Annotated in this window: 58 protein-coding genes, 3 tRNA genes and 3 pseudogenes (2 of these 64 cut by a window edge); 37 read left to right on the forward strand and 27 right to left on the reverse strand. The window is 39.3% G+C overall.

The genetic code is table 11. The features are described 5' to 3' along the window. Both NMG86_RS09935 and NMG86_RS09940 read right to left on the reverse strand, forming a co-directional pair. Positions 1 to 1,784, reverse strand: partial view of a tetratricopeptide repeat protein gene (locus NMG86_RS09935; protein ID WP_158442148.1) — the start only. It extends 3,349 nt beyond the left edge of the window; 1,784 of the gene's 5,133 nt are visible here — the first part of the coding sequence; the start codon lies at positions 1,782 to 1,784; its stop codon lies off the left edge, out of view. 81 nt (positions 1,785 to 1,865) lie between these two features. Further along, positions 1,866 to 3,065 (reverse strand): calcium-binding protein, encoded by a 1,200-nt coding sequence (locus NMG86_RS09940; protein WP_052338686.1) that lies wholly within the window; start codon positions 3,063 to 3,065, stop codon positions 1,866 to 1,868. 236 nt (positions 3,066 to 3,301) lie between these two features. Between NMG86_RS09940 and NMG86_RS09945 the strand changes: the two are divergent. The 3 genes and pseudogenes from NMG86_RS09945 to NMG86_RS09955 form a co-directional block, all read left to right on the forward strand. After that, positions 3,302 to 3,442: pseudogene (locus NMG86_RS09945) on the forward strand (IS701-like element ISPlag1 family transposase); the annotation flags it as partial. Between the two features lie 29 nt (positions 3,443 to 3,471). Next, the gene (locus NMG86_RS09950; RefSeq protein ID WP_233428018.1) at positions 3,472 to 3,789 is read left to right on the forward strand and encodes an ISAzo13-like element transposase-related protein; all 318 of its coding nucleotides are present in this window, start codon (positions 3,472 to 3,474) and stop codon (positions 3,787 to 3,789) included. A gap of 22 nt (positions 3,790 to 3,811) precedes the next feature. Continuing rightward, a pseudogene (locus tag NMG86_RS09955) lies at positions 3,812 to 4,012 on the forward strand (IS701-like element ISPlag1 family transposase); the annotation flags it as partial. A 186-nt stretch (positions 4,013 to 4,198) separates the two neighbouring features. On the opposite strand, the gene NMG86_RS09960 reads toward NMG86_RS09955, so the two are convergent. Then, positions 4,199 to 5,401, reverse strand: a complete 1,203-nt coding sequence (locus tag NMG86_RS09960) for an argininosuccinate synthase (RefSeq protein ID WP_026797557.1) — start codon at positions 5,399 to 5,401, stop codon at positions 4,199 to 4,201. Between the two features lie 175 nt (positions 5,402 to 5,576). On the opposite strand from NMG86_RS09960, the gene NMG86_RS09965 reads away from it, so the two are divergent. Continuing rightward, the gene (locus NMG86_RS09965) at positions 5,577 to 6,497 is read left to right on the forward strand and encodes a glycosyltransferase family 2 protein (RefSeq protein WP_026797558.1); all 921 of its coding nucleotides are present in this window, start codon (positions 5,577 to 5,579) and stop codon (positions 6,495 to 6,497) included. An 84-nt stretch (positions 6,498 to 6,581) separates the two neighbouring features. On the opposite strand, the gene NMG86_RS09970 is transcribed toward NMG86_RS09965, so the two are convergent. The 4 genes from NMG86_RS09970 to NMG86_RS09985 form a co-directional block, all read right to left on the reverse strand. After that, entirely contained in the window at positions 6,582 to 6,998 is a 417-nt protein-coding gene (locus NMG86_RS09970; protein WP_026797559.1) for a hypothetical protein, read from the reverse strand. A gap of 251 nt (positions 6,999 to 7,249) precedes the next feature. Then, on the reverse strand, positions 7,250 to 7,504 hold the full coding sequence (locus NMG86_RS09975; RefSeq protein WP_026797560.1) for a hypothetical protein: 255 nt from the start codon (positions 7,502 to 7,504) through the stop codon (positions 7,250 to 7,252). A 124-nt stretch (positions 7,505 to 7,628) separates the two neighbouring features. Next, positions 7,629 to 8,351 (reverse strand): response regulator transcription factor, encoded by a 723-nt coding sequence (locus NMG86_RS09980; protein WP_026797561.1) that lies wholly within the window; start codon positions 8,349 to 8,351, stop codon positions 7,629 to 7,631. A gap of 9 nt (positions 8,352 to 8,360) precedes the next feature. Continuing rightward, entirely contained in the window at positions 8,361 to 8,540 is a 180-nt protein-coding gene (locus NMG86_RS09985; RefSeq protein ID WP_026787090.1) for a hypothetical protein, read from the reverse strand. Positions 8,541 to 8,806: 266 nt separating this feature from the next. On the opposite strand from NMG86_RS09985, the gene NMG86_RS09990 reads away from it, so the two are divergent. The 5 genes from NMG86_RS09990 to NMG86_RS10010 all read left to right on the forward strand — a co-directional run bounded on the left by NMG86_RS09990 (position 8,807) and on the right by NMG86_RS10010 (position 13,251). After that, positions 8,807 to 10,087 (forward strand): ABC transporter substrate-binding protein, encoded by a 1,281-nt coding sequence (locus tag NMG86_RS09990; protein ID WP_026787089.1) that lies wholly within the window; start codon positions 8,807 to 8,809, stop codon positions 10,085 to 10,087. Positions 10,088 to 10,099: 12 nt separating this feature from the next. Next, positions 10,100 to 11,008 (forward strand): carbohydrate ABC transporter permease, encoded by a 909-nt coding sequence (locus NMG86_RS09995; RefSeq protein ID WP_026797562.1) that lies wholly within the window; start codon positions 10,100 to 10,102, stop codon positions 11,006 to 11,008. After that, entirely contained in the window at positions 11,009 to 11,872 is an 864-nt protein-coding gene (locus NMG86_RS10000; protein ID WP_026787087.1) for a carbohydrate ABC transporter permease, read from the forward strand. Positions 11,873 to 11,906: 34 nt separating this feature from the next. After that, complete coding sequence (locus tag NMG86_RS10005; RefSeq protein WP_026797563.1) at positions 11,907 to 12,971, forward strand: ABC transporter ATP-binding protein; 1,065 nt, start codon at positions 11,907 to 11,909, stop codon at positions 12,969 to 12,971. A 76-nt stretch (positions 12,972 to 13,047) separates the two neighbouring features. Continuing rightward, on the forward strand, positions 13,048 to 13,251 hold the full coding sequence (locus NMG86_RS10010) for a DUF751 family protein (protein ID WP_026787086.1): 204 nt from the start codon (positions 13,048 to 13,050) through the stop codon (positions 13,249 to 13,251). Positions 13,252 to 13,315: 64 nt separating this feature from the next. On the opposite strand, the gene NMG86_RS10015 is transcribed toward NMG86_RS10010, so the two are convergent. Beyond that, on the reverse strand, positions 13,316 to 13,870 hold the full coding sequence (locus NMG86_RS10015; RefSeq protein WP_026797564.1) for a peroxiredoxin: 555 nt from the start codon (positions 13,868 to 13,870) through the stop codon (positions 13,316 to 13,318). 189 nt (positions 13,871 to 14,059) lie between these two features. Between NMG86_RS10015 and NMG86_RS10020 the strand changes: the two genes are divergently transcribed. Then, a complete protein-coding gene (locus NMG86_RS10020) occupies positions 14,060 to 15,403 on the forward strand; it encodes a peptidylprolyl isomerase (protein WP_026797565.1) in 1,344 nt (447 codons plus the stop codon). A gap of 578 nt (positions 15,404 to 15,981) precedes the next feature. Here the strand turns inward: NMG86_RS10020 and NMG86_RS10025 are convergent. The 5 genes from NMG86_RS10025 to NMG86_RS10045 all read right to left on the reverse strand — a co-directional run bounded on the left by NMG86_RS10025 (position 15,982) and on the right by NMG86_RS10045 (position 19,617). Beyond that, complete coding sequence (locus tag NMG86_RS10025) at positions 15,982 to 16,188, reverse strand: hypothetical protein (protein WP_026787083.1); 207 nt, start codon at positions 16,186 to 16,188, stop codon at positions 15,982 to 15,984. A 78-nt stretch (positions 16,189 to 16,266) separates the two neighbouring features. Beyond that, positions 16,267 to 17,622: a DUF3370 domain-containing protein gene (locus NMG86_RS10030; protein ID WP_026797566.1), complete on the reverse strand. Its 1,356-nt coding sequence runs from the start codon at positions 17,620 to 17,622 to the stop codon at positions 16,267 to 16,269. Positions 17,623 to 17,761: 139 nt separating this feature from the next. Continuing rightward, positions 17,762 to 17,833 (reverse strand) — tRNA-Asn (locus tag NMG86_RS10035). A gap of 125 nt (positions 17,834 to 17,958) precedes the next feature. Next, positions 17,959 to 18,504, reverse strand: a complete 546-nt coding sequence (locus NMG86_RS10040) for an NYN domain-containing protein (RefSeq protein WP_026787081.1) — start codon at positions 18,502 to 18,504, stop codon at positions 17,959 to 17,961. 213 nt (positions 18,505 to 18,717) lie between these two features. Next, positions 18,718 to 19,617: a 2OG-Fe(II) oxygenase gene (locus NMG86_RS10045; RefSeq protein ID WP_026787080.1), complete on the reverse strand. Its 900-nt coding sequence runs from the start codon at positions 19,615 to 19,617 to the stop codon at positions 18,718 to 18,720. A gap of 237 nt (positions 19,618 to 19,854) precedes the next feature. Between NMG86_RS10045 and NMG86_RS10050 the strand changes: the two genes are divergently transcribed. Continuing rightward, the gene (locus NMG86_RS10050; protein WP_043938728.1) at positions 19,855 to 22,260 is read left to right on the forward strand and encodes a dynamin family protein; all 2,406 of its coding nucleotides are present in this window, start codon (positions 19,855 to 19,857) and stop codon (positions 22,258 to 22,260) included. A 280-nt stretch (positions 22,261 to 22,540) separates the two neighbouring features. Here the strand turns inward: NMG86_RS10050 and mnmG are convergent, their stop codons facing one another. Beyond that, complete coding sequence (gene mnmG / locus NMG86_RS10055; protein WP_026797568.1) at positions 22,541 to 24,457, reverse strand: tRNA uridine-5-carboxymethylaminomethyl(34) synthesis enzyme MnmG; 1,917 nt, start codon at positions 24,455 to 24,457, stop codon at positions 22,541 to 22,543. 77 nt (positions 24,458 to 24,534) lie between these two features. Here mnmG and NMG86_RS10060 point away from each other — a divergent pair, with 77 nt between their 5' ends. After that, on the forward strand, positions 24,535 to 25,764 hold the full coding sequence (locus NMG86_RS10060) for a GTPase (RefSeq protein WP_026797569.1): 1,230 nt from the start codon (positions 24,535 to 24,537) through the stop codon (positions 25,762 to 25,764). A gap of 3 nt (positions 25,765 to 25,767) precedes the next feature. Here NMG86_RS10060 and NMG86_RS10065 read toward each other — a convergent pair whose 3' ends face one another. Then, positions 25,768 to 26,643 (reverse strand): DNA-methyltransferase, encoded by an 876-nt coding sequence (locus NMG86_RS10065; RefSeq protein ID WP_043938726.1) that lies wholly within the window; start codon positions 26,641 to 26,643, stop codon positions 25,768 to 25,770. 124 nt (positions 26,644 to 26,767) lie between these two features. Here NMG86_RS10065 and NMG86_RS10070 point away from each other — a divergent pair, with 124 nt between their 5' ends. From NMG86_RS10070 to NMG86_RS10100, 7 genes are all read left to right on the forward strand, one after another. Continuing rightward, entirely contained in the window at positions 26,768 to 26,908 is a 141-nt protein-coding gene (locus NMG86_RS10070) for a hypothetical protein (RefSeq protein WP_337587930.1), read from the forward strand. 32 nt (positions 26,909 to 26,940) lie between these two features. Next, entirely contained in the window at positions 26,941 to 27,369 is a 429-nt protein-coding gene (locus NMG86_RS10075; RefSeq protein WP_026797570.1) for a DUF29 domain-containing protein, read from the forward strand. Positions 27,370 to 27,466: 97 nt separating this feature from the next. Then, positions 27,467 to 28,009: a Uma2 family endonuclease gene (locus NMG86_RS10080; RefSeq protein ID WP_026797571.1), complete on the forward strand. Its 543-nt coding sequence runs from the start codon at positions 27,467 to 27,469 to the stop codon at positions 28,007 to 28,009. A 63-nt stretch (positions 28,010 to 28,072) separates the two neighbouring features. Beyond that, entirely contained in the window at positions 28,073 to 28,549 is a 477-nt protein-coding gene (locus tag NMG86_RS10085; RefSeq protein ID WP_026793748.1) for a YbjN domain-containing protein, read from the forward strand. After that, positions 28,518 to 29,309 carry a lipoate--protein ligase family protein gene (locus tag NMG86_RS10090; protein WP_036831085.1) on the forward strand — a complete coding sequence of 264 codons (792 nt, stop codon included), beginning with the start codon at positions 28,518 to 28,520 and terminating at the stop codon, positions 29,307 to 29,309. Before NMG86_RS10085 ends, NMG86_RS10090 begins: the two co-directional genes overlap by 32 nt. A gap of 39 nt (positions 29,310 to 29,348) precedes the next feature. Beyond that, positions 29,349 to 30,551, forward strand: a complete 1,203-nt coding sequence (locus tag NMG86_RS10095) for a 4-hydroxy-3-methylbut-2-enyl diphosphate reductase (RefSeq protein WP_026787071.1) — start codon at positions 29,349 to 29,351, stop codon at positions 30,549 to 30,551. Positions 30,552 to 30,871: 320 nt separating this feature from the next. Beyond that, complete coding sequence (locus tag NMG86_RS10100; RefSeq protein ID WP_026787070.1) at positions 30,872 to 31,486, forward strand: Uma2 family endonuclease; 615 nt, start codon at positions 30,872 to 30,874, stop codon at positions 31,484 to 31,486. Positions 31,487 to 31,585: 99 nt separating this feature from the next. Here the strand turns inward: NMG86_RS10100 and NMG86_RS10105 are convergent, their stop codons facing one another. The 5 genes from NMG86_RS10105 to psbN form a co-directional block, all read right to left on the reverse strand. Continuing rightward, positions 31,586 to 31,810 (reverse strand): DUF4926 domain-containing protein, encoded by a 225-nt coding sequence (locus tag NMG86_RS10105; RefSeq protein WP_026787069.1) that lies wholly within the window; start codon positions 31,808 to 31,810, stop codon positions 31,586 to 31,588. Between the two features lie 21 nt (positions 31,811 to 31,831). Next, a complete protein-coding gene (locus NMG86_RS10110; RefSeq protein ID WP_026793750.1) occupies positions 31,832 to 32,380 on the reverse strand; it encodes a DUF3747 domain-containing protein in 549 nt (182 codons plus the stop codon). Positions 32,381 to 32,430: 50 nt separating this feature from the next. Next, positions 32,431 to 33,342, reverse strand: coding sequence for an MBL fold metallo-hydrolase (locus tag NMG86_RS10115; protein WP_026787067.1), 912 nt, complete (start codon positions 33,340 to 33,342; stop codon positions 32,431 to 32,433). 1 nt (position 33,343) lies between these two features. Then, positions 33,344 to 34,444 (reverse strand): chorismate synthase, encoded by a 1,101-nt coding sequence (aroC, locus tag NMG86_RS10120; protein WP_026787066.1) that lies wholly within the window; start codon positions 34,442 to 34,444, stop codon positions 33,344 to 33,346. A 132-nt stretch (positions 34,445 to 34,576) separates the two neighbouring features. Next, complete coding sequence (psbN, locus tag NMG86_RS10125) at positions 34,577 to 34,708, reverse strand: photosystem II reaction center protein PsbN (protein ID WP_026787065.1); 132 nt, start codon at positions 34,706 to 34,708, stop codon at positions 34,577 to 34,579. A 231-nt stretch (positions 34,709 to 34,939) separates the two neighbouring features. Between psbN and psbH the strand changes: the two genes are divergently transcribed. The 4 genes from psbH (at position 34,940) to NMG86_RS10145 (ending at position 36,543) form a co-directional block, all read left to right on the forward strand. After that, positions 34,940 to 35,143, forward strand: a complete 204-nt coding sequence (gene psbH, locus NMG86_RS10130) for a photosystem II reaction center phosphoprotein PsbH (protein WP_026787064.1) — start codon at positions 34,940 to 34,942, stop codon at positions 35,141 to 35,143. A gap of 182 nt (positions 35,144 to 35,325) precedes the next feature. After that, the gene (locus NMG86_RS10135) at positions 35,326 to 35,586 is read left to right on the forward strand and encodes a TatA/E family twin arginine-targeting protein translocase (protein WP_026787063.1); all 261 of its coding nucleotides are present in this window, start codon (positions 35,326 to 35,328) and stop codon (positions 35,584 to 35,586) included. Positions 35,587 to 35,641: 55 nt separating this feature from the next. Further along, positions 35,642 to 36,280, forward strand: a complete 639-nt coding sequence (gene pth / locus NMG86_RS10140; RefSeq protein ID WP_237747603.1) for an aminoacyl-tRNA hydrolase — start codon at positions 35,642 to 35,644, stop codon at positions 36,278 to 36,280. Continuing rightward, positions 36,277 to 36,543 (forward strand): DUF3146 family protein, encoded by a 267-nt coding sequence (locus NMG86_RS10145; protein ID WP_026787061.1) that lies wholly within the window; start codon positions 36,277 to 36,279, stop codon positions 36,541 to 36,543. Before pth ends, NMG86_RS10145 begins: the two co-directional genes overlap by 4 nt. Before the next feature lie 123 nt (positions 36,544 to 36,666). Here NMG86_RS10145 and NMG86_RS10150 read toward each other — a convergent pair. Further along, positions 36,667 to 36,876 (reverse strand): annotated as a pseudogene (locus NMG86_RS10150) (histidine kinase); the annotation flags it as partial. Between the two features lie 458 nt (positions 36,877 to 37,334). On the opposite strand from NMG86_RS10150, the gene NMG86_RS10155 reads away from it, so the two are divergent. The 6 genes from NMG86_RS10155 to NMG86_RS10180 all read left to right on the forward strand — a co-directional run bounded on the left by NMG86_RS10155 (position 37,335) and on the right by NMG86_RS10180 (position 40,733). After that, a complete protein-coding gene (locus NMG86_RS10155) occupies positions 37,335 to 38,927 on the forward strand; it encodes a glycoside hydrolase family 57 protein (RefSeq protein ID WP_026787059.1) in 1,593 nt (530 codons plus the stop codon). 355 nt (positions 38,928 to 39,282) lie between these two features. Next, complete coding sequence (gene gifA / locus NMG86_RS10160; protein WP_026787058.1) at positions 39,283 to 39,474, forward strand: glutamine synthetase inactivation factor IF7A; 192 nt, start codon at positions 39,283 to 39,285, stop codon at positions 39,472 to 39,474. 92 nt (positions 39,475 to 39,566) lie between these two features. Beyond that, positions 39,567 to 39,755 (forward strand): glutamine synthetase inactivation factor IF7A, encoded by a 189-nt coding sequence (gene gifA, locus NMG86_RS10165; RefSeq protein ID WP_026787057.1) that lies wholly within the window; start codon positions 39,567 to 39,569, stop codon positions 39,753 to 39,755. Positions 39,756 to 39,818: 63 nt separating this feature from the next. Next, positions 39,819 to 40,010, forward strand: coding sequence for a glutamine synthetase inactivation factor IF7A (gifA, locus tag NMG86_RS10170; protein WP_026787056.1), 192 nt, complete (start codon positions 39,819 to 39,821; stop codon positions 40,008 to 40,010). Between the two features lie 211 nt (positions 40,011 to 40,221). After that, on the forward strand, positions 40,222 to 40,509 hold the full coding sequence (locus NMG86_RS10175; protein WP_026787055.1) for a type II toxin-antitoxin system HigB family toxin: 288 nt from the start codon (positions 40,222 to 40,224) through the stop codon (positions 40,507 to 40,509). Positions 40,510 to 40,511: 2 nt separating this feature from the next. Further along, complete coding sequence (locus NMG86_RS10180; RefSeq protein WP_026787054.1) at positions 40,512 to 40,733, forward strand: LolA-like protein; 222 nt, start codon at positions 40,512 to 40,514, stop codon at positions 40,731 to 40,733. Positions 40,734 to 40,957: 224 nt separating this feature from the next. Here NMG86_RS10180 and NMG86_RS10185 read toward each other — a convergent pair whose 3' ends face one another. Both NMG86_RS10185 and NMG86_RS10190 read right to left on the reverse strand, forming a co-directional pair. Then, on the reverse strand, positions 40,958 to 41,365 hold the full coding sequence (locus tag NMG86_RS10185) for a PIN domain-containing protein (protein WP_026787053.1): 408 nt from the start codon (positions 41,363 to 41,365) through the stop codon (positions 40,958 to 40,960). Next, positions 41,352 to 41,594 carry an antitoxin family protein gene (locus NMG86_RS10190; protein WP_026787052.1) on the reverse strand — a complete coding sequence of 81 codons (243 nt, stop codon included), beginning with the start codon at positions 41,592 to 41,594 and terminating at the stop codon, positions 41,352 to 41,354. The genes NMG86_RS10185 and NMG86_RS10190 overlap by 14 nt, the downstream gene beginning before the upstream one ends. Before the next feature lie 210 nt (positions 41,595 to 41,804). On the opposite strand from NMG86_RS10190, the gene NMG86_RS10195 reads away from it, so the two are divergent. Beyond that, on the forward strand, positions 41,805 to 42,074 hold the full coding sequence (locus NMG86_RS10195) for a hypothetical protein (RefSeq protein WP_026787051.1): 270 nt from the start codon (positions 41,805 to 41,807) through the stop codon (positions 42,072 to 42,074). Between the two features lie 5 nt (positions 42,075 to 42,079). Then, positions 42,080 to 42,493, forward strand: a complete 414-nt coding sequence (locus tag NMG86_RS10200) for a type II toxin-antitoxin system VapC family toxin (protein WP_026787050.1) — start codon at positions 42,080 to 42,082, stop codon at positions 42,491 to 42,493. Positions 42,494 to 42,612: 119 nt separating this feature from the next. Here NMG86_RS10200 and NMG86_RS10205 read toward each other — a convergent pair whose 3' ends face one another. After that, entirely contained in the window at positions 42,613 to 43,920 is a 1,308-nt protein-coding gene (locus NMG86_RS10205) for a pre-peptidase C-terminal domain-containing protein (RefSeq protein WP_081694470.1), read from the reverse strand. 290 nt (positions 43,921 to 44,210) lie between these two features. Here NMG86_RS10205 and NMG86_RS10210 point away from each other — a divergent pair, with 290 nt between their 5' ends. Further along, positions 44,211 to 45,590 (forward strand): helix-turn-helix domain-containing protein, encoded by a 1,380-nt coding sequence (locus tag NMG86_RS10210; RefSeq protein ID WP_026797573.1) that lies wholly within the window; start codon positions 44,211 to 44,213, stop codon positions 45,588 to 45,590. Positions 45,591 to 45,611: 21 nt separating this feature from the next. On the opposite strand, the gene NMG86_RS10215 is transcribed toward NMG86_RS10210, so the two are convergent. Further along, positions 45,612 to 47,075 carry a glycoside hydrolase family 13 protein gene (locus NMG86_RS10215; RefSeq protein ID WP_026797574.1) on the reverse strand — a complete coding sequence of 488 codons (1,464 nt, stop codon included), beginning with the start codon at positions 47,073 to 47,075 and terminating at the stop codon, positions 45,612 to 45,614. Positions 47,076 to 47,316: 241 nt separating this feature from the next. Here NMG86_RS10215 and NMG86_RS10220 point away from each other — a divergent pair, with 241 nt between their 5' ends. Then, the gene (locus NMG86_RS10220; RefSeq protein WP_043938722.1) at positions 47,317 to 49,296 is read left to right on the forward strand and encodes a S8 family serine peptidase; all 1,980 of its coding nucleotides are present in this window, start codon (positions 47,317 to 47,319) and stop codon (positions 49,294 to 49,296) included. Positions 49,297 to 49,304: 8 nt separating this feature from the next. Here the strand turns inward: NMG86_RS10220 and NMG86_RS10225 are convergent, their stop codons facing one another. Further along, positions 49,305 to 51,935 carry an NACHT domain-containing protein gene (locus NMG86_RS10225; RefSeq protein WP_081694471.1) on the reverse strand — a complete coding sequence of 877 codons (2,631 nt, stop codon included), beginning with the start codon at positions 51,933 to 51,935 and terminating at the stop codon, positions 49,305 to 49,307. 300 nt (positions 51,936 to 52,235) lie between these two features. On the opposite strand from NMG86_RS10225, the gene NMG86_RS10230 reads away from it, so the two are divergent. From NMG86_RS10230 to NMG86_RS10245, 4 genes are all read left to right on the forward strand, one after another. Then, positions 52,236 to 53,525: a glucose-1-phosphate adenylyltransferase gene (locus NMG86_RS10230; RefSeq protein WP_026797575.1), complete on the forward strand. Its 1,290-nt coding sequence runs from the start codon at positions 52,236 to 52,238 to the stop codon at positions 53,523 to 53,525. Between the two features lie 199 nt (positions 53,526 to 53,724). Next, positions 53,725 to 54,888, forward strand: a complete 1,164-nt coding sequence (locus NMG86_RS10235; RefSeq protein WP_043937103.1) for a hemolysin family protein — start codon at positions 53,725 to 53,727, stop codon at positions 54,886 to 54,888. Between the two features lie 97 nt (positions 54,889 to 54,985). Beyond that, positions 54,986 to 55,067 (forward strand) — tRNA-Tyr (locus NMG86_RS10240). Positions 55,068 to 55,135: 68 nt separating this feature from the next. Next, positions 55,136 to 55,207: transfer RNA gene (locus NMG86_RS10245), tRNA-Thr, on the forward strand. A gap of 79 nt (positions 55,208 to 55,286) precedes the next feature. Here NMG86_RS10245 and argZ read toward each other — a convergent pair. Further along, positions 55,287 to 57,325 carry the 3' portion of a bifunctional arginine dihydrolase/ornithine cyclodeaminase gene (argZ, locus tag NMG86_RS10250; protein WP_026797576.1) on the reverse strand. It continues 79 nt past the right edge of the window, so only the last 2,039 of its 2,118 coding nucleotides appear in the window; its start codon lies off the right edge, out of view; its stop codon occupies positions 55,287 to 55,289.

Genomic DNA, 57,325 nt, shown 5'->3' on the forward strand with positions numbered 1-57,325 from the left:
GATGCTTGGAGATAAGAAACTTGATCGGTTTCTATAATTTTATAGCGAGGAATTCCGATTTTTTCTAAGGTTTCTTGTTGAAAAGGTTGTTGGGTAGAATTAATTAAAAACCAATCTATGGAATCTAAATCAATCCCATTTTCTTGTAATATTTTAATTCTCGGTAAAATATCAACTAGCCAATGAAAATAGACATTTCCCGACAGTCCTGATAAAACAGCAACTCGTCCTTCAATGATTTTTAAGGGGGGAATTTCTGCTAGGGAAAAAATCTGATGTTGACTCCAATCATAATTTTTACAGTTGGGTAACGGTGTGGGATAAAATCGAGATAATTCGGGAATTAATTCCCTGTCTTTATTGAAAATAGCGATCGCATTACACACATTCCACCAACTGGTTTTAGGGGCGACCCAAACCCGTCCTTGAGGAATAATTGTCACAGTAGTTTCGGTTAATTTATCTGGGAAATCATCTAAGGGAAAATACTGTTCTATTCCTAATCCTAAATGCTGGGGTCGAAAGTATTGGCGGAGTTTTTTTAAACAGGGTTGACAATCTAATCCTTGACATTTAGGCTGTGATACATCTGGATTTTGCCAAGAAATTGGAAGTGTCAAATTTTCCCTATCTTTGACTAAAATAAATTTTAATTTACCCTGTTCGACTTGTTGCTGTTTCTCTAAAACTTGACTAACTTTTTGGTAAAAATCAGGATTCTGCGGGTGTTGTCCTAAAGCTTGATGATATTGTAAAGCTGCATCATTAAAACGCCATTGTTTGGCTAAACAATCTCCCCAATGAATATAAGTTTCAGCTAATTTAGGGTCAATATCAACCGCCTGTTGATAATAACGTTCTGCACTTTGATAGTTGCGATATTCAACAAAAGCATTCCCCAAATATAAATAGGTTTGAGCTAAATATTTTTTAACTTGATTAATATCAGGGTTTTGCTGTTGTAATGTCCGCAAAAATTGACCACAAGCCACCGTAGCTTGATCGATAATATCTTCAGTCTTAAACTGTTCTGTCCATGCACAATAGGCGGTGATCCAGGGTTGTTCTAATCCTACAATTTTTTGCAGATAAATAGTAGCTTCGGGATAGTTTTTCTGGGCGAGAAGGGCGATCGCACATTGACTATAAAGTGAAACAGAGTCTGGTTGGATTTTTAAGCCTTGCTGAAAGTATTGTAGGGCGACAGCAAATAAGTTTTGTTGATAAAATACTTGACCTAAATTTTGATAGGCTTTAACTAAATTTGGTTCTAATTTAATTGCTTTTAAATAATGGGCGATCGCCTCATCTAAATTACCATTTTTTAAACAAGCCTGACCTAAGTTATTATAAAGTTCTGCTTGATCTGGATTGAGATTAATCCCCTGTGTAAAAACTTCAATGGCTTGGGAATATTCCCCTATTTCCAACCATAAACATCCTAAATTATTATAAGCGCGAATAAGTTCAGGCGCAAGAATAACTGTTTTTTGATATGTCTTGATAGCTGTTTCAATTAAACCTTGTTTCTGATAAACAACACCCAAATTATAATAGGCTTCGGCATAATTATCGGCTTGTAAAATAGCTTGTTTGTAGCAGCTAACTGCCCCCGATAAGTTCTGTTGTTGTTCAAAAATAATCCCTAAATTATAATAAACTTCCGGCCAGTTAGGACGAATTTTAAGAGCCTGCTGATAAGATAAAATAGCCTGATCAAGTTGTCCTTGATTTTGGTAAAATAAGGCCTTATCAGCTAATTTTCTTGCTTCAGAATCTGACATTTGCATGAAGTTACCAAGACTGTAAAAATCCGAGAAAAGCACATTTATTTTTAGATTTTGAGGGTACTAACTATTCGAGTTCTAAATCAAATCAAAATTATCATTACCTAATGTTAAATTTTTACCCATATCTAACATAGGAGTTGTAATCCCTTGTTTGTCAATATAGTAGAGTAAACCACTTTCTGGGTCGTAGATTAAATTAGCATTCCCCGCATCCGCAGCCTTTCCAGAGAAGTTAGCAATGGTTTGGAATTCTCCGTCGGCTAAAGCGCCTGGTACACCCGGAGCTAATGCTGAGAAATCCGTGGAATTTAGGGCAATTGCATCTTCTGAAACATTAAAATCAGTTAATGTATCTTGGCCTAACTGATCGATAGCTCCTTCGTAAACAAAGGTATCATTTCCCTTACCACCCGTTAGGAGATCATCCCCCGCACCGCCAATCAGGGTATCCTTACCTTGACCACCAAACAGAAGATCATCATCCAGTCCTCCGGTCATGGAGTCGTCCCCTTCTCCAGCAGAAAGAATATCTTTCCCTAGTCCACCGTCAAGAATATCATTGCCTTGATCGCCAAAGAGCAGGTCATCTCCTTCTCCGCCAACCATGGTATCGTCACCACTTCCACCATAAAGGGTATCCTTACCTTTGCCACCAAACAGAAGATCATCATCCAATCCTCCGGTTAGGGAGTCGTCCCCTTCTCCACCATAGAGAGTATCCTTCCCTGGCCCACCGTCAAGAGTATCATTGCCTTGATCACCAAAGAGCAGGTCATCTCCTTCTCCGCCAACAATGGTATCGTCACCACTTCCACCAGAAAGGTTATCATTTCCAGCCCCTCCATCCAGGGCATCCTTTCCTTTGCCGCCAAAGATAATATCGTTACCCTCTTCCCCAAAGATCGTATCATCTCCTTCGTCGCTGGAGATCAGGTCACCGCCTTTTCCACCACTAACTAGGTCATTTCCTTTGCCAGCAGAAATGTTATCGCTCCCCTTACCACCGAGGAGAATGTCATCTCCCTTTAAACCCAGGATGATGTCATTGCCATCACCCCCATCAACAGCATCAGCTTGATTGCCCCCCGTGGCAAAATCATTGGCGGTACTGCCTGCAAATACATTGCCCTGGTTTAGTGAACCGATAATCTCTGACCCCCCATCATCCCTCTGAAACTGGCTGACTGGAGGAGTTTGGTTATCTTGAATTTTTTGGGACAAATCAGCCAAGATTGACTGATTGATGGCTACCACTGGAAATATAAAATTTGACATAAATTTATTTGAGATGCAAAGCCCAATTTTGTAATTATAACCATTTTTTTTTGCTTTGTCTTCAGTAAAAATACTGAATTTTTAAATGATCAAGATTATTAATCTTAAAAAATACCGACAGGACTTACGCAGGCACACTATATATAGTGTGCAGTAAGCCAGCGAACGCTGCCAATTGTTCAAGTATCTGCGCCAGCAATATAAAATTTAGATACAAAAATTATGCTGATTGACAGATACCAAACAATTATACCTTAAATAACTTAGCCAAACACTTAAAAAATGTTAGCCATGATACCATAAATCGTTACTTAACCAAAGAAAATTTCACCTCGGAATCTTTGTGGCAAAATGTCAAAAAAGATATCCAAATCAGTATATTTTTAAACAAGATTTACAAAAGTTAGTGGATGAAATTGGAATTGAGATCAGAATTGCTCATTATCCTCCCTATACATCTAAATATAATCCCATTGAACATCGACTTTTTCCTCATCTAACTCGAGCTTGTCAAGGAGTGATTTTTACCAGTCTCGGTTTGGTCAAAACTCTCATGGAAAAAACTCGCACTAATACAGGGCTATCTGTCGTTGTTAATGTCGTTGATCAAGTCTATCAAACGGGTCGAAAGGTAACTGATAATTTCAAAAAAACTCTAAAAATTATTTTTGATGAACATTTACCCAAATGGAACTATCGAGCCGTACCTCAACTCACTCATTAATCCATTTATTGATTTTTCATTCCTAACTGGGATTGAATCTTGCCAGTGTCGTAAAGCTAGTATTCAAAGAAATCATATTGCTTGTGCCCTTTTAGTTTGGAATCAATTGAAAAGATTAGCTCATCTGACAAAGAAAACAGTCTATCAGTTAAAAGCTGAATCTTTGTCCAGTTATTTAATCAAAGAACTGAATTGTCCTTCGATAAAAATGGAACTTGTTTGATTCTTTTGGGTTTATTTTTAAATAAATAATCAGGACTTTTTAGGGTGATTGCTATTATCATTGGTATGCGATCGCCTACTTTTAGTACGCTATATATAGCGTGCTTGCGTAAGTCCTGACCGAGATTGCTGTGTAGGGGCGAGGTGCGTCTCACCCCTAGGATGAATTTGATTTCTAATCAGATTATTAGTCTCTTATTTTCTCAGACCAAACACGAGTCGGTAAACCCCAGACATAAATGAAACCTTCCGCCGCTTTATGATCAAAAACGTCTTCGGAGCCGTAGGTTGCTAAGTCCAAACTATAGAGGGAATTGGCAGATTTCCGGCCGACAATTGTGGCATTTCCCTTAAATAATTTGACTCGGACAACACCCGAAACCCGTTCCTGAGTTTGTTGAATAAAGGCATCCAAAGCCGCTTTTAACGGACTATACCAGAGGCCATTATAAACCAACTGACTATAGGTTTCTTCAATGCCCCGTTTATAACGAGTCACATCGGCAGTTAAGGTTAAACTTTCTAAATCTCGGTGGGCATGAATTAACACAATCATCGCCGGAGATTCATAAATTTCCCTTGATTTAATCCCGACTAAACGGTTTTCAATCATGTCCAGGCGTCCAACCCCATGATTTCCGGCAATTTCATTTAATTTTCCAATTAATTGAACACCGTCCATTGCCTTACCATTTAAACTCACCGGAACTCCAGTTTCAAAGCCAATTTCAATATATTCAGGTTCGTTAGGAGTCTCAGAAATCGGTTTAGTCATCGCATAGACTTCTTCCAGGGGCTCCGTCCAAGGATCTTCTAAGGGCCCAGCTTCAATCGCAATTCCTAACAAATTTCTATCTAAACTGTAGGGAGAGGATTTTTTCACCGGGGAAGCAATGCCGAATTTTTCCCCGTAGGCAATGGTTTCTTCCCGACTCATGCCCCATTCCCGGGCGGGGGCCAGAATTTTTATTTTCGGGTTGAGCGCACCAATGGAGACGTCAAACCGCACTTGGTCGTTACCTTTTCCGGTACAACCGTGAGCAATAGCATCGGCTCCGTATTTTTCGGCCACTTCCACTAAGGTTTTGGCAATTAACGGACGGGCTAAGGCCGTGGCCAGGGGATAACGGTTTTCGTACAAAGCATTGGCTTGAATGGCCGGAAACGCATAGTCTTTGACAAATCTATCCTGGACATTAATTACCAGGGACTCGACGGCGCCAGAGTCCAAGGCTTTTTGTTGAACAGGCCCTAATTCATCCCCTTGTCCCAAGTCTACGGCCAGGGTAATTACTTCTTTGACGCCAAACTCATTTTTCAAGTAGGGGATACAAACGGAGGTATCCACCCCACCTGAATAAGCAAGCACAACTTTGTCAGCGCGACCCATGATTAATATGTTCTCCTGAAGTAACCAAATGTTACATTATCTCGCCTTTCATGCCCTTTTGATGTCAGGAATTCTATATATTTGGGTTGGGGCCACTTTCAGGGGGAGGGGACTGGATTTTTTTCGGGTAAGTAGTTAATAATAATAGTGATTTAAGTTTCAGGTTAGAAAAACTGTGTTTTTAAGTATTGTCATTCCTACCTATAATCGTTTACCGATTTTACAAAAGTGTTTAAAAGCGTTAGAACAGCAACAATATGATCATACTATTACTAACTATGAGGTAGTTTTAGTTGATGATGGTTCAACGGATGGAACCTTAAATTGGTTAGAGGAAGATAAGTTAGATTTTCCCCATGTTCAGCTATTTTGTCAATCCCATCAAGGGCCTGCTGCGGCCAGAAATTTAGGGATAGAAAAGGCTCTGGGAGAGACTATTATTTTTATTGATAGTGATTTAGTGGTGACAGAAACGTTTTTACAATCCCATACTGATAGTTTAGTTCAGGGATATCAAACTTCAGATCAAGTTTTTACCTATGGTCGGGTAATTAATACTTGTAATTTTCATAATCCAACTTCTGAACCTTATAAAATTACTGATTTTTCGGCGGCTTATTTTGCTACCGGAAATGTAGCGATCGCTCGTCATTGGTTAATAGAAGCGGGATTATTTGATTCTCAATTTCAACAATATGGCTGGGAAGATTTAGAATTAGGAGTTAGGTTAAAAAAATTAGGTTTAAAGTTAATTAAATGCCCCGATGCTGTGGGTTATCATTGGCATCCGGCGTTTGATTTGGAACAATTACCGAAATTAATAGATCGAGAAATTCAACGGGGGAGAATGGGAGTTTTATTTTATCAAAAACATCCCTCTTTTGAAGTTAAAATGATGATTCAAATGACAATATTACATAAAATATTATGGGGTTTATTATCTTTGGGAGGGCGTTTAAATGAACGGACAATGGCAGGGTTTTTACAATATTTAATTAATCAAGGAAAATCACAATTAGCTTTAGAAATTGCTAGAATATTTCTGAATTGGTATAATGTTAAAGCGGTTTATTCGGCTTATAATAAATTAGAATAGCAATACCTATGGTGGATAAATTATTCCAGGGCAAAGCATTTGAGTTGCTCAATATATTGAGGATGTTATTATGGGGATTTGGTTTTACGATTTCCTTATCTCCTTCTTCCAAGATTCTATTTCATTTTCATATTTTTTATATACTTCATTGAAACGATCAATGTCATTTAACCAAGATTTAGTATCTGGACTTATCCAATCAATTATATTAATAATTCTTGTATGTTTTGTTTGTAAATCTTCTTTCAAAATTTTGTTATGGTGAAATACTCGGTTACGCAATCTTCGTATTTCCTCTAAATAATCTGAAAATAATGCTTTTCCTTTTGAATTATATCGATCTGTTCTCTTTGAGTGTTCAAATATTTTAGGATTAAGATTAAATATATTCCTATACTTGCGTTCGTGCAATAAAGCCACCCAAAAACCAAGTGATAAATCTGAGATAATTTTATTTCTATCTTCATACTTAAATTTAATATTTACTGGTTGTCCATTCAAATTGACATTGCTTTAAGTGTCGTGCTACTATTGTGATGTAGATTCCAGAACACCCTCTGGCTTTCTTTCAAAGAAAGTTAATGACTCTGGGATATTGGATTGATTTTTTTAGACCTAACTAGCCTAGCTAGTAAAAGTCCATTTTAAAACGACAACAGGGGTGTGGCATTATCGCACCCCTGTTGTCTTTGGTAGTGTACCTCAGAACAGAGTTTTAATTTTAATAAAAATAAATCAAACTTTAATAACGCTTATAAACTTGATTGTGAATCTGGAGCAATTTCTAACCCGGGTATTTGTCGAATTTGTTGATGTTCTGTAATTAAATCCGATAGGGAATCAATATTAACTCCAATTCTACGACAAGCGGTTTGCAGTGCATCCATAAATTTGTCTACATCATCCCCATAACCCGATAGTTTAGCCGCATTTTCAACGCCTTGTTTAGCATTAGCTTTCGCACAATCAATTAATTCTAGGTCTGTCAGAGGTTTTGATTTACTCATTATGATAAAATTATCAACACAGTTAATCTATTTTACCTTAAATACCTCAATTTTAATTAAAAATATAGCAATAGGCAATAGGCAATAGGCAATAGGCAATAAAGTCTTTCTTCCCCATTACCCATTACCCATTACCTCCCATAACAGCATCTTCAAATTTATATCCCACCCCGGTCACAGTTTTAATAAAAGTGGGATGGGAGGGGTCAGGTTCAATTTTTTTCCGCAGTCTAGCGACGTGGGTATCCACAACCCTTTCATCACCAAAAAAGTCATCTCCCCAAAGTTTATCAATGAGTTGGGTACGACTCCAAACCCGACCCGGATAACTCAGAAAAGTTGATAATAAATTAAATTCTAAAGTAGTTAAATCCAGGGTTTCTGTGTTCCCTGACTCTAATTGATAGCTGGCAATTCTTTGGTCTAAATCGACTAAAAAATGCGGGGTTTGATAGACTTGATTCGGTTGACTTCCTTGGCGCAAACTCCGTCTTAATAATGCTCTAACTCTAGCAACTAATTCTCTAGGACTAAAGGGTTTAACAAAATAATCATCCGCGCCAGTAGATAAACCAATAATCCGATCTAGTTCTTCACCTTTTGCGGTTAACATTAAAATATAAGGGTCTTTTTGCCCGGGTTTTTGACGAATTCTAGCACAGACTTCTAACCCATCTAACCCCGGAATCATTAAATCTAAAATAATTAAATCCGGTTGTAATTCTTGAAATTTTTGTAAAGCGGCTAAACCATTATTAGAAATTTGGCAAGAAAATCCTTCCGCTTCTAAGGTATGCTGAATTAAACGGGCAATTTCTGGTTCATCCTCAACAATTAAAATATCCATAAATTAAAATTAAATGCCAATTTGTTCAGGACATTCCAGATGCAAATTGCGATCGCTAAAGGGTGCATCCACGAAATCACAATGATGGGAGTGATCGCTATTCGGATAACGATCAGCCTGAAAAAAGTGACAGGTGACACACATTTTTGAGATCGGAATTTGACCAGCCTCTTGCAACTTCAGAATCATTTTAATCAATCCCCGCAAGAAAACCGTCTGCTCAAGTTCAGAGAATTATATCAGAAAGCAATAAAAAACAATACCGCCCTCCATTACCATTAAAGGGCAAGGCTTTAAACCCAAAATCCCTGGTAAATCCCAGATTAGTTAAGACTCCTAATCAATATCTCCTTCCTCCAAGCCCTGTCAATCCCTGCTAGAATAAGGAGTCTAAGGACAAAATTATGTTGTTAGGACAATGAAAAGATAAAAATCCATAATTTTGAGGTTTAAAAATGATTTTTGTTAAATTTAAAATCCCATTATTTTATAAATTTATTTTAACTTCATTGATAGGAGTTATCATCAGTATATTAATGATTAAACCTGCTTTCACACAACAACCTGTTACCCTTAAAGTTTTAGTTCAAGCATTAGAATCAACCCAATGGCAACCGATTATTAATAGTTTCCATCAAACCCATCCAAAAATTCGTTTAGAAGTGGTTAAAGCCCCGAATAATAGTAATCTGGTTGAAGATTTATATACCTCTGCCTATTTACTCGGAGATTCTCCCTATGATTTAGTCTATATGGATGTGGTTTGGGTACAAAAATTTGCCGCAGCAGGATGGTTAGAAGATTTAACCAAAAAAGTTGATCCTCAGAAATTAACTGATTATATTCAGGGCGATGTTCAAGGAGGAAAATATCAAAATAAATTGTATAGGATGCCCTTTAGAACAGATGTTGGAATGTTATATTATCGAACGGATTTATTAGAAAAAGCCGGATTAAAACCCCCTAAAACCTTTCAAGATTTACTCACCACTTCCCAAACCCTTCAAGACCAAAATTTAGCTCAATGGGGTTATGTTTGGCAAGGGAAACAATATGAAGGATTAGCCGCCATGTTCACTGAAATTTTACAGGGATATGGGGGATTTTGGGTGAATCCTGAAACCCAAGCCATCGGATTAGATGCACCTGAAAGTATAGAAGCAGTTAAATTTTTACGACAAACGATTAAACAAGGTATTTCTCCCCCGGGAGTCACCACCTATGCAGAAGAAGAAACTCGCCGATTATTTGAAAGTGGAAATACGGTTTTTTTAAGAAATTGGCCCTACGTTTATGCCTTAGCTTCTAACTCTCCTATTGCGGGAAAATATGGGATTCAACCTATGGTTCATTTACCCGGAAAACAAAGCGGTGCTTGTTTAGGAGGGTGGGGATTTGGGATTTCTAAAAGTTCTAAACATCAACGGGAAGCATGGCAAGTGATTCAATATTTTAATCAACCGGATATTCAACGACAATATTTTTTAGAAACGGGCTATGTTCCCTCTCGAAAATCCCTATTTACCGATGATACTTTAGTCGCCAAATATAACTATTTACCCGCCCTCTTACAAGGGGCTGAAAATGCCGTTTTACGTCCTCCCATCCCCCAATATGCCCAAGTCTCCGATATTCTCCAACGCTATTTGAGTGCGGCATTAACCGGGAGTAAAACCCCGGAAGCAGCCATGAAAGCGGCGGCCGGGGAAACTCGAACTTTATTAAACATTAATTAGTGAATTTTGAGCATGAATACTAACTCTTTAGAAAAACAAGAAAAACGAACCGGATGGCTGTTAATTTCACCCGCTTTGTTCATCATTGCCTTAGTGTTTATTTACCCAATTTTAAGGGCTTTTTCATTAAGTGTATTCACCCAAAATTTAGGAACTCAATTACAACCAATTTTTTCAGGATTGAATAATTATCAACGCATCTTAGCAGATGGTCGATTTTGGCAAACCTTATGGAATACAACGGTTTTTACCAGTATTTCTATTATCTTAGAATTAATCTTGGGTTTATTCATTGCTTTAATTCTGAATCAAAGTTTTAAAGGTCGAGGTTTTGTCAGAACCACAGCTTTAATTCCTTGGGCCTTACCTACGGCGGTCATGGGGTTAGCTTGGGCTTGGATTTTTAATGACCAATATGGTGTGGTGAATGATATTTTACAGCGTCTTAATATTATTAATAGTCCTATGACTTGGTTAGGAGAACCCAGTCGAGCCATGTTTGCTTTGATTATTGCCGATGTTTGGAAAACTACCCCTTTTATTGCTATTATTTTACTAGCCGGACTGCAATCTGTTTCCCAGGATTTGTATGAAGCCCATGCTATGGATGGGGCAAACTCAATTCAAAGTTTTTATCAAATCACAATTCCTTTAATTACCCCTCAAATTATTATTGCCTTATTGTTTAGATTCGCTCAAGCCTTTGGGATTTTTGATTTAGTTCAAGTCATGACTGGAGGGGGGCCAGCAGGGGCAACGGAAACCGTTTCTGTTTATATTTATGCCACCATTAGAAGGTATCTGGATTTTGGTTATGGGGCGGCTTTAGTGGTCGTCACCTTTTTATTATTAATTGTTGCGGTTTGTATTGCGGCTTTTTTCTTATCAAAACTGCGTGTTAATATGATTGGAGATCAATAAATGGCAAATTTTAATCCCTCAAATTCCGTTAGTTTTATCCCTCGAAAAAAGATTTTACTCACCCTGGGAATAATCTCCACAGTTTTATTTTGTTTGGCTCCAGTTTTCTGGCAATTACTCACTTCTTTTAAAACTAATGCTGCGATTTCAACGGTTCCTAATATTTATTTTCCCAGTTTAGAACAACTGACTTTTCAACATTATCTCAGCTTGGGAAGTCAATTTCTGAGATATATTTTCAATAGTGCTTTTGTCTCTATCATTTCAACTTTATTATGCTTAACCCTTGGCGCTCCGGCTGCCTATGCCCTGACTCGATTAAAGCTACCTGGAGAAAATTTAATTTTGGTACTGATTTTAATTATAACATTATTTCCCTATATTTTGTTATTTATGGGGTTATTAGAATTAGTTAAATTTTTTCAGATTGGAAATAATTATTTAGCATTAATTATCCCCTATACAGCAATTAATTTACCCTTAACCATTTTAATTTTAAGAACTTTTTTCCAACAATTGCCTAAAGATTTAGAAGATTCTGCCAAAATTGACGGCTACAATACCCTATCTATGCTATTAAATATTGTTTTACCCTTAACCCTTCCTGCCTTAGTCACCACGGGTATATTAACCTTTATTTTCGCCTGGAATGAATTTATTTTTGCCCTAACCTTTATTACCCGAGAAGATTTATATACCATTCCCGTGGCCGTCGCTCAACTGGGGGGTGCTTCTTTATTAGAAATTCCCTATGGGCCAATGGCGGCTGCAACTTTAGCCGGAACTTTTCCTTTAATCATTTTAGTCTTGATTTTTCAACGGCGAATTGTTCAAGGCATTACCGCAGGAGCCGTCAAAGGTTAACAATAATTTTAACAATTAATGGAGATAATGAATCATGGCAAAACTCGAAATTATCAATTTAAAAAAGCAATTTTCTTCCCAAGTCATTCCAGTAAAAGATATTACCCTAGAGGTCAATGATGGGGAATTTCTCACCCTATTAGGCCCTTCGGGTTGTGGAAAATCAACCTTATTAAGAATGATTGCAGGACTCGACCAACCCACCGAGGGAAAAGTTATTTTAGGCCATCGAGATGTGACCACCCTTCCCCCCGGTCAACGGAATATTGCCATGGTCTTTCAAAGTTATGCCCTGTACCCCCATTTAACGGTTTTTGATAATATTTCAACGGCTTTAAAATTAAGAAAAATTCCTATTTCTGAGATTGAAACCCGGGTTAATGATGTCGCTCATCGCTTAGATATTCAACATTTATTACTCAGAAAACCTGCTCAACTGTCCGGGGGGCAACGTCAACGGGTTGCTTTAGGACGAGCTTTAGTCAGAAATCCCGAAGTTTTTTTATTAGATGAACCCTTAAGTAATTTAGATGCTCTATTACGAGAACAGGTAAGAGCCGATTTAAAACAGTTATTTAATTCTCAACAAAAACCTGTTGTTTATGTTACCCATGACCAAACCGAAGCCCTAACTTTATCGAGTAAAATTGCTGTACTTCATCAAGGTTATTTACAACAATTAGCATCTCCTTCAGAGATTTATAATGCTCCGGCTAATCAATTTGTTGCGGGTTTTGTGGGAAGTCCTCAGATGAATTTAATTCGCTTAAATTGTCGCGAAAATTATGGGATTTTAGGAGAATTTCAAATTCCCTTACCTGAGTTGAAAACCCAACCTTCTCAAATTATCTTAGGAATTCGCCCCGAAGATATTTATTTAGAAAATCGGGAAGATTCTGTGAATTTAGAAGGTAAAATTTTTTTAGTGGAAGATTTAGGAAAAGAAAAACTGTTGAATGTGAGAATCACCCAATCCCATGAAACAATCCGTTTTTTGGTTCCCGCACAGCAAACTTGGGACGGTGAAACTATCAAGTTGAGTTTATCGCCCCAACGGATACACTGGTTTGACTCGGAATCGGGCGATCGCTTATCCTAAAATTATCTTAAAAAATAATCCCGAAATCTGTTAAAATTATAAAACCTTTAATCTGAAATTAATCCCAACCACGACAATGCAAGAATTTTTTCAAAACGTTTCTCGTTATCCCCGTTATTTTATTACCTTTACTTTAGGAATTTTCTTTTTCCTATTTGAACGTCTCAAACCCCTCTTAAATCGTCCGGTAACAGCAACTGCATTAATAATTTTATTATTAAGTGTTTTTGCATTTACCTTTTTTACCTTAAAGGCAATGTTAGGATTAAACCCGGTTTAAAGAAAAGTAATTTTAAAAAAAGGGATGGTGATTTCAACCTTCCCTTTTTGGCTGTGAATTTAAACTAACTGGTTTTGGTTTGTTGCAATTCATCCAAACGTGCTAACACTTCCTGACTATGAATAGCAGGATTAACCCCTAAAAATATTTCCCTTAAAATTCCATCAGGATCAATAATAAAAGTATGACGCATTGATATAAAATTAATCCATGAGCCATAGGATTTACTTACTTTTCCGTCAACATCAGCCAGTAAGGGAAATTTTAAACCTTCTGAATCACAAAACTCAGCATGGGATTGAATATCATCGGCACTAATCCCTAAAATTTTAGTATTTTTAGCTAAATATTTTGGTAAATCCTGTTGAAAACGACGAGCTTCTAAAGTACATCCAGAAGTAAAATCTTTAGGATAAAAATAGAGAATAACCCATTGTCCTTGATAATCGGATAAAGAAATTTTTCCCTCTCCACTATTAGTTGGTAAGGTGAAATTAGGGGCGGGTTGATTCAATGGTGGCAATTTTCCCCCTAACGCCCAAGCGGGCGCAGTGAGTTTGAAGCTAAACACAGCTAAACCCAGAGATAAGAGGAAACTTAGAAAGAAACGACGGGACATGATTATGAAGGATAATTACAACTTTTGATCCAGTTTACCCAATCTTAGGAATAACAGGAACTTAAATTTGAGGTTGGGTGTCCTAATATTGGCAATATCTGATTCTAATTGCAATCTTTATTGTAAAATATAAAGAGCAAATTAGGTTAATTATACCTAATTTCATACAATCTAACCCACTATTTTATTATGGCTGATCTACCCAACTTAACCAGTGCTGCTACCGTGATTATGGTAGTTGAAGGACTACCAATTACGATTCAAGTTGATGGTGCAAATGCTCCGATAACGGCTGGAAATTTCGTTGATTTAGTTGAACGAAATGTTTATGATAACACCCTATTTCATCGCGTTGTTATTGACCCCACGCCCTTTGTTGCTCAGGGTGGCGACCCCCAAAGTAAAGATCCTAATGTGGCTGCAAATTTGTTAGGAAGTGGAGGTTTTATTGACCCTGCTACGGGTAAAGTTAGAAATATTCCCTTAGAAATTAAACCCAAAGGTGCTACAGAACCTATCTATAGCAAAACCTTTAAAGAAGCAGGAATTACCGTTCCTCCGGTGTTAAGTAATGTCGTCGGTTCCATTGCCATGGCGCGGTCTTCGGGAACCGATACGGCTTCATCCCAATTCTATTTTAATTTAGCAGATAATTCCACAAACTTAGACGGAAATTATGCGGTTTTTGGCACAGTAACTCAAGGCTTTGATGTCGTCAATCAAATTCGAGTAGGTAATCAAATTTGGGATGCAGCCGTTGTCGATGGAATTATTCCCAGTCGGGTTTCTGGAATTATTTCAGATGCGAATATCTTGAATGGATTTATTAATACCATAAATCGTGCTAGTTTGCCTTTAAGTTATGCCTATCCTCGTAATTTAGATGCAGATAATGTCATAACCATGACTCCTGATATTACCCTAAATAATCATCGGGGACTATTAGCTGGAGGCGGTAATGATTTGGTTACTGGTTCGACAGGAAATGATGTAATTAATGGAAATGCTGGCAATGATTCTCTGGATGGAAATGATGGCAATGATTATATTTTTGGAGGAAAAGATAATGATATTATTACAGGGGGACAAGGCAATGATATTTTAAATGGAAATCGAGGGAGTGATACCATTTTTGGAGGTGCTGGTTCAGACTTTATTCGCGGTGGACAAGGTAATGATAGTTTAAATGGCAATAATGGTAATGATTTCCTAATCGGAGATTTAGGAACAGATACTTTAACCGGAGGAGGAGGGACTGATATTTTCATGTTGCGAGGGGATGAAGCCGCCACGGTTTCTGATATCAATTTAGCCGATATTATTACGGATTTCAAGGTTTCAGAAGGCGATAAAATTCATATCCTTGATACAATTCCTCAGGCTAATTTAAGTTTTACCTCCTCTGGGAATGACACCGTAATTAAGATTACAAATTCAGGAATTTTAGGAATTGTTAAAAACGTCCAACCTAGTGTTGTCCAAACAGCCACGGTCATCACATCACCCACGGATTTAGCCTTAACCATTGGTTAATTTTTTTTGAATGTTGTTGCGCTTTAGCGCTCTTAATAGAGGTGCTAAAGCACAACAACGAAATTTTTATAGAATGTTGTTGTGCTTTAGCGCTCTTAATAGAGGTGCTAAAGCACAACAACGAAATTTTTTTTGAATGTTGTTGCGCTTTAGCGCTCTTAATAGAGGTGCTAAAGCACAACAACGAAATTTTTTTTGAATGTTGTTGCGCTTTAGCGCTCTTAATAGAGGTGCTAAAGCACAACAACGAAATTTTTTTTGAATGTTGTTGCGCTTTAGCGCTCTTAATAGAGGTGCTAAAGCACAACAACGAAATTTTTTTTGAATGTTGTTGCGCTTTAGCGCTCTTAATAGAGGTGCTAAAGCACAACAACGAAATTTTTTATAGAATGTTGTTGCGCTTTAGCGCTCTTAATAGTGGTGCTAAAGCACAACAACGAAATTTTTATAGAATGTTGTTGCGCTTTAGCGCTCTTAATAGTGGTGCTAAAGCACAACAACGAAATTTTTATAGAATGTTGTTGCGCTTTAGCGCTCTTAATAGTGGTGCTAAAGCACAACAACGAAATTATAACCCCCTAATTATCCGATTCTGTTTGATCAAAACTAGGAGTTAATGGTCGGTTTTGACTATCTCCAAATCCCGAAGCATTTCCTATCGCAATAATGAATAAAAATAATGCAACGATTAACCATCCTAATGTCCCCCAATCAGGAGGTTTTGGGGGCGGTGGCGGGGGTTTATCCAGAGGCGGTTTAGGTTTTGGTGCATCGCTTTGAGACATAAAATCAACCTACAAAATTAGTGTTTATAAATTCTTTGTGTCTTTGTGTCTTTGTAGTTAAACAAAGACTAAAATATATTATTTTAACGGTAATGTTTTCACCGTCAAAACTTGAGGAGGAGAAGCATCAGGAGGATAGAGAAAATCAACTTTAACGGATCGAGTTTCTTGAGGTTTCAATATTAATTGTACTAATGATTCCCCCTGTTGACCGCGTTTTTGAACTAAATGAATATAGCGAATTTGGGATTTTCCCTGATCATCTCCAAAACTCAATCTAACAGTTCCTCGGAAGAAAACTTGAGGGGCTGGAGGGTCAAAAAACCTTAACCCAGGTTGGGATAATTTTTCTTCTTTTATGGGGGTTTGTATGGTTAAAATAACTTTTTGGGGTTGACTTGTGGGATTATAAAGTGGTAAAATTAGGTTATATTCTATCCCATAATTTCCATGGGCTTGATAGGCGGTATCGGGATATCTAACCACTAAAGGAGCACTTTGAATTTGATTAGTTCCTAACTGTCCTCTGGGTAAACTGGAAATAGGATAGGAAAAGGTTTCTCCAGATTTGGGAATAGTTAAACTAGAACTATTTGGATCAACAATATTAGCATTCCAACGGGAACCCAATGCCACTCCAGCCACCCGTCCATAGATAATTTGTTCAGAATTAGTATTAGGAGGTGTGGGGGTACGATCTCTAGGTGTAACTAACATTCCTTGCTGTAATAATTGTTCCCATTCTGTTAAAGTAGGCGCGATTTCTATTCTATTTGGTTGTAGTGTTGCATATTTAGCTAAACTAGCAATATAAACCGCGCCATCACTCTCTAAACGCATTAAAGTAGACCGACCATTTAAAGGAGGTTCTAAATTTTTAACCGGAATTGGAGCATTTAATAAAAGACGACTACTTTGGGGGGGAATAATAATTTTTTTAACAAATTCAGGCTGTCTTTTTCCCCGTAAAATATCATTCATCACCCGACTTCCTGGCCCAGCAAAAATATTACCTGCGGAATTATCTAAAACCGCATCAAGGGGAATAAAAGGCGCATCGGGTTGACTTAAATAACTGGCTGCTTCTAAAATATTAATAGTAACGGGTTTGATCCCAGGATTATAAGCTAATATTCCTAAATAAAGGGTTCTTAAATCATTTTCTTGGGGAGGTTTAGCAATATGGTGGGCAAAAATATCAAATTTGCCTTGAAAGGGAAAATTTAAGTGGGCTTCTGGCTGTTTTTTATTGGTTTTTGGAAAAGTAGAAAGTAAAATTCCTTCGTTTAAAATCAGTTCAGGACTGTTACTATTAAATACCGGAATTTTATCTAATTGTCCGGGTAGGGGTCGCACCTGCTGCGGTTGCAAAATTTCATTCACCGGAGGGGCGGCTTGGGCCAATAAGGTTAAACTCAGAAATAAGGGTAAGATCATCCTTGATATCAGATGTAATGGTTTTGAGCATATACAAAACAATATCCTACCTTTCTCAATAGAAATGTAGGATACTGGCTTAAAATTTCAGATTAGGTTAAAATCTAACCTGAGATTCAAAGAATATTTTGTTAAACTCCTCGGGTGGGATTCGAACCTACGACCAATCGGTTAACAGCCGATCGCTCTACCACTGAGCTACCGAGGAACGTTGTGTCTCTCTTTTAGCCACAGTTACTAATAGTAGCGCCTGATCCTAATTTTTTGCAAGCTTTTTTGAAAAAAATTTTTTTGACTTTGGTTGCAAAAGCTGAAACCCTCTTGATACCGTGATTATAACCCCATCCTCATGCGAGCCAGACGGTTTTGAGCTTCTGCGTCTAGGGAATTAGCCAAGAAACGACTCGAAGATGGCTTCCGTGGTTGATGACGACGCTGACGACGCTGGGTAGTGGCTTCCACCGCTTCTGCTAACTGTTCGGCGGACATCCACTCAGCACCATAGCCCGTCACGGTTAACCGTTGAGCGCGGTCTGAAGTCGCCACAATTAACCGACGTCGGGACAACCTCAGTTGGCGGCCTAAAGAAGCACAGAGTTTTTCAATATAAGTATCTGCGGTTTGCCCAAAACCGGTATAATGAATCGACACATTGCGAGTAATAGTTTCGCTGACACCGGGGGTATTTTGATAGTGAGCATCAAAAACCAGTCGAGCGTCGAGTCCCTCAAAGGCGCTATAGTCCACTAAGGTTTCAATCAAATGTCTCCGCGCCGTTTCCATATCATCAACATCGCGTTTCTGTCGCAATAGGGGCCATATTCCAATTATGTTATAGCCGTCTACAAATAAGACAGCTTTGGTGAGGGAGCTACTCATGGTTAAATTTTAAATAAACTTGCATGGACTCGACGATAAATAAAAAATCGTCGAGAGTCCATTTTTTCCCCATATTATCACATAATTTTGACACTCTCAGGTCTGAAGACACTCTGAGTGTCGAAGTTGTTATGTCTACGTCATTTCGGGCAATATTTAAAAAAGCCTGACACCGATGGGGGGGGTTTGGGGGCCTATTTCCTACGATAGCTTTTATTTTCTTACCCAACCATTCACCGTAAATCGACTATCTTTGAACTGTTTAGAAGGACAATTAACGGGCAGAACTTCGTGCATTAAACCACTATAGAAAAAGACAATTCGATTATTCAGAGGTTCAATAGCTTGAAAATTTTCTAATTTAGAATAAGCATATTGACCTTGCCATTGGGTATCATAAATTAATAATTCTCCTCCAGTAAAAGCCTTGGGTTCCTGATAGAAATAATAAACGTAACTTAACATTCGAGTTTCATCTCTAGCCGAACCATTATCATTATGAGTGCGAAAATAATGACCATGATTATGGGCAGTCAGTTGGGCATCAATATGGGTAATTGGAAACGGGGGAATATCAAGTTTTTCTAAGGCTTTCCAGAACATCGCTTTAACTCGGTTTATAACCATATCACCAAAATCTGGAGAATAATAGAGAACCAAAGAATCCCGATGTTCAGGATAGTCTGATGTGTTGGTAGCTGGGCCAGTTAATTGGAATTGCTGTTCTTGTTCTAAAGCATAATTCAGAAGATTTTGATGGTCTTCTGGAGATAAAAAATTATCAATTTGCCAATATTTAAGTTTAAAAATTTCCGCTTGAGGTGTCGCCGGAATTACAGGAGTATGAGCTTTAATAAAAATCGGTGGTTCGGTAATTACTCCGACTAGAGAATTACTAGAAAACCAGAGGGCTTGTTGTTGTCCATTCATCGGAATTTGAAACAATTTTGGCGGTTCATCGGAATTTTTTTCGGTGGGATGAACTACCGCATTTAATAAATTTAAGAGTAAGGGAGAATTCGAGGGTAAGGTAATTTGATATTGATAACCCCCCAAAAGGAGTATGGTTACATTAATATCTTGAGGGGTTGATGCTGTTGTTAAACTGTCCATATTTTATAACAGAAAACAAAGAATAATAAGGTTTATTGTTAAAGTGAAGATTTACCAGTATATAAATTAAATCGGCACTTGATTATAGCATACTTTCTTTTATTTACCTAAATTAACTAAAACGGGAACCTGATCAACACGGGAATTGTAAATTAAAGTAAAATTTAATGCCCAAGTTATATTTAATCAGAGATAATCTAAAGTGAGATAATTTTTAGCAAGAGTAAAGTCTTATATATGAACCATCCCCTATCGCCCCAGTGCCAAAACTTACAACATCAGGTTGAAGGTTTGGTCAAACTTCTACATCAAGAACCCACTCTGCGCCAACAGGATATTACTGCTGTTCATGCTTCTTTAAAGAAAGTCATTTCTCCCAAATTTGAAATTGTGTTTGCGGGGGCGTTTAGTGCCGGAAAATCCATGTTAATTAATGCCCTTTTAGAAAGGGAATTATTATATAGTGCCGAGGGACACGCCACCGGAACTGAATGTTATATTGATTATGCTGAACTTGATCAAGAACGGGTAGTTTTAACCTTTTTAAGTGAAGCCGAAATCAGGGAACAAGTCGCTAATTTATGTCAATTATTGGGCTTATCTTCTAACGTTAATATCAATCGAAATGATATGATTGATATATTAGTAGAAGGATGCGAAAGAATTATTCAGCAAGAAGGCGGAGTGAATAAATCTGAACGGGCCAAACAAGCTAAAGCCTTAGATTTATTAATCAAAGGATTTACGGAAAATCGCGATCGCATTCAAACCCTAAATAATGCGACATATTCAATGGAACAGTTTAACTTTTCCAACCTCAAAGAAGCGGCGAGTTATGCCCGTCGAGGGAGTAATAGCGCGGTCTTAAAACGGATTGAATACTATTGCTACCATCCCCTATTAAAAGATGGAAATGTAATTATAGATACCCCTGGAATTGATGCACCCGTGGAGAAAGATGCCCAATTAACCTATAACAAAATTGAACATCCCGATACATCGGCGGTGGTCTGTGTTTTGAAACCAGCATCGGCGGGAGAAATGACCATTGAAGAAACGGAACTCTTAGAAATAATTCGTCAAAATCCGAGTATCCGTGATCGGGTTTTTTATATCTTTAATCGAATTGATGAAACCTGGTATAATGCCCAATTACGTCAACGGTTAGAGAACTTAATTTATTCTGACTTTCAGGATACCACCAGGGTCTATAAAACCAGTGGCTTATTAGGGTTTTATGGTAGTCAAATTAAAGGCACAAGCGGACGTGATCGCTTTGGTTTAGATAGTATTTTCGCCGAAAGTATTAAAGGGTTTGGAGGCGAAGAAGAAACTCCCCAATTTGTCTATGCTTTTAATAACTATTGTGGCAGTTCTCGCAAACTTCCCATCCAGTTTCGAGTCACAATTAATGGTTTTGAATCTCCGAATCAAAACTACACCCGAATTTTAGCCGATTGGGGACAACCCTTAGTTGATCAGTTAATTAAAGATAGCGGAATTGAGGAATTTCGTAACGCCATTACTTACTATTTGAAAGAAGAAAAACGCCCGCAACTGTTTAAAAATCTAGCCGATGATTTAGAAGATATTTGTATTCCCCTACGCAAGTATTATGAATCAATTGAACGGGATTTAGACAGTCAACCCCGTGAAATTGAAGCCATGAAAGCCCAGGAATTACAACTGCTGAATCAACAATTACAAGAAGCGGGACTGGAATTTCGAGATCATATTATGGAGGAAATTAATCAGATTATTACCAATAAATGTGATAGCTTTGAACAGGATTTTAAGCAATTAGAATCTCGGATGGTACGGCGTTTAGATGAATTATTAGATGGTTTTTCTGTAAAAGAAGCCTATAGTCGGGCTACTTTCAATCATCCTCGGAATGCAACTGCACCTTTATTAGCAGTTTTAGTTGAGGCTTTGTATTATTTAGCTAATCAATTAGAGGATATTTTAGTTGAGTCAGTTAAATCTGTGAATGCTGGTTTTTTCCGTCGTTTAGTTGAAAAAGTTCGCAAGACTGAATATTATCGCAAACTCAATCGTTTATTAGGGAATGATGGCGGGTTAGAAAAACGGTTAAAAGAGTTAGAAGCAGAAGTTAATCAAGCGTTAATTGCGATGGCAAAAACTGAATGCGATCGCTATGTCCGAGAAAGTCCTAAATTCTATGATGAAGGCACATTTTCGATTTATCAATTTCGCCAAACTCTATTACAAACCTCATCCAGTTATGACGTGAAAGCAATAGTTGATGCCGAACCCGCTATCCGTCAATTGTTGAAGTTAGATTTTGAACCCAAAGTCTCAAAAACGATTCATCAAACCTTCCGCCAAACTGTTAACCAAACTCTAAAAACCCATTTATTACCGATGACGGATATTCAAGCGGATGAGATTATGCAGCAGTATAGTCAAGCGCGGGTTTATTTGGAAAAAACTTTGGCACAGGAAGCGGAGGAGAAAATTAAAAATAATGCCAAATCTCATTCGGAAGTGAATCAAAAGATTAACGAATACAATCAATTTGTTTCGGAAATTAATAGTTGTTTACAGTCGATGCAACTGTTTGAACACTTATTACCAACTATTGCTAATTCTGGTGTTGTTGATGAGCCTTTTGATTTCTAATTAGACTCATAAACTCTTATAAAAACCCCAGTTTCTTTGAGAATCTGGGGTTTTTCGGTACACCGAATTATAAACGAGCCTGAAACCCAGGCACAGCAAGGAGCCAATGTGACAACCTATTTAAGATTGCTAAGTACCTAAACAAAATTAATTACACATCTTCTACCCTGTTCCCTGTTCCCCGTTCCCCGTTCCCTCCCCCCCTAGCCCCCCGTGCACGGGGGGTTTGGGGGGGCTGTTCCCTCTCTCAACCAGGTAATTTATTTTGTGCAACTACTTATTAGGAATTGAGAGTAACAGTTTGTTGACGATTTCTAACCTCCAAATAAATCAACAACGCATTAATATCCGAAGGATTTACCCCCCCAATTCTCGACGCTTGACCAATGGTTAAAGGTTTAACCTTCATTAACTTTTCTCGCGCTTCCATTGACAAAGTTTCGATTTTGAGATAGTTTAAATCTTCCGATAAGGCTCGATTAGATTGGCGACTAACTTGGTCAATTTGGTTTTGTTGCCGTTGCAGATATCCTGAATATTTAATCTCAATTTCTGCTCCTTCTTTTTCCACTTGATTTAGGTTAGTATTACCTAAATTATATCGTTCTAAATCAACGTAATGCAACCCAGGACGGCGCAATAAATCCGCTAAAGTAATTGACCCTTTAATTTTTTGTTGGGTATCATTAACAATTGCCATTCCCACGGGATCATTTTCCTTAATTCGAGTAGCATATAACCGTTCTTTTTCCCCAATAATATTACCTTGTTTACGTTCAAATAATTCCCAGCGACGATCATCAATTAACCCAATTTCTCGACCTAAAGGCGTTAACCGTTCATCCGCATTATCAGACCGTAATAATAACCGATATTCCGACCGACTTGTTAACACCCGATAGGGTTCTCGCAGGTCTTTTGTACACAAATCATCAATTAATGTTCCGATATAACTTTGTTCACGGGAAAATACAATCATCTCTTGATGTTTAACAAATCGCACCGCATTAATTCCCGCCACTAAACCCTGGGCTGCGGCTTCTTCATAGCCCGTTGTACCATTAATTTGTCCCGCACAAAATAGCCCCTCAATTTTCTTTGTCATCAAGGTAGGATAAGATTGAGTTGCGGGTAAATAATCGTATTCCACCGCATAAGCAGGACGCAACATGGCACATTTTTCTAACCCCGGAAGACTTCTTAACATTTGCAATTGCAAAGTTTCAGGGAAACCCGTAGAAAATCCTTGAATATACAACTCAGGAATATCTCGACCTTCGGGCTCAATAAAAATTTGATGACTTTCCTTATCCGCAAACCGAACAATTTTATCTTCAATACTCGGACAATAACGGGGGCCTTTTGAATCAACCCAACCGCCATAAACCGGAGATAAATGCAAATTTTCCCGAATAATTCGGTGAGTTTCCGCCGTAGTTCGAGTCAAATGACAACACATTTGTTCCCGTTGAATTTGTACTTCCGGGTCGAAACTAAACCAGCGAACTTCTGTATCTCCCGGTTGCGGTTCTAATTTAGAATAATCTACAGAACGTTTATCAACTCGCGCCGGAGTTCCGGTTTTTAATCGTCCGGTTTCAAAGCCTAAACGGTTGAGGGTTTCTGTTAACCCAACGGCGGCAAATTCTCCCGCCCGTCCCGCCGCCATTGATTTATTTCCTACCCAAATTATTCCGCCTAAAAATGTCCCCGTTGTTAATATTACGGCTTGACATTTAAAAGCAACTCCAAAATAAGTTTCAACCCCAATAATTTCTTGATTTTTACCTAAAATTAAATCCGTGACCATCCCTTCTCGGACGGTAAGATTATCCTGATTTTCAATAATATTTTTCATCACGGCGGCATATTCCCGTTTATCTGTTTGGGCGCGTAAAGCCCACACCGCCGGGCCACGAGAAATATTCAGCACCCGTTTTTGTAAATAGGTACGGTCGGCCATTTTGCCAATTTCTCCCCCCAAAGCATCGACTTCATGGACGAGTTGGGACTTGGCAGGGCCTCCAACAGCCGGGTTACAGGGTTGCCAAGCGATTTTATCCAGGTTGAGGGTTAAGAGCAGGGTACGGCTTCCCAAGCGGGCCGCAGCCAGCGCCGCCTCACAGCCCGAATGTCCGGCCCCGACCACAATAATGTCAAATTCATCTAAAAATTCTACTGAGGATGTTAGAGTCATGGGTAAGGTTAAGGTTTTATAGACTTATTTTTTGATTTTAGCGGTTAAAATTAATATCATCTTAAATTGGTTACTGTATGTCTGAAGTTAAAAATCATCCGATTGAGCCCTCGGTTGCCGCACTGAAAAAGTTAGTTTCCTCTATTCCTGATAGGGTTCCTTATAAACAGGAAATTGACAAATATTTAGATGAACTTCTTGATTTGACCCTAGAAATGCGTCCTCCTCGTATCATGGTTGTTGGTCGTTGTAAGTCCGGTAAATCATCTCTAATTAATGCTATTTGTGGAAGTAAAGTAGCTGAGGTAAGTATGATTGAGCCTCAAACTGGACAGGCTCAATGGAAAAAATACTATAATCAGTATGAGGGTCGTGAAATTATTCATATTTTAGACACAAGAGGCTTTCAAGAACAAACAAATCCTCTTGAGAAAGATTCAGCAAAAACTCCACTTAAGAGTATTGTGAATGCTGTGAGTCGATGTTCTCCTGATTTAATTCTCTTTCTTTGTAAAGCCAGTGATGTTAGTTCAGGAGTTGAAGGAGATTTACAAGCTCTTAATGAAGTATATCAAGTAATTTATGAAAAATATTCTCGCAAACTTCCTTTGATTTGTGTATTGACCCATTGTGATCAGTTAGTCTATGGCTCAAGGTGGGAGAAACTGGATAATCAAGCTAAAATTGAACTGACGCGACCCTCCCAGACAGTTCTAAATAATAATCTAGTTAATTCCCAAAAGAGATCTAACTTTATTGATATTAAAAATAATGTTGTTCCTACTGTTACTTATGCGGAGTATTATGAAGGAGAAGGTGCGGAAATAGATCCAGAGTCGGATGGAAGATGGAATATTGAAACCTTAGTTAAAGAGATGCTTAAATATCTTCCCAAAGAAACAAAAGCCTCGATGGAAAGAACATCAAAAATCAAAGACTTTCAACGTAAGGAAGCTATTAGTGTAGTTGATACTTGTTCTGTTTTGTCTGGGGTGATTAGTGCGAATCCGATTCCGGGACTTTCGTTCCCAATTATTGGAGCTATTCAAACAATGATGGTAACGTTTATTGGATACTTAAGTGGACGTGATCTTTCACCAGAAACAGTAGCAGATTTTATTGCAACAGCAGGCGCAGGTTTAGGTGCTAATTGGGGATTAACTACACTGAGTGGAGAAGTTGCTAAACTTATACCTGGCTTTGGTAGTATAATTTCCGTAACAATTAATGCTGTGGCAACTAAGGCGGTAGGAGATCTAGCAATTAAAATTTTTATTGATCAAGAAGTTCCTGAAAAATCAAAGTAGAAATTAATTTACACTATCATTATTTTTATGATAGTGTAGATTTCCTTCGGTTAACCGTTCAATAATCACATCACAATTTTGAATTTCCATTCCGATCCAATAGCGATCTGTAGCTTCACAAACTGCATAGGTTGTTCCACTTCCACCAAAGGGATCAATGATTAAATCTCCGGGTAAACTTGACATTTCAATCACTCGATCTAAAATCTTGGTTGAGAGTTGATTAGTTGTCCGTTTTTTACTTTTAAATTTCCAATGACGGACAGGAGGAATGTCTGTCCAAACATCGGTTAAATTGACTCCTAATGGGTTCATGGCATGACGATGACCCCCATAATCTTTAATTTCACCCCCACAATGACGGCAAGTTTCTATGGGAGTTCTAATTTTACGGAATACTTTTGGCTTGCCTTTTGTATAATATAAAAGACTATAATGGCTAGGATATAATCGCCCAGGAATAGGTAAACTCGATTTTTGACTAATAGTAATCCAATGTCTAAAAGTTAAACCCTTATTCATTAAATAACTGCCTAATAACATATTCCATTTAGGTAAATTGTAAATAAATAAACTGCCCCCGTCTTTAAGAATCCGGCAACATTCATCCAGCCAAGTATAACACCAGTTTAGATATTCACTATCTTCGAGGCTATCATCATGCTTTTTGCCATATTTTTTCCCTAAATTAAAGGGAGGATCAGCAAAAACAACATCAGCTACACTGTTATTGATCTGTTTTAAAAGCGTTATACAATCTTCTTCAAAAAGAACTCCCTGTCTTGAAATAAAGCAAGGTTTTTGATCTGATTGATTAGAAATATAGTTGTGATAAGGAAATTGATCAATATTTTTGAACGATATAGAAAGTTGCTGCATGATCAGTTAATTAAGATTCTAAACTTACTTTAATTGTAAGACGGTTATCAGATTTGTGACAACTCCCTAAAAAATGTTAATATAGTAATAACTCAATTCTATCACGAAAATAGGTAATTCTGCCATGAAGATGTTAGCAAAATGGTCTGTAGAGGATTATCACCAGATGATTGATGCTGGGATTTTGTGCGATCGCAAAGTTGAACTATTAGCAGGTGAAATCGTTGAAATAAGTCCAGAAAGTCCCATTCATTTTAAAAAATAAAGTAAATAGCACCTTGAATTACAGGAGAACCCATGAACTCAACCACCCATGAAACAGACTTTTATGCTTGGACAAATGAACAGGTACAGCTATTAAAAACGGGACAACTTAATCAAATTGATTGGCAAAACATTGCTGAAGAAATAGAGGACATGGGACGCTCGGAAAAACGACAATTAGAAAGCCGATTAGAAATATTAATTATGCACTTATTAAAATGGCAATTTCAGCCTAACCTACGCTCTCGAAGTTGGCAATTAACGATTAAAGAGCAACGCCTTCGGTTAGAAAAAATTCTACAAAAAAACCCTAGTCTTCAACCTAATTTGACTGAAGCGATAGAAGATGTTTATCCTTTGGCGACTCTGAGCGCGGAAAGAGAAACCGGGTTATCTTTATTTCCTGAAACTTGTCCCTATACCTTAATAGAGATTTTATCCCCTGAATTTTTACCAGAGTAAATAATTACATAAAATTTTACTCTATTTTGTGACAACTCCCTAAAAAATGTTAATATAGGAATAACTCAACTCTCTAATAAAAATAGGTAATTCTGCCATGAAGACGTTAGCAAAATGGTCTGTAGAGGATTATCACCAGATGATTGATGCTGGGATTTTATGCGATCGCCAAGTCGAATTATTAGCAGGTGAAATTATTGAAATGAGTCCAGAAAGTCCCATTCATTACTATACAACTGAGGAAGGTACACAATACTTACAAACCTTGTTAGCAAGTAAAGTTCATGTTCGTTTTAATGGCCCTATTACCCTTTCGGATTCTGAACCCGAACCGGATATTGCTATTGTCCGACTACCCAAGTCAACCTATAAAGATCATCATCCCTATGCTGAGGATATTTTTTGGCTCATTGAAGTGGCTAAAAGTAGTTTAAAAAAAGATTTAGAATTAAAATTATCAATTTATGCTCAAGCTAGAATTGAGGAATATTGGGTTTTAGATTTATCCCAAAAACAATTAATCGTATTTAGAAATCCTGAGAATAATATTTATTTGAGTCAACAAATTATTAATCAAGGGATGATTACCTCCTTGGCTTTTCCAGATATTGAGATATCTGTTGAAAGATTATTGAGTTAAATAATCTTCACAAAGGCAGGGCTAGTTACGATACAATTTAATTAAAAGCTAGTATCAAGTATTATGACAACTACAGAACAAGCACCGTTAACGACTGAGACTGATGCAGAACTGATTGATAATGCTATGGCCACCGTCAGACCCTCAGAAGAAATTGAAAACGTCCTGATCGGTTTAGCTCAAGACCAAAAGGTAATGGTCGGACAGTCCGAAGCGGGTAAGGTTTGGCAATTTGAATATGGTAGTGTGGAAGTTTTTGTGCAACTCACCGGAGAAACCGATGAAGATACCATCACGGTTTGGGCTACGGTACTAAAATTTCCGGTAAAAAATGAAAATCAGTTAATGCGAAAATTATTAGAAATGAACTGGTTATCTACTTTAGAATCCCATTTTGCGATTACGAATGATCAAGTTGTAGTTTTATCGAACCGCACTTTAGCAGATATTTCTGCCACTGAAATCTCACGCATTATTACCATTGTGGCGACAATTGCCGATAATAACGATGATAGCTTACAAGCCGAGTTCAAAGTCTAATATTTGGCGTTTAATTCCTGTATTTAAAGCCTCTGGACATTTGCAAATGGCAATTGACCATTGGTTGTTTCGTCAACATCAACAGGGAAAACATCCCCCCAGTTTACGGTTTTATTTTTGGGAACCTGCGAGTATTTCTTTAGGTTATCATCAGAAATCTTGGCCGGAACATTGGCAACAGTTAACTTGGCAAAACCAACCTTTAGAGTTAGTTAAACGTCCCACCGGAGGTCGGGCGGTTTTACATCAAGGGGATTTAACCTATGCGGTCATCGCTTCGGGATTGCCCCAAAATTCTAGGGTAGCCTATCAAACATTATGCCAATTTTTAATTGAAGGATGGCGATCGCTCGGCTATGAACTCCACTATGGTTCTGCTGGACGGGGATATATTCACAACCCCAACTGTTTTGCCACCGCCACCGCCGCTGATTTAGTCCTATCCGATGGCACTAAATTAATTGGCAGTGCCCAACTCAAGGGAAATGGGACAATTCTACAACATGGCTCCATTCGGTTAACTCCTGATGCAGAACTGTTTCGTCAGGTGTTTGGCCTGGAAATGCCCTCACCAACCCTAACTACTTTACCGTTTGGGGAGGAGTTGGTTTCAACGGTTATTGATGCTTTGGGGGTAGCAGCCCGTTGTTGGTTCGGGGGAGAATGGGTAATACAGGCCCTCTCAGATAGGGAATTGCAGACTATTGAAGCCGAGTATTCAACCCCTTGGGGCGTGTTTGCTGACGCCATGGTAGTTTAAGATTATCAATGACAATGCACCTGATTTCAAGATAAAAAAATGGATACAAAAGCATTTATACGTTCCTTACAAGAGTCAGAAACCTATCATCGCAAAGGCTTTGGTCATCAGGAAGAAGTGGCAAATGTTATGCACTCAGCCTATCAAAGTTCTTTAATTCAAGAGATTAGAGAGAATAACTATAGTATTAAACGGGGAAATGTTACGATTCAAATGGCTCAATCCTTTGGGTTTTGTTGGGGTGTGGAAAGGGCTGTGGCTATGGCCTATGAAACTCGTGAACATTTTCCAACGGAAAATATTTGGATTACCAACGAAATTATTCATAATCCTTCGGTGAATCAACATTTAAAGGATATGAAAGTTGAGTTTATTCCTGTCGAAAATGGGAATAAGGATTTTTCAGTAGTGAATTCTGGGGATGTGGTAATTTTACCTGCGTTTGGGGCAAGTATTCAAGAAATGCAAACCTTGAACGAAAAAGGCTGTAAAATTGTTGATACCACTTGCCCTTGGGTGTCTAAAGTTTGGAATAGCATTGAAAAACACAAAAAAAGAGATTATACCTCTATTATTCATGGAAAATATAAACATGAAGAAACCGTTGCTACCATTTCCTTTGCTGATAAATATTTAGTAATTTTGAATTATAAAGAGGCGGAATATGTGTCTAATTACATTCTGAATGGAGGCGATCGTCAAGAGTTTTTAGCAAAATTTAGTCGAGCCTGTTCCGAAGGTTTTGATCCCGATCAAGATTTAAAGCAAATTGGCATTGCTAACCAAACCACCATGCTGAAAAGTGAAACCGAACAAATCGGCAAACTATTAGAGCATACAATGATTAAAAAATATGGCCCCGATCAATTAAATACTCATTTTCAAAGTTTTAATACCATTTGTGATGCCACCCAAGAACGCCAAGATGCCATGATTGGGATATTAGATCAACCGTTAGATTTAATGGTTGTGATTGGGGGCTTTAATTCTTCTAATACCACCCATTTACAGGAAATGTCCGTGGAAAAAGGAATTTTATCTTATCATATTGACTGTGCAGAACGCATTTTAGCGGATAACCAGATTGAACATAAACCGTTAGGCAAATCTTTGGAAATTCAAGAAAACTGGCTTCCTGATGGGGAGATTTTAGTTGGAATTACGTCCGGTGCATCAACTCCTGATAAAGTTGTCGAAGAAGTAATTGAACGGATTTTTTCACAGAAACTTTCTCAGGTTTAAGACTAAAAATAAACGAGATTTTCTCTCCCATGATTAGGATAATCAAGCCAGGTTATAATCATCTTGATTAAGTTTTCCGGCTTTGATTATCCTGAATTTATTAAACCCTTTTGCTCAACAATTTTGAACATAACTTAAATGGGATTGCTATATTCATTAATTATTAGTATAAGGAATAATTAAGTACCTAAACAAAATTAATTACACATCCTCCACCCTATTCCCTCCCCCCCCTAGCCCCCCGTGCACGGGGGGTTTGGGGGGGCTGTTCCGGTGTTCCCTCTCTCAACTAGGTAATTTATTTTGTGTAACTACTTACAATGATTCAATCAGCAACAAAACTCTTAAATGTTGATCAATTTATTACTGAATATGGTGATAGCGATCGCCATGAATTAATAGATGGAGAGTTAATTGAAATGGAACCGACTGGACTACACGAACAAGTAGGAGCTTTTATCAGTCGAAAACTAAATGTAGAAATTGATCGTCAAGACCTGCCTTCCCTAATTCCCCATCGTTGTTTGATCAAACTATTAGGAACAGAAACCGCTTTTCGTCCCGATCTGATTGTATTAGATCAAACAAAACTGATTGATGAACCCCTATGGGAACAAAAACCTATAATTACATCAGGAAAATCCATTCAACTAATTGCTGAAGTTGTCAGTACCAACTGGCAAAATGATTATGCGCGGAAGGTGGAAGATTATGCTTTATTCGGAGTTCCTGAATATTGGATTATTGATTATTTAGGAATAGGAGGTAGAGAATATATTGGTAAACCAAAACAACCTACTCTTACTATTTGTAATCTAGTCGGTGATCAGTATCAAAAACAATTATTTCAAAATAATGATTTACTGGTTTCATTAATCTTTCCCAATTTAAAAATCACCGCTCAACAAATCTTTGCAGCAGGTCGTATCGTGTAACATCATGAACTTGAATAACTTTGAGTGTAAAGGCTGTTTCTCTAATATAATCAGAATTGTTTAAACTCACGGGCGATAGATTAAATCCCTTCAACATAATTAGCTCAGAACTCGTGCTTGGGCAATTTCTCTATTACCAATAGCCCGAATTTGAGAACTAAATAAAGAAATAATAGTAATTGTTTGACCTGTGAGGGTCATAAATTCTACTTCGTATCCTAAACCTTCTTGATGGACTAAAACTACAGTACCAATATCGCCTGCTTTTAAATTATATTCGGCTAAATCATGAGTTAAAACCACTCGGTCTAATTCAGTAATCATAAACCCATCAAATCATCTTGTTTAAGAAGCTGGAGAATCGCTGGTAAAATAAATATGACCTAGGGTTTTTCCCTGATAAACTCGTTTAGTTAAACGCCAACCCGGTTCTAAAATTATTTTAGCGAAACCACTCGTAAATCCATAAGTTCTACCAATAATAATCGGTGGAGCGTAGGCATCAGCCCGGGACTGGGCGACCAATAAAATATCACTCGGCGTACTTTGAACACTCAAAGAATGGGACAGCACCAAATCCGTTCCGGCCATTCTCACCGAATAACCGTTACTATCGGTGGCCCGTCCACAAATCCCAGTAAAATCAAAATTCAGCAGTAACGGATCAACAATCGTAGGTTGACTACCACTCTCATTCCAACAGGGGCGACGATCCGAGACCTGTTCCACAACTACTAAAGTATGTCCAAAGGCGCGAGGCACAGCGATCGCCACAAATCGATCCTGTTCCACCTCTTTTTGGTCAAAATCAACCGCGATCGCATTTAAGCTAAAACTCAGGACTGATATCCCGATGATCAAGGCGACAATAGTTCGTTTTAGTGCTAATTTCATCTGGATTTTTGCACCGTCCAATGGCAACAAGAACTTACTCTAAATATTTTCTAAAATCCCACGGGAACCACTAACCCTTCCCGTGCCATAATTGCTTGGGGAGATACCGCTTGGACTTCCTTTTCTACCTGATCCAGAAAGTCATCGCTGTGGCTAGGGTCATGGTGGAAAATCACCACTCGCTTAACTCCGGCAGCTTTAGCCATCTTTACGGCCTCTTGCCAAGTGGAATGTCCCCAACCGATTTTCGGAGATTTAGGATTATGATACTCCTCATCGCTATACATAGCATCGTAGATCAAAATATCGGCATTTTGAGACAGATTTAAGACATTCTCATCCAGGCCATCGGGGAGATGTTCGGTATCGGAACAATAAACCGCCGTCCGTCCCTTCCAAGTCACCCGATATCCCATAGCCGTATTCGGATGGTTCAGTTGTCCGGTTTCAATCAGAATATCATCCAACATCATCGAATCCCCAGGCTTGAGTGTATAGAATCTCAAGTCTCCTTGTAGTCCCGTCAGGGGAACTGGAGAATTAGGATGCAAAATTCGGTCGATAAAATGTTGTTTCATCGAGTCCCCATCCGGTGGAATTGCCCCATAGATATGAAAGCAATTACCCCGCATAAAAGCCGGGGTAAACAGGGGAAATCCTTGAATATGATCCCAGTGGTAGTGGGTAAAGAACATATACGCCTCCACCGGGGCTTCTTTAAGTAAATCATCTCCTAGGAGTCGCAGGCCAGTTCCGCCATCAAAAATCAAGCGTTTACCAGCCACTCGCATTTCCAAACAGGAGGTGTTACCCCCATAACGAATCGTCTCTTTTCCGGGGGTGGGAATACTGCCCCTAACCCCCCAGAACTGGATCACAAAATCCTCTGGGTTAGAGTCGGGAGCCGATAAATTAGAGAGCTTCTGAGGGTTAGCCCCCACAGACGATAGGCTGGTTTCCATTTTATTCTTCAGGCTTCAAAGTTCCACACTGACCATGATGACGCAGCAAATGATCGCACAAAACTAGAGCAACCATCGCTTCTACCATTGGCACAGCCCGAGGTAAAACACAGGGGTCATGCCGTCCTTTCGCCGATAACAACGTTTCCTCTCCCTCCTGGGTGACGGTGCGTTGCTCCTTCCGAATTGTAGCAGTTGGCTTAAATGCTACTCGGATAATAATATTTTCTCCATTGGAAATGCCACCCTGAATTCCACCCGATCGATTGGTTACTGTTCGGACGCCGCCCACAGAATCAATATAAAATTCATCGTTATGTTGACTGCCTGTGAGCAGAGTGCCAGCAAAGCCAGAGCCAATTTCAAATCCTTTACTCGCGGGTAAGGACATTACCCCTTTGGCTAGATCTGCTTCTAGTTTATCAAATACTGGAGATCCGAGTCCTAAAGGAATATTTCTGGCAACACATTCTACCACGCCACCAATAGAATCCCCCTGATCCCGAACCTGTTCAATCCGTTCTATCATGGTTTCGGCACAATTGCCATCGGGACAACGAACAATATTACTTTCCACTTGTTCTAGGGTGACGCTATTGGGATCAATCACTCCTTCGATATCTTGAATTCGTTTCACATAACCAATAATTTCTACCCCAGCATATTGTTTAAGAATTTGTTTAGCGATCGCCCCAGCCGCCACTCTTCCAATAGTTTCTCTGGCCGAAGATCGTCCCCCTCCTTGCCAATTTCTAATCCCATATTTAGCATCATAAGTAGCATCGGCATGGGAAGGGCGATATTTAACCGCCATATCACTATAATCTTGGGGGCGAGTATCTTGGTTCCGTACCATAATCATAATCGGGGTTCCCAAGGTTCGTCCCTCAAAGACTCCACTGAGAATGTCACAAGTATCGGTTTCTTTGCGGGGAGTAGTAATCTTACTTTGTCCGGGGCGACGTCGATCCAATTCCGCCTGAATATCTGTAATATCAAGTTTTAATCGGGGAGGGCAACCATCGATCACAACTCCCACCGCCCCACCGTGGGATTCTCCAAAGGTCGTGATCCGAAATAAATGCCCAAATGTGTTGCCCATAATGGTTGTGTTTATTTTGCCAAACTCTTTATTATAGCAGATATGGAGCTAAATCAGACCTGAAACCCGTAGAAAATACAAAATATCAGAGACGCGCCGTGGCACGTCTCTACGGATATCCCCAACCCCATGTTAATCTTCGTGTTCTTCAAAGGGGTCGCGCAGGTCGGTAGAAGCGGGGCCGAAAGCTGTGTAAATCGCATATCCCGTTAGGGCGATCACAAACACAGCAATACAAATGCTCAGAGTTAATGCGGGTTCCATTATGATTAATCCCTTGTTATTCGTGTACTTCTATAATAAAATAATTAGAAAACTTAAGACAATTTAACAATTGTTTCAATTCTGGGGTTAGGATATTGTGTTTAACCCGATATGGGGACACCTAAATCGGGTAACATTAGCCTAAGCCTCTCCTGTCTTCCCTAGCTTGAAGCGGTGAGAGTGTCCAAAATCCAGAAAAAATTTTGCTGACGTAAAAAATTTAGGTGAACTATGGCACAACGGACTTGGTTAGGAGATTTATTAAGACCTTTAAATTCCGAGTATGGTAAGGTTTCTGCCGGTTGGGGAACCACCTCCTTAATGGCAGTGTTTATGGGTCTGTTTTTCGTGTTTCTGTTAATTATTTTACAGATTTATAATTCCTCACTGCTGCTTGAAAATGTGGATGTAAACTGGGCTAATTTAACCCGCTAATCAAGTTTAAAATCCAGTTAATCGTGAACTGTGAGGATCAATTTAGGAAATAGGTTTTAAGGTATAATAATTTAAAAATACTTAACCTCAATCCTGTATTGCTACTTCTGGAAAGTTAAAAATCACAGTTCACGGTTTTCTATTGATAACGATTATTTTTTGCAACTTAGGAGACTATTTTAATGAATATATTTGGAATTGGTTTACCAGAAATGGCAGTAATTTTGGTACTGGCACTTTTAATTTTTGGCCCGAAAAAATTACCTGAAATTGGCAGTAGTTTAGGTAAAGCCCTAAAAGGATTTCAACAGGCTTCTAAAGAGTTTGAAGATGAATTTAAAAAAGAAGCTCAAAAGTTAGAAGAAACAGCTAAAATTCAGCCAGAAAAAAACTCAACTGTCGCATCTACCCCAACGGAAAATTCCGTCAATACCCTTGATTAATTAATAGGTAAAATCAATAAATTAACGTTATTTAGATATATCAATAATTATGATTATGGAGGTTACGCCTGCTAAAATATTAATTGTTCCTCAATTAATCGTAGGTTTAGGAAATCCTGAAACTAAATATGAGCAAACCCGACATAATATTGGTTTTGAGGCTATTGATGCGTTAGCAAAGGCTTGGCGAATTCCAATTTCAGAAAATCGCAAATTTAAAGGAAAATTCGGCGAAGGGGTAACATCTTCTGGGGAAAAAATTAGATTATTAAAACCTCTAACCTATATGAATTTATCAGGACAGGCAATTCGCGCTGTTGTTGATTGGTATAAACTCCCGCCCACATCAGTATTAGTAATTTATGATGATATGGATTTACCATTAGGACGGTTGCGACTGCGGTTGTCTGGTTCAGCAGGAGGTCATAATGGGATGAAATCTACCATTTCCCATTTAGGAACCCAAAACTTTCCTCGGTTGAGAATTGGTATTGGTAAACCCAAATCAATAGCTGGAACCGGAGAACGAGAAACGGTTTCCTATGTGCTAGGAAAATTTTCCTCACCGGAAATGCAAATTATGGAACAAGTTCTAAAATGGGCGGGGGAAGCGATTGATTTAAGTTTGCATCAAGGTGTAGAAAAAGCCATGAGTCTGTACAATAATCGTAGTTTTGTTGATAGTACAGAGTGAGTTCTAAAAGTTTACCTGAAACAACGGCGTATGTGCGAATTACGCGACAATCTTGGCACCAGGGTTTTCTCGAAGGGGAGGTCAGTGCTGGGGATTATGAGTGGCGATTTCAGTGGCGATTTCGACATACCAAAAAACTCACAATTCAACCATCCCAAGGACGAGCTTTAATACAAGAACCCTTGGGACGGTTTTTAGAAAAGTATGATTATCAATTAGAACCTGGTGGGGATTATTCTTTTACTGTTCGCGCTCAATTTTAATTCACAATCAAGGGTAAGTGACCATTTTTATCGGATTTGATAAACCGGAATTTCCACAATAAATTCTGTCCCTTCTTAGGGTAAAGCTTGACATTCAATAGATAAAGATTCTAATTCATCAATAGCATTAGATTTTAAGCGATGTTGTAGAATTAATAGTGTGCTATTAATCCCCTCATGGATATCAACTGCTTTCACCTCAGATTCATCTAAACGGGAGAAATTTCTTAAAGATAAAACTAACTGACGAATTCGGTAAGCACCAACTTTCATCGAAGATAAAATCTTAGGGAGATCCTCTTGAATAAACTCAAATTCAATTTCTTCCATTTTTGTAAGAGGGTATCTAACTCCAAACATTGATTGATTTGACCAATTATTTTTGATAAAGATTGATAACGTTGAGATTGCAATTGAGCTTGAATTAAAAGAGAATTTGAGGTATCTTGAAGTTGCCTTAAATGGGTAAAATCTCGACAAACTCCAATTACACCTGTCACCCCTCCTTCCGAATCTTTAATCGGAGTATATAAACTATTATAAATTGCTGATTTACGATCATATACAAGAGCCTAATATTATCAGTTTGCCAATCTATCTACAGTATAAAACATCACTTATAATCTTGGATATCAATTTTATTGTCCATAGCCTTTGGCTGAGTTGCAAAAATTATCTAAAATCACCTCCTAAAATTCAATTGACTCGGATCTTACCCTTTCGTTTTAAAATCTTAATAATATTGAAAAACTATCTAGCTCCGATAACAAGCGTATTTCCATTAAATCCCTATGGCTATTGGCTATCTCGCCCTGGTTCTCCATGCCCATCTTCCCTTTGTTCGCCACCCTGAAAGTGACTATGTATTAGAGGAAGAATGGCTATTTGAAGCAATTACCGAAACCTACATCCCTCTAATCAAAATGTTTGAAGGGTTAAAGCGGGATGGGATTGATTTCAAAATCACCATGAGTTTGACTCCACCCCTGGTGTCGATGTTGCGAGACCCTCTGCTCCAAGAACGATATGATCAACACCTGAGTTTACTCCAAGAGTTAACTGAACAGGAAATTGATCGCTATCAAAAAACCCCTCATCTTCGTTACCTCGCCGAACATTATGCCGAAGAATGGCAGGAAGCCCGTAAACTTTGGGAACGCTATCAAGGCGATTTAGTCACGGCTTTTAAACAATTTCAAGATACCAATAATTTAGAAATTATCACCTGCGGTGCGACTCATGGCTATTTACCGCTAATGAAGATGTATCCCCAAGCAGTTTGGGGACAAATTGAAGTCGCCTGTCAACACTATGAAGAAACCTTTGGCCGTCGCCCTCGGGGGATTTGGTTGCCCGAATGTGCCTACTATAATGGCTTAGAACGAATGTTAGCGGATGCAGGAATTCGGTATTTTCTCACCGATGGTCATGGGATTCTCTACGCCCGTCCCCGTCCCCGTTTTGGCACCTATTCCCCTGTTTATACGGAATCTGGTGTGGCTGTATTTGCCAGGGATAACGAATCTTCTCAGCAGGTCTGGTCTTCGGAAGTAGGTTATCCTGGGGCGGCGGAATACCGAGAATTTTATAAGGATTTGGGCTGGGAAGCCGAATATGAGTATATTAAGCCCTATATTATGCCTAATGGTCAGCGCAAAAATACCGGGATTAAGTATTACAAAATTACAGGTCGGGGTCTGGGACTGGGAGAGAAGGAACTTTATGACCCCTATTGGGCAAAAGCTAAAACTAGCGAACACGCGGCGGACTTCGTTATAAACCGCGAGCGCCAAGTGGAACATCTGCATGGAATTATGCAGCGTCCCCCGATTATTATCTCTCCCTACGATGCCGAATTATTCGGACATTGGTGGTATGAAGGGCCTGCGTTTCTCGATCAATTATTCCGCAAAACCTGGGAAAATCAAAAGGTCTACGCCATGACCCATTTAGCCGATTATCTCCAAGCCTTTCCCACCCAACAGGTTTGTCATCCCGCCCAGTCCAGTTGGGGATATAAGGGATTCCATGAATATTGGCTCAATCATACCAATTCTTGGATTTATCCCCATCTCCACAAAGCCGCCGAAAGAATGATTAAAATGGCGGGTCGAGAACCTAGAGGCGACCTAGAATTACGGGCGCTTAATCAAGCCGCAAGAGAATTACTCCTAGCACAGTCTTCCGACTGGGCCTTTATCATGAGTTCGGGAACTATGACCCCCTACGCCGTGCGTCGTACCCGTTCCCACCTAATGCGGTTTAACAAAATATACGAAGATCTCAAAATTGGCAAGGTAGATTTAGATTGGCTGGAAAAGGTCGAAGCCATTGATAATATCTTCCCTAATATCGATTTTCGCGTCTATCGACCCTTGATGTAATGGGTTATAGGTAATATTCGTAGTAAGCCCTTCAGGGCTTAATCCCCTAAACCTAACACTAATAAATTTAATCTCTTGATTATTAGTGTTAGGTTTTGCTGCTAGTTCTGGGGAATGAAGCCCTGAAGGGCTTACTACGTTTATGAGTGTTATTGGTGTTAGGTTTTGCTAATAGTTCTGGGGAATAAAGCCCTGAAGGGCTTACTACGTTTATGACGGAATTCTAAGAAAAATGTAAAGATTTGTTAACTTAGAGCGTTTTGTAAAGTAGACTACAGAATGTTCTGGTATATTAGAAATTGAAGACCAAAACAGCCTTTTATTTTCTAGGCTATTCATTCAGGAGAACAAACTCATGGGTACTCAAGAACAAGCTCGCGCTTTAATGATGCGTCATCACCACACCATCAAAAATCGTCAACAGTCCTTACTCAACCGGATTTCCGATCAAGTCGGTACCGAACCTGGTGAGCCAACCACGATTCAAGGCAAACTCAGAGCCCATTCTGCCAGCAGTTACGATCGCAGTAATGCCACAATGAGCTAGGAAGATTAATAATTGTAATCTTTCTTCATATTTTAGTTAAGCAAATTTTAGCTCAAAAAACCATTCAATTTTAAACAGAGGAGAAACAAATTATGGATACTCAAAATCAAGCTCGGGCCTTAATGATGCGTCATCATCAAGTAATTAAAAACCGTCAACAATCGATGTTGAATCGGGTTTCGGATGAAGTCGGTACAGAACCCGGTGATGTCTCAACCATTCAAGGCAAACCCAGTGCCAATTCTGTTAGTAATTATGACCGTGGTAACGGGATGATTTAGATTAGTCGAATCCAAGATTAACCTCAAAAAAACCTTCAATTTTAAACAAAGGAGAAACAAATTATGGATACTCAAAATCAAGCTCGGGCTTTAATGATGCGTCATCATCAAGTAATTAAAAACCGTCAACAATCCCTCCTCAACCGAGTCGCGGATGAAGTCGGCATTGAACCCGGAGATTATCGGACAACGATTCAAGGCAAACCCACTGACAGCGTTAGCAGCTATGACCGCAGTGGCTCATCCATGAGTTAATTCAGTTGTTATTAATATAACGGTAAATTCATTATGAATCTATCAATGCCCCCGCTTTGCTTGAGCAAGTGGGGATATTTTTTTGGTTAACGGATAACTAATTTCTATACTTGTCACTAATCTTGGGGTTGTTTCTACTAAAGGAATTTAATGAGGGTGATGTAGACATTCAAACCGATGATATAATTTGGTAATATCCCCGAGTTTCATTATGCACGTTATCACACGCAAGCGACTCAATGAATTTGCGGAAAAGTACCCAGACACAGAAAACGCATTAGCCCGTTGGTATCAACTGGTGAAATCAGGAACATTTAATTCCTTTGTTGAACTTCGTAGCGAGTTTCCCAGTGCTGACCAAGTTGATAATCTCACAGTGTTTAATATTGGTGGAAACAAAGTCCGGTTGATAGCGGCAATTCACTATAATCGACAAAAACTTTATATTCGGGCAGTTTTGACCCATGCAGAGTACGATCAAGAAAAATGGAGAGAGTAAAAATGTTGAGCATTGATGAAACTCAAAAATTGTGGCAGCCCCTAGCAACTAAATTAGTCATTCCCCGCGATGAAGCTAGTTATCAATATCTGGTTGATTGGTTGGATCGATTAATTGATGAAGTCGGGGAAAATGAAGAACATCCCCTGGCTTCACTGATGGATATTATCGGTGTTTTAATTGAACAGTATGAAACCGATCGGGTTCCTGAACTTCAAAACTAATGGTTTACTCAGAAGCGATGAGTTAATCGTTTCATTTCTGAGAATCGATCACCTCTATGTAGAGAAACCCGGTTTCTATTCCCAATATCCGACAGTATCTAGTTTGGCAAATCGATCTATCAACATCTTTAATCGTATTTCTGGGAAATAAAAAAGCGATCGCAGGCAGAACAAAAGTGATCGCTCTTGAGAAAACCAAACCAAGGCTTTTTAGTTGCCAGGGGTTATAGAGTTTTGAAGGGATTGACGATTTTTAGACCATCAATAGCTGAGTACCCAAAATCTTCCGTATAGAGAGTTTGAACATTCGCTTCCAAGCAGGCAGCAACCACCATTGAATCCCAGTGAGACAGACTAAAACGACCCATTAAGTCCTCAGCACGATCAATCACAGCCCAAGTTGGCAAAGCCGTGTACCAAACTTGTTGTAAGTCTCGAATATATTGATAGGCTTGCCCTCTGTCATACCCTAGAGGCTCTAGCTTACGACTGGCAGCCAAATACTCACAGGCAACCTGCCAAATTAAAACCCCATCTGTTAGGGAAGATACCAAAGAAACCGCAATTGTCTGTTTATCAGGATCGCGCGGATCATTGACATAAATTAAAATATTTGTGTCAACGGCGTTCATGCAATATATCCCGTGTAAACCGAGGAGCATTAGAAGGAATAGGGTTTTGTTGCATTCTCTCCACAAGTCGCTTTAGAAAATTCTGTCTAGCGCCAATGTCAGTGATCTGGGGTGGAATGACTTGGGATGATTGCACAAAAAGCTCAACTTCAACCCCTTCAGGCAAGTTACAGGGGTTTTCCAGAATAAATGTGCCATTACGGTAAATTGCTTTCAAAGCTTGAGGCATAATCATACTAAACTGAATCTAGGGTCATAGCATTTCAAGGCCACTAGATTCTCATTATAGTTTAGATTTTGTTCTGCTGATTTTGTGCTACCTGAATCAATTTCACTCCGGCTGAAATGCGAGGGGCTATGCCCAGCCGAAAGCGATCGCAATTTTGGAAAATCAATAGGTTATTATACTAGATATTTTCTCAAGGGGTTAACAGTTAACATGGTTTCCAATCAATTACTAGAACTCGAAAACTTTATTCATCAATTATCTGTAGAAGATAAGCTATGGTTATTAGGGCAAATTATGGTACAACTCCGACAAGTCTCTGAAACAATTAATGATAGAGACAAAGCAGCAGATATTCAGTATGACCCCACTGCTAAACCCATCTGGGAAATTGCTGTCGAAATCGGAGCCAATATTCCTGAATCTGAATGGGAAAAAGTGCCGAGTGATTTGTCAAAAAACTTTGATATTTATCAAGGTTAGGGAGAATGAGACAAGTTTTTGCGGATACGGGTTATTGGGTAGCTTTGCTAAATCCTAAAGACGAATTACATCAGAAAGCGCGAGATCTATCTAAGCAGATGGATTCGCTTTATATTGTGACCAGTGAAATGGTTTTAGCAGAGGTTTTGAATGATTTTTCTAAAAGGGGCGCGTTTTTTCGTCAGGCTGCGATTGAGTTAATTGAAAGTCTCTATAACCATACTAATGTGACAGTAATTCAGCAAAGTAGTAGTCAGTTTCAGGAGGGGTTATTGTTGTACAAAAAAAGACCTGATAAAGAATGGAGTATAACTGATTGTGTTTCTTTTAAGATAATGGAAGAATATGGCATTACAGAAGCTCTGGCTTATGATAAACATTTTGAGCAGGTAGGTTTTATTGCTTTATTACGAGATTGATTATTAGGTTTTGCGATCGCTTTTTTGGTAAATAAAAGAGCGATCGCGTTAAATAGCCTACCCAAAAGCAACATTTGATTTCCTATTGAGCGATCCACTGTTGCATGGTGTAGGCTTTATTAAGTGGGATTACCAGTGATGAAAGCAGCCGAAACCCACTGATTGCTGCTTCTCACGCGGAACCATCGGTCATCATTTCGCTTTTCGCGAACGTCCCAATGGGTTGTGCCTCGTGCTACAGCGTCAAAAGTGAGACGTTGATTAAGCTTCAGAGAGCCAACTATCGAGTTGTCGTCCCCCGGTCCGCTGCGGATATTGACCGTCCCATCTGAAGTGCCTTGGAAGCTAGATATAATAGGTGTAGCTGTTAGGTTCAGGTTGTAGTTGGTGTTGGCAGTTGTATGGTAAACCCGCACGTAGTAAGTACCCGCATTCAGGCTACGGATAATGGTCTCTGGTGCAAGGCCGCCGTTGCTAGAGTTCGCTATAGGAATGAAAAAGAAATTGCGTAGCTCCACATCTGCATTAGCAGCGCTTAGGCCGTTGAGGGTGAGGGTGAAGTTCCTAGTAGCGGGCAGGGTAAATTCGTAGTAGTCGTTAGTGTCGGTTACGCCTACCGAATCCCTATAGATCCTGTTGAAATGATCAACGGTGATTTTACGAGCGGTAATGGGGGTGTTATCCTGCTCTATGACCGTGGCTTTGCCATCCAGCATCACCGTCGCGGTATCATCTTCCGCTTTTAATGCCTGAAGTTCCGCTACGTCAAACTCCTTCCCTTGAACGACACCAGCAAAAATCGCACCCTCATCTCCCGGTGTATCGGAGATGTTAATCTGGGAGTCGATATAATGCCCTATCTCTTCTAGCAGCACTGAGACGATCGCCTCTGGGTTATCAGCATTGTCAGCCACAAACTCACTGGACAGATAAATATTGTTAGTTTCTGCGACAAAAGCCCCATTAGATCCATTGATATCAGCAGCAGAAACGATCTTAATGGGTGAGGTCTGGAAAGTACCATTAGTCAAGCTATCTGCCAAATCCTGAGCCACCTGAACATCAAAATCATCTCCAAAAGCAATGCTCATCTGAGAGAGAAATTCTGGGCTACTGGCAAATTGCTGTAATTGTTCGTGACTCTTGGCTAAGGCTATTCCTGTTAACGAATCTACGGACGTACCGGTGTGAAAATCCGTTTCCGCTGGAATTTTTCCTTGGTCAACCGACATATCGAGAGGGATGACAAGATTATCGCAGGCAACTGATACTAAGGTGGGGAGAGCGATCGCATCGGCAGCCCCCGGTATTGGTAGTTGATTGGCACCAAAAGGCTTTAAAATATCCCCATCACTTGGAGCGATCGGATCGGGACTTATTCCTAGCAATCTGGCGATTTCTTTAGTATCTGTGTCAAAAGAAAACATGATCGGTCCCTCATTATCGAATTGTTAGTTTTTAACATCAGCCAACACGCGGAAAGTCACGTTAATCCTCATTAATTCAGTCAGTATATTTATTCATTCCTCTTAATTCTGTCAACTGATTTCTAGTTTGTCAACCCCATGAAAATGGGATTTAGGGGGGTATTTATTAAGGGTTTAAAAATGAAAAAATAGGAAAATGTGGGATTTTGTGTTTAAAAAGGGGAAAATGTGGGATAATGTGGGATAATGTGGCGTAAGACTAGCCATAACTACAACCCAATCTATGAACTATGGAGATTCAAGAAGCCTTGCAGTGGACGAATGACCTGATTTTTGCCAAGACAGGACAACATCTGGACTCACTGCAACGGGCTATTTTGGAGGGTGCATGGGAATGTAAACGATATAAGGATATTGCCTCGGAATACCACTGTAGTCAGGATCACGTCAGAAAGTCGGCATCGGAATTGTGGCAACTCCTCTCAGATCTGTTGGGAGAGGATGTAAAAAAAAAGAATGTTCGGTCTCTTGTTGAAAATGGAATATTCTATTACTTTAATACGGGAGTGCAAATTGGTAATCACATAAATGTCTGTAGCGACTTATATAATAATCCCAAAACCACAAAAAAACGATCACACTCCTCCACCAGCAAAGAGTCTCAACCTCGCCACGACCTCAGCGAAGCCCCAGAATACGATAATCGCCTCTACGATCGCACCAACGAACTCGCTACCCTGAAACAATGGATACTCACAGAAAATAGCCGTATCGTTACCATTGCCGGATTATCGGGTATAGGTAAAACTACCCTAGCGAGACAACTGGTAGAACAAATCGGAGATAATTTTGATTATATCCTGTGGCGAACTCATCGCAAATTCCCGACCCTCAACGCCCTTCAAACCAACCTGATCGAGTTTTTCTCCCCAACTTCACCCACCGAAAATCCCTCAATTATCAACTATTTACATTCCCGCCATTCCATCCTAGACGATTTGCGATCGCACCGTTGCTTAATCATCCTCGACGACTTCCAAGACACCTTAACCCCTGGTCAATTCGTCGGAAACTACCTGTCAGAATATGAAAACTATGGTAAACTGTTAACCGAAATTGGCAGATCTCCCCATAATAGTTGTCTCCTCCTCCTCAGTTGGGAACAACCCATCGAAATCGCCAACTTAGAAACCGAAAACCGCTACTGTAAAACCCTACAACTCCAAGGTTTAGGTGAATCAGCTACCCAACTTCTAGCTGACAGAAAACTCACAGATCAACACAAATGGCCAGAACTAATCCAACTTTACGGTGGTAACCCCCTCTGGTTAAATATTATTGCTTCTACGATAAAAGATTTATTTAATGACAGTGTTGAGCAATTTTTATCCTATAAAACCCTATTTTTAGGGGATTTAGAACCTCTGATTAAACAACATTATCAACGGTTATCCGAATCTGAACAACTTCTGATGTTGTGGTTAGCTAACCAAGATAAAACGGTAGATATTTTGAGTAAACCGACAGAATTTTCATCTGATAACGATTTTTTAAGGGCGATACAATCTTTGAAAAAACGGGGTTTAATTCAACAAGCGAGGAATAATAAAGAATCTTACTGGAGTCTTGAACCTGTGATTAAAGAATATATGAAAAATCAATCTCGGTAACTGCTCTGGCGACGGATATAACTAAGAATTAACTAAAATTATTCCTTGACGGGGAGGAAGATAGACCTCTAATTCTGTTGTGCCATTTTCTTGTTTCCATCTGAACTTACATTCTCCATAAATTAACTGATTAGGACGATTTTTTAACTCAGTAACCATTAAGTTGATTTCGGCTGCTTCTGTTCCCGAATTGACCACAATAATTAATTCTTGATGGTCTAAACATCGAGCAAATCCATAAACCATCTCCTGAGCATATAATATATTGTAAGAACCTGTTCTTAAAGCCGGATATTGGTGACGAATAGCAATCAATTTTTTGTGATATTCTAAAATATCTTGATGCCAAGAATCTTGCATCGGAAAACTGCGGCGAGAATCGGGGTCAAGGTGTCCTTCCAACCCCACTTCATCCCCATAATAAATACTGGGCGCACCCGGAAAAGTAAATAACAATAAGGTTGCTAACTCAACACTTGCTTTATCTCCTCCCGCTACACTAATTAATCTGGCGGTATCATGACTATCGAGTAAATTCAATTGTGTTAGTTGAATTTCCCAAGGATATAACGCTAATAAATCTTGTATTTTTTGACCATATTCTTTAGCAAATATAGCCGGATAGGGAAAATAAGATGGGCTTTCAACCAATTCCATTTGAACGCGATCGCCTGCAATAAACGCAATAGTCGGAGCCGTAAATAAATAATTCATCACCCCATCAAATTGCTTTCCATCTAACCATTCTCTGGAATCTCCCCACACTTCTCCGACAATATAAGCCTCTGGATTAACCGCCTTAACTCTATCTCGAAATTCCTGCCAAAAACCCGGAGTTTTCACTTCAAAAGGCACATCTAAACGCCAACCATCAATGCCAAAATCAATCCAATATTCAGCAATTTCCATGATATATTCCCTCACTTGAGGGTTGTCATGATTAAATTGAGGTAAAGCCCGATTTCCAACCCAACCAACATAATTAGCGGGTTTACTACCATCATAGGCTGATAACGGCCAATCTTCAATTTTAAACCAATCTAACCAAGGAGAATGGGGGCCGTTTTCTAAAATATCATGGAACTGGAAAAAGCCCCGACTAGCATGGTTAAAGACTCCATCTAATACTATTTTAATCTGGCGTTGATGGGCTGCATCTAATAACTCTTGAAAGGCTGTATTTCCTCCGAGTATGGGGTCAATTTGGTAATAATCATGGGTATGGTAACGATGATTACAAGCCGACTGAAAAATAGGAGTAAAATAAATCGCATTAATCCCTAAATCCTGTAAATAATCTAATTGTTCAATCACGCCCCATAAATTGCCTCCTTTATATCCCTGTAAACTCGGTGGTAAATCCCATTGTTCCCAGCGATCGGATTTTAACAATTTTTTGCGCGGAATAGCTGCTTGAGCAAAGCGATCTGGAAAAATTTGATAAAATACCGCGTGTTTAACCCAATCTGGAGTTTGTATTTGCATAGATAAATTTAACCACATATCATAAGTATAAATGCTAAAATTAAGCGGAATTTTACAAAGTTATCCGATTTAGCTGAACTGCACTGAGCTTAGAAATTAGCTCTTTAATTTTAGGCGATCGCTAACCTCTCCAGCAAGTCAATCACTCTAATTCAGATATTAAAGTTTTATTAAGCAGACCTGAATATCTTATTTACCGATGATAAATTAGAAACAACTTATTGGATTTACACCCAGAGGAATGAATGACCCCAATAGTAACGTGCCACCCATTGTTTACGCAGAAGCCTCAGTTAATTCACAAGGAGGGGTTTCCCTATTCCGATCTTCAGAACTAATTACCAGCGAGAATATTACTCAATTTTATTCTCGTCCTCAACAGGTCAATTTAGCAATTCAACGTCTAAAAGCTGAAGGGTTTGAAGTTTTAGAAACGGGACGAGTCACTCTTAGTATTGCAGGTTCTGCTGATTTGTATGAGCGTGTTTTCAACACGCAAATTATTGCTAAAGACAAAACGGTTATAAAAGGAGGAGGATTAGAAAGTATAGGCACATTTTTAGATACTCCTGATACTGATATTATCGGTTTTGTTGATACATCTTCAAGTCCTTTATCTGATTTAATTGAAGGAATTGCTTTAAGTGAACCCGTTTATTATACCGATGTTGGCCGACCTTCAGAATCTCCTCCAAATCCGTCCTATTGGCATTTAATTCCCCAGGATATTGCCCAGGAATTGAATGCAGTTACGGCTCATCAACAAGGAATTAAAGGTCAAGGCATTAACGTTGTCATGGTCGATTCAGGATGGTATAGTCATCCTTTTTTTGCCCGGAACAGATATCGGGGTAAAGTTATTTTAGCGGCCGGATGTATTAATCCCGAAGTTGATGAAAATGGACATGGAACCGGAGAATCTGCTAATCTATTTTCTGTGGCTCCTGAAATCAATTTTACGATGGTAAAAGGGAACTTCAAAAATTCCATTGCTGCCTTTAAAAAAGCGGTTTCCCTGCGTCCTGATATTGTTTCTTGTAGTTGGGGAAGTAGCAAACAATATGCCCCTTTATCGGCCTATGATATTGCTTTAACTGCTAATATTGCCGATGCAGTTTATCAAGGAATTATTGTTGTTTTTTCCGCCGGAAATGGGCATTGGGGATTTCCCTCTCAACACCCGGATGTGATTGCGGCTGGAGGCGTTTATTTGGATTCTGATGGCAAATTAGAAGCGAGTAATTATGCTAGTGGTTTTAGCAGTAACATCTATTCTGGACGCATTGTTCCTGATATTTGTGGGTTAGTTGGAAAGAAACCTAGAGCCGCTTATATTATCTTACCTGTTCCCCCTGGAAGCACGTTAGATGCCGTTTTTGGTTTACCCGGAGTTAAACATCCTGATGCGGATGAAACCCTTTCAGAAGATGGCTGGGCTGCCTTTAGTGGAACATCCGCCGCAGCGCCCCAACTAGCGGGAATTTGCGCTTTGATGAAGCAAGTTAATCCCCAATTATCCTCCCAACAAGCAAAAGAAATTTTGCAACAAACCGCCATTGATGTAATTGCAGGAAATAGCAATTCTGCAACCGGAGGACATTCGGCTAAACCCGGATTTGATTGGGCAACGGGAAGAGGTTTAGTCAATGGGTTTGAGGCGGTAAAAACAGCCCAACGTTTAGCCAAAAATTCCCACTCACCTAAACAACAACCAAACCAGCAACCCAATTTTTTATCTCAAAAAACACCCATTAATTTAACAGAGGTTACTATGGATTCTAAACTCAGAAAGCACTATGAGAAAATTTTGTGTGCATTAGATGAAGCCCTGCAAAACGTAGATGACGAGATTAAGAATGAGTATGAGTTAGTCATTACTCCTGCTAATTTTGTCCCGCGATCTCCCATTTCAAAAGCAGCTTATCAGTTGATGACCAAACTAAATGATGAAAACACTGCTCTCAAAGCTAAAGTTTTTGCTGCACAAGGATTATTAAAACTAGGTCGTTATCAAGAAGAAGCTATTAAAGTGCTTACAGACCTAATTACTGATGAATCAAAGATACCAGCTATCGAGAATATTAAAGACCGATCAGAGTTGTTAGCTAATGCTATGGAAGCGTTAGGAGAAGCAAGTTCACACGCGCAGAATAATAGTAATTCATTAGATGATGATCCAATGACGACCCCGTGCTGCGCGCCAGGCACGTCCTGCAAGTAAGAATAGTCCTAAATCCCAATAGAATTGGTAGTGTTAGAATCGCAATCGGCAATTTTTTGAGAGAGTTCTTCTAATATCATTCTAGGTACTATATCCTTTTTCTTTTGGCAGCAATCCTGCACAGCTTGCAAGAATCCTTTAATACTTTCTGGCGCACCGGGTTGAGCATCCGCTTGTGCCAGAAATTCAGTCCATAATTTTTCATTATCCTTATAAAGATCGACTAAATACAAACCTGCTAAGAATTCTGCTAATGGGTCAAGAGAAAAACGAATTTGATCTTCACTAGGTTTGACGGTTTCAACAATATGGAGAGAGTTTTCTAAATACTTCAGGTGAGTTTTTGCTTGCTCCTCGCTCCAGTGTTCACCTAATACTTTTAATAGGGTATCAAGTGGAATAGTAGTGGATCGATAAGTCTGTTTTAGACATTGCCATGCTATGACTTTAGCAACCTGATGAACAGTCAGATTGTCTAAATGATTTTCTAGTCCCTTTTCAATCAGTTGACAATTAATTTGATTTAAGTAAGATAACATCAAATCAGGAATATTATCAGGTAAATTTTTAGTGGTCTGATTAGATTCATTCGCAATCAATTGATCCGCATAGAGTTTAGCTAATAATACGGTAATATCTCGTTCACCGACAAGCTGAGAAAGTTGGATACAAGCTTGAAAAAGTTCTTGATCTGTTTTGAATAAATTTTGTTTTCCTTTCTTGTTGACATAAGCTTGTAAAAATTCTGCCAGTTTACTACTCTGAACCCGCATCATTTGAATAATCGTTTTATTCACACCGCCTAAAGATTCATCATTTCGTGAGGTGAGAATCAAAGCATTTGCTACAAAACTGGGTAATTCGGGTTTAATTTTGTTACGAGTTGCTGGACGCATTTCTGAATAACCATCAACAATCACTAGCAGTCGTCTTTCCCTCAATAAATGTTCTAGTAATTCTTCAGAAATTGGTTTGACTGCCTCAATTAAATCTCTCAGTTGTCCATGAATCGCTTCCATTAAAACCTGTTGTTGATTCCCTGTTTCATCACTGAGTTCTTGATCAATGAAAATCGGTAACATTCGATGGTTGGGACAAAGACGTTGCTCAGGATCATCTGCCATTGCCCACTTTGCTAACTGACAAGCTAAAGTTGTTTTTCCTGAACCGCCTTCTCCCCAAATCAGTAAAGTTTCTCTCGATTCACTAAACTTATATTGTAAATCTTTCGGGGTCAATTCAGGAATTGAATCACCATTCAAAATTACAGGAATCGTAGGGACATAAATGTTTCTCTGTTTAACCGTCTGCTTATTCTCAAACTGACGGCGTGCTGTTTCCAGATTCGTTTTCACCCAATCATCAAGTACCCTGGGATGATATTGTAAGTCAAACAATAATATTCTTAATGTGGCGGTTTTAAAATTGAACCCGATAAATTCTAAGGATAAATCAGTTTTTTGTAAAAAACTGTTCAGCAATAATAGAGATAATGGTTTGACACGAAGTAATAAAAAAAGCAGAAAAAGCCAAAAGCTGAATAAAAATATTGGGATGGACAGTTTTTTATTTTCAGTCAGCCAGATCCAGATAGAATTTGCAGGCTTTGGAAGCAAGTTAATAGTCTCAATCGCATTCTTCAAAGAATTTTCAATAACAAATAATTGATTATTTTTTAATTCTGGATTATTTTGTTTAAGGGTTTCTTGTGCTAAATTAAGACCTGCAAGCCATTTTTTTTTCTGATCTTCTTGGTTAGCAATTGTATAAGCTTTTTGTGACAACTCATCAGCTATAACTTGTATGGAGTCAAGCGCATATTCTTTTTGAGTCATAGGAGTTTCTGCTTGTAGAAACTCTGTTAAAACTTCCATTGATAATTTAACATCCTGACCACTGAATCCAAGAGCTTGTGCCACCCCTATTCGAGTTTTCCAATTTTCATCTTTATTTTGGGTAATTTTTTTAAATTTTGAAACTAAATCTGAAGAATTATCTATTTTTAAAGATTCTGAAAGGAACTCAGAAGCTTGTACATAAACTTCACGTTTATCATCAGGCAGAATACCAACGATTCGGAATATTTTTTGATTATCTAAAGTTAATTTTTTACTGGCAATTTCACGATTCAAATAATATAAAGACCATTCTCTGAATGATACTCCGTTTTTAGAATCTTCTAGTTGAGTAATTAATTTATTTATATTTTCTTCATCTTTTTTTGTTGATTTTAATAAATTCTCAGTTCCTGCAATTCTAATTCTTGTATTTTCATTCTTATCTTCTATAATTTTCATAAACTGATCGACAGCTTTCTCAGATTCATGATCGACTTCTCCTAACGCTTGTAAAATAGCTATTCTAGCTTCGATAGAATTCTTAGTATTATTAAACTCTTGAATTAATAAATCTACGATATCCTTATTTTCTTTTAGTTTATCAATGGCTGTTTGATCATTACCTTCATTATCATCCATCAACATTTCAATCGGCTCTTTAATTTTGGTATTAACCTCAACAGCATCCTGCTGAACATTCTGTTGCGCCAACCCTGCACTCGACAACAATAAAGGTAAAGAAACCCCGACCACAGCCACTTTAATCGCCTGAGAAACCTTATGCCAATATAGGTGCATCATAAATCCTCTATCTTTAATCAAAATTGATCGTGTTTATTCTCGTATAACCTGAAATTAACCAAACAATCCCCGATAAATCCGGTAAAAAAATATAAAGAATTATCAACTTCTAAACAGCTAGAAAATTTTCAACCCTTAAAATTCAATAACTGTTTAACAATTCTTTGGCCTTTTCCGTTCCTCCTAACCCCACCCTAACCCAAACTTAATGTCGGTTTTGCCTCTCCCCCCTTGTCAATAGTACCGTACAGTCGGACACTGGACTTGGGAAGACTATTGGCAGTTGAGAGGTAATTTTTTGTGAAACGAGTTTTAGCAATCATTCTCGGTGGCGGTGCGGGAAGCCGCCTGTATCCTTTAACCAAAATGCGGGCCAAACCTGCGGTTCCCATCGCCGGGAAATATCGGTTAATCGACATCCCCATTAGTAACTGTATTAACTCAGAAATTCTCAAAATCTACGTTTTAACCCAGTTTAACTCAGCATCCTTAAACCGCCATATTGCCAGGGCGTACAACTTCGCTGGTTTTGATGATAGCTTTACCGAAGTCTTAGCCGCCCAACAAACCACCCAAAACCCCAATTGGTTTCAGGGTACAGCAGATGCGGTGCGTCAGTATTTGTGGCTGCTGAAGGAATGGGACGTTGACCAATTTCTGATTTTATCCGGTGACCATCTCTACCGCATGGACTATCGAGAATTTGTCCAACGTCATTTAGACACCAAAGCGGATATTACCCTTTCGGTATTGCCCATTGACGAAAAACGGGCTTCGGATTTTGGCTTAATGAAACTTGATGACTCTGGACGGGTGGTGAGTTTTAGCGAAAAACCCAAAGGGGACGCCCTCAAAGAAATGCAGGTGGATACCTCGGCGTTAGGTTTATCTCCCGAACAGGCTAAAGAAAATCCTTATATTGCTTCTATGGGGATTTATGTCTTTAACAAAGACACCTTGATTAAGCTATTAGATGAAAATCCCCAGGAAACTGATTTCGGGAAAGAAGTAATTCCCAACGCATCGGCCAATTTAAACGTTCAAGCCTTTTTATTTAAAGACTATTGGGAAGATATTGGAACCATCGAAGCGTTTTATCATGCCAATCTGGGTTTAACACAACAACCCCACCCCAACTTCAGTTTCTACGACGAAGAATCTCCGATTTATACCCGTTCTCGTCACTTACCCCCTACGAAAATCCTAGATTGTCGGATTACGGAGTCTATTATTGCTGAAGGTTGTATCCTGAAAGAATGTCGGATTGATCATTCTGTTTTGGGGTTACGTTCCCGGGTGGAAGCTGGATGCGTGATTGAAGATACCCTACTCATGGGTTCCGACTTTTATCAAGCATTCTCAGAACGTTCTTCGGGTTTACGAGAAGGTGAAGTTTCACTGGGTATTGGTTCCAATACCGTAATTCGTAAGGCTATTGTTGATAAAAATGCTCGCATTGGTCGCAATGTCCAAATTATCAATAAAGAGGATATCCAAGAAGCGGAAAGGGAAGATTTAGGATTTTATATCCGCAGTGGTATTGTTGTGATCCTGAAAAATGCGGTAATTTCCGATTATACCGTTATTTAATCTGGGTCTGACACCAAAACCCAATCTATTTATTTATAGGACTTCCTACTCCCAGGAAGTCTTTTATTGTATAGCACAGCAGATTACCTATTACCTATTACCCATTACCCATTACCCATTACCCATTCCCTGTTCCCTGCTATATTAAACCCCATCGGCTACAATCAAAACAGTTTTTTCAGATAACTTTATCCCGTTGATGTTCGGAACCTTTCCCTCAGAATCTCTATTTGCTGTTTCTGCAAGCGTACCTTTATTGGGAAATATCGGGCTAGATATTCTAGCGCTGGTATTTATGCTGATTCTATCAGCCTTGTTCTCCGGTTCCGAAACCGCCATTACCGCCCTCGATAACTTAAAATTACGAGCTTTAATTAAAGAACAGGGCGACCCCAACCGCATGTATACTCTAGTTTTAGAAAAGCGGGCCAGATTTATCACCACCTTGTTAGTCGGAAACAACCTGGTAAATAATTTCTCGGCGATTCTCACCAGTAATTTATTTGCGATTTGGCTGGGTAATGCGGGGATTGGGGTAGCTACGGGTGTTGTGACTTTTCTAGTATTAATTTTTGGGGAAATTACACCCAAATCCTTTGCTATTAACAACATTTTACCCATTTTTAAAGCTACGGTTCGGCCGATTTATTTGTTATCTATTGTCCTCTCGCCAGTGATTGTCCTGTTAGAAAGTATTACCCAAGGGATTATTCGGATGTTTAGTCCGGGGGGAGTTCAGCAGGGATTATCGGTACAGGATTTGCGATTGATGATCGAAATTTTAGGGGGTCGGGGTCAGTTAGATTGGCAAAAACATCAACTCTTGAATAAAGCCTTGATGATGGATTATTTAATCGCCCGAGAGGTGGTTAAACCGCGAATTGAGATGCGAACTATTTCCCATCAAGCTACCTTACCAGAAGTGATTGAGTTATGCCTAGAAACGGGATATTCTCGGATTCCAGTGCAGGGAGAATCAAAGGATCAAATTGTCGGGATTGTCCATTTGAAACGGGCGTTACAATTAGCCCATGCCCACGATGAGGAACGGGACAACATTTCTGTCACCGAAGCCATGAGTCCTCCGGTTTATGTCCCCGAAACTAAACGGGTTGGGGATTTACTCAAGGAAATGCTGCAACAACGCTTACATCTGGCAATTGTGGTGGATGAATATGGGGGAACCGTTGGGTTAGTAACCCTGGAGGATATTTTGGAGGAGTTAGTCGGGGAAATTTACGATGAGAGCGATTTTCCCAGCCGCACCCAACCGCTTGATAAACTCACGACAGGCCGGCCTCGCACCCGTTCTTCCCGTCCAACCCGCCCAACCAAAAAAGTCCGTAAACTCCCTGAACGCTAGGGTTATCAGCCCCCTTTACCCTAGACTAAAAAAGTTTTTTGCCAAAACCATTGACATTTTCTGAGATCGTGCTACTATATAAAATTGTTGAATAAATGGGTCGATGCCCGAGCGGTTAATGGGGGCGGACTGTAAATCCGCTGGCTACGCCTACGCTGGTTCAAATCCAGCTCGGCCCACCTCTAAAGTTAAAAAAATTAAAGATTAGAAGCTATAATATTTTAGTTTTTTGTTATTAATTTTTTTTGCCCGTGTAGCTCAGTGGTAGAGCACTTCCTTGGTAAGGAAGAGGTCACGAGTTCAATCCTCGTCACGGGCTTTATTTTTTTTGATTATAACAGAAAGGATCACATTCAAAATTTTTGAATGTGATCACTTTTCGTTAATTCAAAATGAAATTAACCGACTTGTACGACCCCGTAACGACTGGTTAATTTATCCAATTGATTGACTAATAAACTTAGGAATAGTCCCACGTCGGTGACAACGCCAATGGACTCCACAGAACCGCGATCGCTCAGTTTGGTCACAACGGCCGGGTTAATATCCACACAGACCATCTTAACTCCCGAAGGCGTCATATTCCCCACCCCAATCGAATGCAGCATCGAGGACAGCATCAGAATCATATCCGCGCCCTGCAAAAGTTCGGCATAATGTTCTTGGGCTTTAATTAAGTCCATTTGGGTATCCGGTAACGGGCCGTCATCCCGAATCGAACCCGCTAAGGAGAAGGGAATGTTATTTTTTACACATTCATACATTACCCCACTCTTAACCAAGCCATTTTCAACGGCGGTGGCAATACTCCCATAACGTCGAACAGTATTAATCACGTTTAAATGATGTCGATGCCCTCCTTTAACCGCGATACCCTGTTTCATATCAACACCCAGGGAGGTTCCCATGATTGATTGTTCCATATCGTGAACCGCGATCGCATTTCCCCCTAATAACGCCTGCACATAGCCTTCACGGATCAGATGGGATAAATGTTGCGCCCCTCCGGTATGGATCACCACCGGGCCGGCTGTGACCACCACCTTCCCGCCGCGATCACGAATTTGGCGCAGTTCCCAGGCGACCTGTTCCACAATTAATTCCACCCGGCGTTCACTGGACACCCCAGCCGACATAAAGCTGAATTCCTGGGGTGCATTCCGGGCTTCCCTGGATTCGGTTTTGCGGATGGTGCGAAGACCAACCACATCCACAACAACCCGTTCTCCGACCTTTAAGTCCCGCAGAATTTTACATTGGGCGACTAGGCCGTTAGGGGTTTCAGAAATTGCGATCGCGCCGTCCATGCGTTGATTTTGAACCGTCAACCATTGGCCATCAACCCGAACTTCCGTGGGGTAAATGGTGGAGACGTAGAAATCATCGGGGCCAACGCCATCTTGTTCGACGGGTTGTAAGCGGGCGTCCCGTTGGTCATCTTCTAAGGACACCACGCCAATATCAATTAATTGGCTAATAATTTCTTCCATCACCTCATGGGAGGGGGCGGAAATTTTAATCTCGGCTTTGGAGGTGCTTTGGCGTTGTTCCCCTAAATTAAAGTTGAGGACTTTGAAACTACCCCCGCCTTCGACAACTAAATCCAGGGCGCGGTTAATTAACCCGGCGTCTAATAGATGTCCTTCCATTAGGACGGTGTGGCTTTCGACTTTAACCACCGCATGACGATCAACAATTACAGGTTCAGTCACCCGCAGGGTTAAACATTTGGCAGCCCCACCTGCTTTTAAAAACTCAGTTAGGGAAGTTTCTAGGACAGTAAAACCTGCTTCTTCGATTCTAGCTTTGAGGTTTTCACTGGCTTTGTTCATAATCACCATCTGATTAATATTGACGGTGTTACAAGCAAAGTTAACGGCGTCGGGTTCCTCAACAATAATCCGTTTTTCGGGAGGAATTCGCATTTCAATTAAGCGATTTGAATAGGAATCAAAGGCGGGAGGATAATACATTAAATACCCGCCTTTTAGGGGACAAAAACAGGTATCCAAATGATAAAAACGTTCATCCATTAACCGCAGGGATAGAACTTCAATATCGAGCCATTCGGCAATTAGGGGGTGAGAATCGAGTTCAGATCGAAATCCATATCCCGCCCATAAATAGCGCCCTTCCCGATCAAATAATGCGTCTCCAGCGCCTTCAAAGGGTAGGTCTTTAGGGAGTTCGTGAACAGTAAATCCTTGACTTTCAAACCAGGTTTTGAAATAGGGTTCTTCTCCTTGGCGTTCTTTATGATAAAAACGACTAAGAACGACGGTTTTATCGAGAACTAACCCGGCGTTGGCGGTAAATACCATATCCGGCCAACCTTTGGCGGGGGTTACTAAGTCAACAATGGCGTGATCTTTGATCAGATGGTACAAACTTTGCCATTGTTCTCTAGCCTTGTCAAAGGAGGATTTGTGGATGTTTC

Origin of the sequence: Planktothrix rubescens CCAP 1459/22, from assembly GCA_904830895.1 — a bacterium.
Taxonomy (GTDB): Bacteria; Cyanobacteriota; Cyanobacteriia; order Cyanobacteriales; family Microcoleaceae; genus Planktothrix; species Planktothrix agardhii.

Bases quoted from the DNA above. Each gene is read 5' to 3' on its own strand.
- psbH (WP_026787064.1), top strand. From the start codon at position 34,940: ATGGCACAACGGACTTGGTTAGGAGATTTATTAAGACCTTTAAATTCC.
- NMG86_RS10080 (WP_026797571.1), top strand. From the start codon at position 27,467: ATGAAGACGTTAGCAAAATGGTCTGTAGAGGATTATCACCAGATGATT.
- aroC (WP_026787066.1), bottom strand. From the start codon at position 34,444: ATGGGCAACACATTTGGGCATTTATTTCGGATCACGACCTTTGGAGAA.
- NMG86_RS10100 (WP_026787070.1), top strand. From the start codon at position 30,872: ATGATTCAATCAGCAACAAAACTCTTAAATGTTGATCAATTTATTACT.
- NMG86_RS10075 (WP_026797570.1), top strand. From the start codon at position 26,941: ATGAACTCAACCACCCATGAAACAGACTTTTATGCTTGGACAAATGAA.
- NMG86_RS10110 (WP_026793750.1), bottom strand. From the start codon at position 32,380: ATGAAATTAGCACTAAAACGAACTATTGTCGCCTTGATCATCGGGATA.
- NMG86_RS10005 (WP_026797563.1), top strand. From the start codon at position 11,907: ATGGCAAAACTCGAAATTATCAATTTAAAAAAGCAATTTTCTTCCCAA.
- NMG86_RS10070 (WP_337587930.1), top strand. From the start codon at position 26,768: ATGAAGATGTTAGCAAAATGGTCTGTAGAGGATTATCACCAGATGATT.
- NMG86_RS09960 (WP_026797557.1), bottom strand. From the start codon at position 5,401: ATGGGTCGCGCTGACAAAGTTGTGCTTGCTTATTCAGGTGGGGTGGAT.
- NMG86_RS10065 (WP_043938726.1), bottom strand. From the start codon at position 26,643: ATGCAGCAACTTTCTATATCGTTCAAAAATATTGATCAATTTCCTTAT.
- pth (WP_237747603.1), top strand. From the start codon at position 35,642: ATGGAGGTTACGCCTGCTAAAATATTAATTGTTCCTCAATTAATCGTA.
- NMG86_RS10225 (WP_081694471.1), bottom strand. From the start codon at position 51,935: ATGATGCACCTATATTGGCATAAGGTTTCTCAGGCGATTAAAGTGGCT.
- NMG86_RS10155 (WP_026787059.1), top strand. From the start codon at position 37,335: ATGGCTATTGGCTATCTCGCCCTGGTTCTCCATGCCCATCTTCCCTTT.
- NMG86_RS09980 (WP_026797561.1), bottom strand. From the start codon at position 8,351: ATGGATATTTTAATTGTTGAGGATGAACCAGAAATTGCCCGTTTAATT.
- NMG86_RS10015 (WP_026797564.1), bottom strand. From the start codon at position 13,870: ATGTCCCGTCGTTTCTTTCTAAGTTTCCTCTTATCTCTGGGTTTAGCT.
- NMG86_RS10010 (WP_026787086.1), top strand. From the start codon at position 13,048: ATGCAAGAATTTTTTCAAAACGTTTCTCGTTATCCCCGTTATTTTATT.
- NMG86_RS10095 (WP_026787071.1), top strand. From the start codon at position 29,349: ATGGATACAAAAGCATTTATACGTTCCTTACAAGAGTCAGAAACCTAT.
- NMG86_RS09995 (WP_026797562.1), top strand. From the start codon at position 10,100: ATGAATACTAACTCTTTAGAAAAACAAGAAAAACGAACCGGATGGCTG.
- NMG86_RS10190 (WP_026787052.1), bottom strand. From the start codon at position 41,594: ATGCCTCAAGCTTTGAAAGCAATTTACCGTAATGGCACATTTATTCTG.
- NMG86_RS09990 (WP_026787089.1), top strand. From the start codon at position 8,807: ATGATTTTTGTTAAATTTAAAATCCCATTATTTTATAAATTTATTTTA.
- NMG86_RS10215 (WP_026797574.1), bottom strand. From the start codon at position 47,075: ATGCAAATACAAACTCCAGATTGGGTTAAACACGCGGTATTTTATCAA.
- NMG86_RS10180 (WP_026787054.1), top strand. From the start codon at position 40,512: ATGTTGAGCATTGATGAAACTCAAAAATTGTGGCAGCCCCTAGCAACT.
- NMG86_RS10205 (WP_081694470.1), bottom strand. From the start codon at position 43,920: ATGTTTTCTTTTGACACAGATACTAAAGAAATCGCCAGATTGCTAGGA.
- NMG86_RS10200 (WP_026787050.1), top strand. From the start codon at position 42,080: ATGAGACAAGTTTTTGCGGATACGGGTTATTGGGTAGCTTTGCTAAAT.
- mnmG (WP_026797568.1), bottom strand. From the start codon at position 24,457: ATGACTCTAACATCCTCAGTAGAATTTTTAGATGAATTTGACATTATT.
- NMG86_RS10050 (WP_043938728.1), top strand. From the start codon at position 19,855: ATGAACCATCCCCTATCGCCCCAGTGCCAAAACTTACAACATCAGGTT.
- NMG86_RS10060 (WP_026797569.1), top strand. From the start codon at position 24,535: ATGTCTGAAGTTAAAAATCATCCGATTGAGCCCTCGGTTGCCGCACTG.
- NMG86_RS10220 (WP_043938722.1), top strand. From the start codon at position 47,317: ATGAATGACCCCAATAGTAACGTGCCACCCATTGTTTACGCAGAAGCC.
- NMG86_RS09985 (WP_026787090.1), bottom strand. From the start codon at position 8,540: ATGATTCTGAAGTTGCAAGAGGCTGGTCAAATTCCGATCTCAAAAATG.
- NMG86_RS10115 (WP_026787067.1), bottom strand. From the start codon at position 33,342: ATGGAAACCAGCCTATCGTCTGTGGGGGCTAACCCTCAGAAGCTCTCT.
- NMG86_RS10020 (WP_026797565.1), top strand. From the start codon at position 14,060: ATGGCTGATCTACCCAACTTAACCAGTGCTGCTACCGTGATTATGGTA.
- NMG86_RS10235 (WP_043937103.1), top strand. From the start codon at position 53,725: ATGTTCGGAACCTTTCCCTCAGAATCTCTATTTGCTGTTTCTGCAAGC.
- gifA (WP_026787057.1), top strand. From the start codon at position 39,567: ATGGATACTCAAAATCAAGCTCGGGCCTTAATGATGCGTCATCATCAA.
- NMG86_RS10040 (WP_026787081.1), bottom strand. From the start codon at position 18,504: ATGAGTAGCTCCCTCACCAAAGCTGTCTTATTTGTAGACGGCTATAAC.
- NMG86_RS09940 (WP_052338686.1), bottom strand. From the start codon at position 3,065: ATGTCAAATTTTATATTTCCAGTGGTAGCCATCAATCAGTCAATCTTG.
- NMG86_RS10105 (WP_026787069.1), bottom strand. From the start codon at position 31,810: ATGATTACTGAATTAGACCGAGTGGTTTTAACTCATGATTTAGCCGAA.
- NMG86_RS10090 (WP_036831085.1), top strand. From the start codon at position 28,518: ATGATAGCTTACAAGCCGAGTTCAAAGTCTAATATTTGGCGTTTAATT.
- gifA (WP_026787056.1), top strand. From the start codon at position 39,819: ATGGATACTCAAAATCAAGCTCGGGCTTTAATGATGCGTCATCATCAA.
- NMG86_RS10085 (WP_026793748.1), top strand. From the start codon at position 28,073: ATGACAACTACAGAACAAGCACCGTTAACGACTGAGACTGATGCAGAA.
- psbN (WP_026787065.1), bottom strand. From the start codon at position 34,708: ATGGAACCCGCATTAACTCTGAGCATTTGTATTGCTGTGTTTGTGATC.
- NMG86_RS10000 (WP_026787087.1), top strand. From the start codon at position 11,009: ATGGCAAATTTTAATCCCTCAAATTCCGTTAGTTTTATCCCTCGAAAA.
- NMG86_RS10025 (WP_026787083.1), bottom strand. From the start codon at position 16,188: ATGTCTCAAAGCGATGCACCAAAACCTAAACCGCCTCTGGATAAACCC.
- NMG86_RS10045 (WP_026787080.1), bottom strand. From the start codon at position 19,617: ATGGACAGTTTAACAACAGCATCAACCCCTCAAGATATTAATGTAACC.
- NMG86_RS10195 (WP_026787051.1), top strand. From the start codon at position 41,805: ATGGTTTCCAATCAATTACTAGAACTCGAAAACTTTATTCATCAATTA.
- NMG86_RS10210 (WP_026797573.1), top strand. From the start codon at position 44,211: ATGGAGATTCAAGAAGCCTTGCAGTGGACGAATGACCTGATTTTTGCC.
- NMG86_RS10135 (WP_026787063.1), top strand. From the start codon at position 35,326: ATGAATATATTTGGAATTGGTTTACCAGAAATGGCAGTAATTTTGGTA.
- gifA (WP_026787058.1), top strand. From the start codon at position 39,283: ATGGGTACTCAAGAACAAGCTCGCGCTTTAATGATGCGTCATCACCAC.
- NMG86_RS10175 (WP_026787055.1), top strand. From the start codon at position 40,222: ATGCACGTTATCACACGCAAGCGACTCAATGAATTTGCGGAAAAGTAC.
- NMG86_RS09975 (WP_026797560.1), bottom strand. From the start codon at position 7,504: ATGAGTAAATCAAAACCTCTGACAGACCTAGAATTAATTGATTGTGCG.
- NMG86_RS10185 (WP_026787053.1), bottom strand. From the start codon at position 41,365: ATGAACGCCGTTGACACAAATATTTTAATTTATGTCAATGATCCGCGC.